Consider the following 57,671-nt stretch of genomic DNA (forward strand, 5'->3'; position numbering starts at 1 on the left):
ACGATATCGAGGTCGGTGCGCTCGCGCAGCGGCGGCAGCTTGACCACCAGTCCATTGAGCCGGTAATACAGGTCTTCGCGGAATTGACCCTTGGCGATGAGGTCGCGCAGGTTGCGGTTGGTGGCGCAGATCAGTTCGACGTTGACCGGAATCGACTTGGTGCTGCCCAGCGGCGTCACCATGCGTTCCTGCAGCACCCGCAGCAGGCGGGCCTGCAGGCTGAACGGCATGTCGCCGATTTCATCCAGGAACAAGGTGCCGCCATTGGCCTGCAGCAATTTGCCGACTGCGCCTTTCTTGCGGGCGCCGGTGAAGGCGCCGTCTTCATAACCGAACAGCTCGGATTCAATCAGGGTTTCCGGAATCGAGGCGCAGTTGACGGCGACAAACGGGCCTTCAGCGCGAGGAGAGTCGTTGTGGATGGCTTGCGCCAGCAATTCCTTGCCGGTGCCGGTTTCGCCCATGACCAGAATCGGGATGTCGCGTCCCAGCACTTTGTTGACCTTGTCGATCAGGGCGGCTACTTGCGGATCGCCGGTATTGAGGTAACGCAAACCGGACATGCGGCGCTGGCTCTGGCTGGCTGTCTGCGAGGACGCTGGCTGGGGCGCGTGAGCGCCGCTCTGTCGGCCCGGTTCGCCATCGTTGCCCTGATCGTTGCGCGCCAGGTCGGCGGAGTGTTGGAATACGCTGTTGGCAATTTGCAACTGAGCCCGTCCGTATACCCGCACGCCGCTTGGCATGCACAGATTCAGCAAGCCCGGTGTTGCGGTGCGGTAGTGATCGAACAGGGCCGAAATCGGCAAACCGAACAGGGAGCTGAAGGTGTGCGACTGCAATGCCGACAGCGGCAGGCCCAACTGAAACAGGCCGGTGCGGTTGGCCGACAGGAAGCGCCCGCTCGGTGTGAATGAGGCGATGCCTTCCATCAGCGTGCCGATGAATTCGGGACGCGTATTGAAGTGCAGGGTAATGGCGTTGTGGAAGGCGGCGGAGAATATATGGTTCTCGATCATTTGCGCCGACATCCGCACCAGCGCCATGGTGTGCTTGTGAAAGCTGGACTGGTCGCCGGTCACATCCAGCACGCCGATCACATTGCCCTGATGATCGGAAATCGGCGCGGCCGAACAGGTGAGGAAATGATTGGCCTGTAAATAATGTTCATTCGCATGTATCTGCACGGGCTGTTTTTCGACAATGGCGGTGCCGATGGCATTGGTGCCCTTGCTTTGTTCCGACCAGGTGACGCCCGGCTGCAATGCCACGCGGTTGGCCTTTTCCAGGAAGTCGTCGTCGCCGAGCGTATGGACGATCAGACCGTTGACGTCGGTCAGGATCACCATATTGTGGGTGTTGATGATTTGCTCGTACAGCGTTTCCATGACAGGCAGCGCATGCAGATGCAGCGTGCGGTTTTGCTCCAGCAGCATCGAAAAATCGGCGCGCGCGATCGGGCTGTAGTCCGGGGCCTCGGTCTCGGACAAGCCATGTGCGATGGAACGCTGGCGGGATTCTTCTACGATCATGATGTGGGGACCATATGCAGAAAGCATGCCCGTCGTATTGGCGGCAGCAATCGGTCCGCCGTTGCCGTCTGTCATTGTCTGCACTTTTGTCTCCTCTTTCTATTTATGCTGCGGCTTGTATCAGCCTGCTTTGGCTTGTTTCTTTTTTGGTGTTGTTTAATGTAGCACTTGTTCATTAACAGAACAAAAAATGTGCAGCAATTTCAGTGCCAGTGTGGCGCTTTCAAACTTCTGCCGCGTGGCATGGTAATTGCACAACGCTCCTCATTCTTTCAACAATTGCACTGAGGAGACTTGCATGAACCGTATCGGACACTTCATTTCAATCTGCACCCTGGCGGCGGCAGCCATGTTGCCAGTCAGCGCTCACGCCCATGGCGATGTCACTCCGCAGGCTGTGGATACCAAGACCTTGCCGACGCTGGGTGCGGCATGGAAAGACAGTAACCCTTATCGCGGCCAGAAGGAAGCGATCAAGATCGGCAGCTCGGCCTATGCTGAAAATTGCGCGCGCTGCCACGGCCTGCAAGCGCAATCGGGGGGTATCGCGCCGGATCTGCGGTTGCTCGACCGCGATTGCACAGACCTCAAGGCCGATGCCAAGAAGCAAGCCTGCTACAAAGACACCGACAAGTATTTCCTGCAATCGGTGCGGCACGGCAAAGTGCGTAACGGCGCGGTCTATATGCCGCCGTTCGAAGGCATCCTGAACCAGGAAGCGATGTGGTCGATCAAGGCCTATCTGGAAACCTTGCGCGCCGCGAAATAAGCAGCGCCGTTTGCGGCGCCGGCGAAACCGGCGCCGCGATCCCGTTTTCATGTGGTTCGGCATCGGCCTGATCCGATCAATACAACGGAGTTTGGCATCATGATCAAATTTTCCTGCAAAGCATTCATTGCGATGCTTTCGCTCGCATGCCTGCTGGCCGGCGCCAGCGCTTCCGCGCGCGCTGATGATGCGTTCGCCAAGATCAAGAAATCGGGCGTGCTCAAGGTGGCGGTGTACAACGATTTCGCGCCGTTCTCGGCCGGCGGCAATGGCATCGATGTCGATCTGGCCGAAGCGCTGGCGAACAAGCTCGGGCTGACGGTCAGCCTGTTGCCATTCCCGGCCGGCGATGATCTCGGCGACGATTTGCGCAATATGGTGTGGAAAGGACATTACCTCGGTTATGGTCCGGCCGATGTCTTGCTGCATGTGCCGGTCGATTCCAATCTGGCGCGCCAGAACAAGCAGGTGGTGATTTTCGCGCCGTATCATCGAGAGACGATTCGTCTTGTGAATGACGTGCGCAAGGTGCCGCGGTTCGATAATCTCGATTCGCTGGCCGGCAAGAACATCGGCGTGGAAAAGGTCTCGATCAGCGCGGTGGTGCTGCTCGGTGCGGAAGATGGAAAATTCCGCGATAACGTGAAAATTTATCCGACCTCGAACGAAGCCTTGGATGCGCTGAAGAGTGGCGCGCTGGACGGCGTGCTGGCAAGCCGGTCGGAAATCGAAGCGGCGGTGCGCGACGATCCCAACTACCGGATTTCCGAAGTCAGCTTTCCGCGTCTGCCGCATCAAGGCTGGGTGATCGGCATGGCGGTGAAAAAGGATGATGGCGAACTGGTGCGGCAATTGCAGGACGCGACTGCGCAAATGGTGGCATCGGGCGAGATGGCAAAAATCTTCGCCCGGCACGGCGTGGCAGTCGTCACGCCATAAGCGGCGGATCGCCGCGCATGTCCTGGCAGGCGATGCGCGCGGCATGACAACAATAAAAACGATGCAGCAGTCGAGGGGCCGCAACATGTCTGAAATCGAAAAACAGTTGCCGCGTGTGCCACTGGCGCATCAGTGGGCATGGCTGTGGCCGGCGGGCGTCGGCCTGGCCCTGGCGTGCGCGCTGGAGCGCTGGGCCGCGGCCGAGGTGAGTTCATTGGGCATCAGTGCGCTGGCGGTGATGGTGGCCGCGCTGGTGGCCTTGCCGCACCAGCGGCGCGTCAGGATGCGTAACGCGATGGCGATTGCCAGGGTTGCCGACGAGATCGATCACATCATGATCGGCGCGGCCGAAACATCGTACTTTGTCGATACCATCAAGAACAAGATTGCGCATGACGTGCAGGCCGCCAATGGCATCGTCACCGGCGCCGCGCATAATGCCGCCAGCACCGAGCAGATTGCCGCCAATGCTGAAAGGGCGTCGGGCGTGGCGGCCAAAGTGCGCGCCGAGAGCATGGCCGGACGCACCGAGGTCGATCTCGGACTGGCGCAGATCGGCCAGGCGCGCAACGATGCGCAAACGGCATCGGCGATGATGATGCAGTTGCAGGAGAAGGCGAGCCGGATTCACGGCATCACGGAAGTGATCAGCGAAATTGCGGCACGCACCAATTTGCTGGCGCTCAATGCCGCCATCGAAGCGGCCCGGGCCGGTGAACACGGCCGCGGATTTGCGGTGGTGGCAGGCGAGGTGCGGCAATTGGCGCAACGGACCAAGACCGCGACCGACGATATCGAAGCCATGGTGCGCGCCATCAATGAAGAAGCCGAACGCGCCGCCGGCGGCATGCATGCGCTGAGCAAGAAGGTATTGGAGGCCGCGGCCAACGTCGAGCGCGTGCATGGTTTTCTGGGCAATATCGAGCAGGCGGCCGGCGTGTCCGAAGAAGAGATCGAGCAAATCGCCAAAGCTTCGCGCCAGCATGTCGACACCACGCAGCGCATTGCCGATGCGATCCTGGCCATTCGCGATGGCATGCTGGCCACCGACAATGAGTTGCCGCGGGTGGCGACGGCTGCCATGGCCTTGTCGGAGCGTGCCGAGGTCATTTATGCCGCCATTGCCGCCAGTCAGGTGCCGACCCGGCATGACGATATCCGGCGCGTGGCCAGCGCCGCCGCGCGCGAGGTCGGGAAATTGTTTGAAGAGGCGCTGGCAGCAGGGCGCATCAGCGATGCCGCCTTGTTTGGCCGCGCCTATGAACCGATACCGAACACGGCGCCACCCAAGTATCGCACCGGTTTTGATGCTTTCACCGACCGCGTGCTGCCAGCGATACAGGAACCGATCCTGGCGGCCATGCCGCATCTGGCCTATGCCGGGGCCGTGGACGACCACGGCTATTTCCCGACCCATAACAAGAAATTTTCGCAGCCGCTGAGCGGCAACTATGAAGTCGACCTGCTTCACAACCGTACCAAACGGATTTTCAATGACCGCACCGGCAGTCGATGCGGCAGCAATACCCAGGCCTTCCTGTTGCAAACCTATCAGCGCGATACCGGCGAAGTGATGCACGACCTGTCCGTGCCGATCTATGTCAATGGCCGGCACTGGGGCGGTTTCCGGATTGGCTATCGTTCCGGCCAGCGCCCAACGCCGGCGGCGGCAACGCCGTTGCTGGCAGCGGCGGCGCATTGACCCGGCTTGCCGCCTGATCAAGCTCAGGCGATCGAGACGGATCCGGCGATGAATGGCTGAACACCGTCCAATTGCAACTGTATTTCCTTTTTGCAACAAATGTCCCGGCGACCAGGGATTGTTGTTTGGCATCACCCCATCCTGCGGGGCGCCCGGCTGCCGCGCCGGACAGGCTATAATGCCGCCTTACGGACGAGCCGCGCATGAGGTCGAAGCGCCTTGCGCAAGCGGCCACCAGGCTCCGAAACCCACGGCACCCCAAGCAGCCGGCGCTTTCTATCATTGTGACTTACAGCATCAAAGAAATTTTCTATACCTTGCAAGGCGAGGGCACGCATGCCGGACGTCCGGCAGTGTTTTGCCGTTTCAGCGGCTGCAATCTGTGGACCGGCCGCGAAGAAGACCGCAGCAAGGCGATTTGCCAGTTTTGCGATACCGATTTCGTCGGTACCGACGGTGAGGGCGGCGGCAAGTTCAAGACCGCCGACGAACTGGCGCGGACCATCAATCATCTCTGGCCGCAAACCTATGCTGCCAGCAAGTATGTCGTCTTCACCGGCGGCGAGCCTTTGCTGCAATTGGACTCGGCATTGATCGCGAGCATGCATGCGGTCGGTTTCGAGATCGCCATCGAAACCAATGGCACGATTCCGGTGCCGGAAGGCGTCGACTGGATTTGCGTCAGCCCCAAGATGGGCTCGGAGCTCAAGGTCTTCAAAGGCAACGAACTGAAGGTCGTGATCCCGCAGCAGGCACAAGTGCTGGCCGATTATGAAAAACTGGATTTCCAGCATTTTCTGCTGCAGCCGATGGACGGCCCCGACGCCGCGCGCAATACCCGGCTGGCGATCGAGCTGGTCAAGGCCAATCCCAGATGGAAACTGAGCATCCAGACCCACAAGCTGCTGCAGATTCCTTGAGTGCGTTTTTCTTTCACGCATACTTGCGGTAGCGCAGCAGGTGTGGTGATGCGGCGCCGGTCTGCAATCCTGTCATCCGTTTTCAATATCAAACATCAGAGCATTCATGCTGACCATCACCCGCAAACTCGAATTCGACGCCGGCCACCGCATTCCCGACCACAAGAGCCAGTGCCGCAACCTGCACGGCCATCGCTATACGCTGGAAATCACGCTGACCGGCGCGGTGATCGACATCGAAGGCAATTCGGACAACGGCATGATCATGGATTTTTCCGACATCAAGTCGCTGGCCAAGGAGCACCTGGTCGACGTCTGGGACCATGCCTTCCTGGTCTATGAAAAGGACGCGCCGGTGCGCGACTTCCTGGCCAGCCTGCCGGGCCACAAGACGGTGGTCATCGACAGCATCCCGACCGTGGAAAACCTGGCGCGCGCCGCCTTCAATATCCTCAAGGCGGCCTACAAGGACCGCTACGGCACCGGCTTGCACCTGCAAAAACTGGTGCTGCATGAAACGCCCAACTGCTGGGCCGAAGTCACTGCGGATTGATACCGATGGATGAGGCCATGCAAACCGAAGACGACTTGCGCCATATGCGCGCCGCGCTGGACCAGGCCAATAACGCCTGGGCGCTGGGCGAGGTGCCGGTGGGCGCGGTGGTGGTCAAGGACGGGGTGGTGATCGCCACCGGGTTCAACCAGCCCATCGGCAAGCATGACCCGACCGCGCATGCGGAAATCATGGCGCTGCGCACGGCCGCCGAGAAACTGGGCAATTACCGTTTGCCGGGCTGCGAACTGTATGTGACGCTGGAGCCTTGCGCGATGTGCTCGGGCGCGATGATGCATGCGCGCCTGGCACGGGTGGTGTACGGCGCGGCCGACCCCAAGACCGGCGCCTGCGGCTCGGTGCTCAACCTGTTCGAACAGGAACAGCTGAACCACCATACCGAATTGCAGGGCGGCGTGATGGCCGAAGAATGCGGCCAGCTGCTGAAGGATTTTTTCGCCATGCGGCGCGACCAGCTGAAGCAGCAGCGGCTGCTGGATGCGGCGGCGAATGGGCAAACCGACGACGAAAGCGAACAGCAATGACAGAGGCAGCAGCGGCCGCCGGCCGTGAACTACTCGATGGACTGGTGCCGGCCGGCACCGGCGTGGCGATCGTCGCTCCGTGCGGCCATGCGGTCGACCCGGCAAAGGTGGAACGCGGCGTGGCGCTGCTGGAGTCGCTCGGCTGCCGCGTGCGCAATTTCTACAGCCATGGGGCGCGCTTCCAGCGCTTCGGCGCCACCGACGAGCAGCGCGCCGCGCAACTGATGGAAGCCGCGGCCGATCCGGATATCGATGTGCTGCTGTGCCTGCGCGGCTCCTACGGCATAAGCCGCATCCTGCCGGCGCTGGATATTCCGGCGCTGGCGGCCAGCGGCAAGCTGCTGGTCGGCTACAGCGACGTCACCGCCTTGCAGTTCGCCTTGTTGAAGCAAGCCGGCATGGCCGGTTTCCAGGGGCCGATGCTGGCCGGGGATTTCGGCGCCGAGCAGCCGAACTGGCAGGCGCTGGCGACGTTCTGGAAGACGCTGACTTCGCCGCAGGTGGAAGTGCGCAATTACACCGGCCCGGCCGGCGCCGAGCGCGCGCCCAACGGCGACCGCCGGACCGACCCGCACAGCCCGGCCGTGCAATGCGAGGGCAAGCTGTGGGGCGGCAACCTGGCGATGGTGGCGCATCTGGTCGGCAGCCCGTGGTTCCCGCAGATCGATGGCGGTGTCCTGTTTCTGGAGGATGTCAACGAGCACCCGTTCCGGGTCGAGCGCATGATGCTGCAACTGGAGCACGCCGGCGTGCTGGCGCGGCAAAAGGCGATCGTGCTGGGGGATTTTTCCTGCTACCGGCTGGGCGAGGTCGACAACGGCTACGACTTCGGCGAGATGCTGGCCTTTCTGCGCCGTCGCATCGCCGCGCCGATCGTCACCGGCCTGCCGTTCGGCCATGTGCGCGACCTGGTCACGCTGCCGGTGGGCGCGCATGCGGCGCTGGATGCGAAGGGGGCCGAAGGCTTCGCGCTGACGCTGTCGGGCTATCCGACGCTGTGCAGGCGATAATTCCAATAATCCCTACTGCTCCTTGATCTCCACTTTCACCGCATCCTTTTCCACGGTGATCTTGCCCGGTTCGAAACGCTTGCCGTTCATCTGCAGTTGCTCGGGCGTGAAGGTATAGACCGCGTAGTCGCGCAGCAGCTTGTCGGCGGCGGCATTGCCCAGCGCGCTCAACTGCTGGCTGTATTGCGGCGGTAGGTCTTGCGAATCGACGTTTTCCACCCTGGGCGCATCCAGCCGCAGCGAGCGCGTGGCGGGATCGTACTTGAAGCCGCTGCTCATGGTCAGCGCGGCATTGACCGGCCGGGCCAGCAGCAACGGGTTGGCGATTTGCGCATCGACCACGGTGCTCAGGCGGTTCTTGTCCGGCTCCATCCCCAGGCGCGGGTTGCTCAGGGTAACCTCGAAAATTTCCATATAGCGCAGCTTGCGCGGAAACTGCGGCGCGATCGCCGCCTCCAATTCTTTTTTCGACACGCTGTATTCGCCGCTCCAGAGGTTGTAGGCGGCATGGCTGGCCGCGGCAAGTCCCATCCCGATGAGGGCAACAGCGGCGAGGGCGGCGAGAGTGGTGCGGCGGGGCATCTTTTTTGCTTGCGTCATATCGTCTTCATGGCAATGCTGCGAAGCAGCTTGGAGTGAGGACTGCTGGCTAAAATCCCGGCCATTGTAGCTTTCGGCGGGCAGGCGGGTTGCGCCTGAGGCTTGCTGCCGGGAAAGGGCAGCGGAATCGGGCGGCGCCGGTTGCCCCGCAGGCGGGCTGCAACGCAAGCCGGCACTGGCCCGCAGTGGTAAAATTGCCGTTTTCGCCCGTTTTGGCGCGCCTGGCGGCAATGCCCGCTTTTTTGCCGCGCGCACGTTTCATTTTAGAAAAGGTTTTTCGCAGTGCTATCCACCGCTAACATCACCATGCAGTTCGGCGCCAAGCCGTTGTTCGAGAACATCTCCGTCAAGTTCGGCGACGGCAACCGTTACGGCCTGATCGGCGCCAACGGTTGCGGCAAGTCGACCTTCATGAAGATCCTGGGCGGCGACCTCGAGCCGTCGGCCGGCAACGTCAGCCTGGACACCAACGAGCGCCTGGGCAAGCTGCGCCAGGACCAGTTCGCCTATGAGGAAATGCGCGTGCTGGACGTGGTGATGATGGGCCACGTCGAGATGTGGGCGGCGATGACCGAGCGCGACGCCATCTACGCCAATCCCGATGCCACCGACGACGACTACATGAAGGCCGCCGACCTGGAAGCCAAGTTCGCCGAGTACGACGGCTACACCGCCGAAGCGCGCGCCGGCGAACTGCTGCTGGGCGTGGGCGTGCCGATCGAGCAGCACCAGGGTCCGATGAGCAATGTCGCGCCCGGCTGGAAGCTGCGCGTGTTGCTGGCGCAGGCGCTGTTCTCCAACCCGGACATCCTGCTGCTGGATGAACCGACCAACAACCTGGACATCAACACCATCCGCTGGCTGGAAGACGTGCTCAATGAGCGCAACTCCACCATGATCATCATTTCCCACGATCGCCACTTCCTCAACCAGGTCTGCACCCACATGGCCGACATGGACTACGGCACGCTGAAGATCTATCCGGGCAACTACGACGACTACATGCTGGCCTCGTCGCAGGCGCGCGCGCAGCAACTGGCGGTCAATGCCAAGGCCAAGGAAAAGGTTGCCGAACTGCAGGACTTCGTGCGCCGCTTCTCGGCCAACAAGTCCAAGGCGCGCCAGGCCACATCGCGCGCCAAGCAGATCGAGAAGATCAAGGTCGAGGATGTCAAGCCGTCGTCGCGCGTGAACCCCTTCATCCGCTTCGAAGGCGAGAAGAAGCTGCACCGCCTGGCGGTGGAAACCCAGGGCATCGCCAAGACCTACGACCGCGACATCTTCAAGAACTTCAGCATCATGGTCGAAGCCGGCGAAAAGATCGCCATCATCGGCGCCAACGGCGCCGGCAAGACCACGCTGCTGCGCACCATCGGCGGCGACGCGGCCGGCGGCGTCCATCCGGACCAGGGCCTGGTGAAGTGGGCCGAGAACGCCAACGTCGGCTACATGCCGCAAGACCCGACCGAAGAGTTCGCCAAGGGCGAGACCCTGACCGACTGGATGGGCATGTGGACCCAGGAAGGCGACGACGACCAGGCCGTGCGCGGCATCCTGGGTCGCCTGCTGTTCTCGGGCGACGACGTCAAGAAATCGGTCAAGGTGCTGTCCGGCGGCGAGAAGGGCCGCATGATGTACGGCAAGCTGATGCTGGGCCGCCACAATGTGCTGCTGATGGACGAGCCGACCAACCACATGGACATGGAGTCGATCGAGTCGCTCAACATCGCGCTGGAAAAGTACGCCGGCACGCTGATCTTCGTCTCGCACGACCGTGAATTCGTGTCCTCGCTGGCCACCCGAATCCTGGAGGTGAAGGATGGCCAGGTGATCGACTTCCAGGGCAATTACGAAGACTACCTGGCCAGCCAGGGCATCCAATAACCCGCAGAGACAACCTACTGCCATGCAAGCAACAGCAACCAAGGTCGTCGAATTCGAGCGGCCGCAAATGGAGACCGGCGGGAGTTGTACCGCCAACGCCTGGGCCAAGGTGCCGCCGACGCCCAGCGCGGAGGAGCGCGCCAGCCTCAAAGCGCGCATCAGGCAACTGCTCAAGGAAAAGCAGGCGGTGCTGGTGGCGCACTATTACGTCGACGCCGACCTGCAGGACCTGGCCGAGGAAACCGGCGGCTGCGTGTCCGACTCGCTGGAGATGGCGCGCTTCGGGCGCGACCATCCGGCCCAGACCCTGGTCGTGGCCGGGGTGCGCTTCATGGGCGAGACCGCCAAGATCCTGAGCCCGGAAAAACGCATCCTGATGCCGGACCTGGATGCCACCTGTTCGCTCGACCTGGGTTGCGCCCCGGACGAATTCGCCGCCTTCTGCGACTTGCATCCGGACCGCACCGTGGTGGTTTATGCCAACACCAGCGCCGCCGTCAAGGCGCGCGCTGACTGGATGGTGACCTCCTCGATCGGGCTGGAGATCGTGCAGGAGCTGCACGCGCAGGGCAAGAAGATATTGTGGGCGCCCGACAAGCACCTGGGCAGCTACATCCAGCAGCAGACAGGGGCCGACATGCTGCTGTGGCAGGGTTCCTGCCTGGTGCACGACGAATTCAAGGGCGTCGAGCTGGAACTGATGCGCGCCGAGCATCCCGAGGCGCTGGTGCTGGTGCACCCGGAGTCGCCCGCGGCGGTGGTGGCGCAGGCCGATGTGATCGGCTCGACCTCGCAGCTGATCGCCGCCGTGCAGGCCTCCGATGCGCCCTCGTTCATCGTGGCCACCGATAACGGCATCCTGCACAAGATGCGCCAGGCCGCGCCCGGCAAGCTGTTCATCGACGCGCCCACGGCCGGCAACAGCGCCACCTGCAAGAGCTGCGCGCATTGCCCGTGGATGGCGATGAACGGCTTGCAGAATCTGTTGCACGTACTGGAAACCGGCGCCAACGAGATTCACGTCGATCCCGCTGTCGGCAAGCAAGCCGTGGTGTGCATCGACCGCATGCTGGATTTCGCCGCCAGAAAGAAAGCCAATGTCCGCCCCTCGGCGCGGCTTGAAGACGAACAGACCCTGTTTGCAGGAATCGGCCCAGCATGACACTCCACGCCATCAAAACCAGCCCCAGCAGCATCAGCGCCACCAGCAGCCTGCGCAATCCCTTCGCCCCGTTCGATGCCGCGCTGCACGCCGCGTTCGACGCCAACGTCAATCAGGCCATCGCCGAGGACGTGGGGGATGGCGATTACACCGGCCTGTTGGTGCCGGAGAACGAATTCGTCAAGGCGCGCGTGATCGTGCGCGAAGCCGCCGTGCTGTGCGGGGCGCCCTGGTGCGAAGCCGTCATGACCCGTCTCGACCCGCGCCTGCAGATCGGCTGGCGCTATGCCGAAGGCGACCTGATGCAACCCGACACCGAGGTCTGCACCATCGAAGGCCCGGCGCGCGCCTTGCTGACCGCCGAGCGCGGCGCCCTGAATTTCCTGCAATTGCTGTCCGGCGTGGCCACCGCCACCCGGCGCTACGTCGACGTGGTGGCCGGCACCGGAGCGAGCATCCTCGATACCCGCAAGACCTTGCCCGGCCTGCGCCTGGCGCAGAAGTACGCGGTCCGCGTGGGCGGCGGCGCCAACCAGCGCCTGGCGCTGTACGACGGCATCCTGATCAAGGAAAACCACATCGCCGCGGCCGGCGGCATCACCGCCGCGATGAACGCCGCGCAGAAACTGGGGGCGGGGGTGGGCATCCAGGTCGAGGTGGAAGACCTCGCGGAACTGAAGGAGGCGCTGGCCGCCGGCGCCGTCTCCATCCTGCTCGACAACTTCTCGCTAGAGATGATGCGCGAAGCGGTCGCCTGCAATGCCGGTCGCGCCGTGCTGGAGGCGTCCGGCGGCATCAACATGGAAACCGTGCGCGCGATTGCCGAAACCGGGGTGGACCGCATTTCCATCGGCAGCCTGACCAAGGACATTCGCGCGGCGGATTTTTCTTTGCGCGTGATTGCTTGATCATCTGCTATCCCATCCCTGAAAAAACGCAGCATCAATAGCAGAAATTCCGTTCCGTTCAATTAAGAAAATCGTCATCCCGGCGAAGGCCGGGATCCAGTGCCTTTCGTTGTGCTTCAATGGCCGGTCAACGACCCTGGGCCCTGACTTTCGTCAGGGCGACGGAGGATGGATTTCGGCTTAACTGAACGGCATTCGACGCAATAGCGGCTTTTTATTGCCGGTCTTTTGCAGCGCCTGCTTGCCAGTGCGACGCCATGCGCCGTCCTGATAGAATGGCCGGCATTATCGCGGCCAAGATCGCGCAGGCATCGCCACCTTCATTTCCGGGGACTCCATTGTGAAACCAGACAATCTTGTTGCGCCATTGGCGTGGGCTGTCGTGTATTTCCTGTTCGGCTTCGCGTCGCATGAGCTCAACGGGGCATTCATCGCCAGCGGCTATATCTGGCTGCCGGCCGGCATCACCGTCGGCGCGCTGCTGCTCACGCCGACCGCGCGTTGGTTCCCGTTGCTGGTGCTGCTAGTGGCGGCCCAGGTGTTGCTGGGCTGGATCGAGCAGCGCGAACTGTGGCGCATGATGCTGTTTTCGCTGGACGAGATCGGCGTGGCCGCCATCGTCGTATGGCTGGTACGGCGCGCGCCCTTCCCGATGGAAGGGTTGTTCTTCGTGCGCGGCCTGCTGATCATCGGCGTGGGCGTGAGCGTGGTCAGCGGTATTTTCGGCGCCGCCTGGTTCCAGTTCACACAAGGCTTGTCGTTCTGGCAGACGCTGCGCATCTGGGCGCTGTCCGACCTGGTCGGCATCCTGATCATGACGCCGGTGCTGGCCGGCTGGTCGCAGTTTCGCGCGACCCGCTCGGGGGGCATCGCCCGCACCGAGTTCCTGCTGGGCCTGGCCTCCTTCGTCGCCATGGTCGCATCGGCGTACCTGGCCTTCGACAGCCACATCGACCGCCTGGTATTCGACGTCGAATTCTCCACAACTTACGTTCCCCTGTTTTTCATCGCGCTGGTGACCCTGCTGTGGGGCGGGCGCGGCGGCGCACTGTCGGTGGTGGTGCTGTCGCTGATGGCCTTCGTCTACAACTCGCTGGGGCGCGGCCCCTTCGTCGAGCTGGTGCGGCTGCATTCCAGCAATGCCTTGCTGGAGCTGCAGGTCTACCTGGCGGTGGCCTCGCTGCTATCGCTGCTGATCAGCACGCTCAAGACTACCCGCGAGCAATTGCATGACGATGTCGCGCGCTGGAAAAACGAGGTCGAGCTGTCGCTGTCGGCCAGCCGCCAGTTGGCTTATACGCTCGATCCGCAGCAGCTTGTCTTCACCTGGAGCGGCGATGTCGAGGCGCTGCTGGGCTTGCCGGCGACGCAGTTGCACACGCTGGATCAGGTGCTGCGGCGGGTGTCGCCGCTGGACCAGGCGCGTCTGCGCCAGCGTTGGCTGGACGGGAGCGATGGCGAGGCGCGCGCCGACATGCAGTTCCGCCTGCAGGATGGCAGTGCGCTGGTGCTCGACAGCAGCCGTAGCCTGCTGGACGCCGAAGACCGCCTGGCGCTGGTGGCCGGCGTCTGGCGTTTCTCCGACCAGGCGCTGCAGGCACAGGATATGGCGCCAAGCCGGGGCGCGTAGTGGGTGGCCGTGTCGGCGCCTTGCTCATCCATGGGTTGGGCGGCACCCAGTACGATCTGGGCTCGATGCACAAGATCCTGCAGAAGGCCGGGGTGGAAACGCACGCCATCACCCTGGCCGGCCACGGCACCACGCCGGAGGATCTGGTGCGGGTGCGTGCCGAGCAATGGGTCGATGCCGTTGAGGCCCAATACCGCGAACTGCAGCCGCAGTACGACCAATTGCATATCATGGGCATGTGCATGGGGGCGCTGGTGGGGTTGGCGCTGGCCGAGCGCGTGCAGCACGGCGCGGCCCAGGGCAAGCTGGTGGCGCTGGCGCCGCCGATCCATATCGACGGCTGGTCCACGCCCTGGTACGCCATGCTGCGTCCGCTGTTCTACCTGATTCCCGGCGTGGCCGCGCGCATGAAGGTGGAGGAGGGCGAACCCTACGGCATCAAGAACACGCTGGTGCGCGCCGTGGTGAAAGCCAAGTTCGAGCGCGGCGACAATTTCCATTACCGCTGGGTGCCGTTGAGCTGCGTGCGGCAGGTCGACCGCCTGCGCGCCTGGGTCATGCGCGGCGCCAGGAACATCAAGGCGCCCACGCTGGTGGTGCATGCGCGCGAGGATGAGCTGACCAGCCTGCGGTCGGCAGATTTCCTCAAGGAGCAGATCGCGCAGGCGCGCGTGGTGGTGCTGGAAAACAGTTACCACATGATCTGCGTGGACAATGACCGCGACCAGGTCGCCAGCAGCATCCTGGCGTTTTTCGGCTTGCCGCCGCAGGAATTCCGCCCGCGCAGGCGGGAACGGGGCGGCGAAGCGCCGCCGCAGGGCTGAGTCCCGATCATTTCATGTCAGTGCCTGTGCCTGTGCCTGTGCCGTGTGCGGGTCAGAACACCCGGCCTAACTGCATATACACGTTCCACACGCCGCGTTGCCCCACTGCGACGCCGAAGTAGATCGGCCCGACCGCGCTATTGCCGCCCAAAAATACGCTGGCGCTGGTCTTGTAAGGGCCGTCGCCGAAATTCTCCTTGTTTTGCCAGACGTTGCCCACTTCCAGGCTGGTGCCCAGCACGGGGTTGCGCAGGCCGGCCAGGCTGTACTGGTTAAGGTCGCGCAGCCAGGTCAGGCGGGCGTACAGCAGGTAGTTGCCGGAGAATTGGTCCTGCGCGTAGGCCGACAGGTGCTGGAAGCCGCCGAGCATGAATCCTACGCCGTTGCTTCCCAGGCTGGTGCCGTTGGCCGACAGGCTGCGGGCGCCTTCCAGGGCGACGTTAATGGTGTCGATTCCGCTGCCGAAGGCCCATAAGCCCTTGGCCTGGATGTCGGAATAGCGCGCCTCGCTGTTGCCGAAACCATGATTGGTCTCGGCATAGGCGTAGTAGCCCTTGCGAGGGAACAGCACATCGTCCAACTGGTCGATGGTCACGCGCAGGCGGGCCGTGGGCTGGTTGTCGCTGCCGCTGGGAAAGCCCAGTCCGTCGCCGATCGGGTAGTCATAGTTGGGCGAGTAGCGCTGATGGCGATAGTTCAGGCCCAGCCGCATCTCGCCCAGGCGCGCCAGCGGCAAGCCCAGGTCGATCCCGGCGATGGCGGTGTCGAGGCGATATTCGTTGAGCGGCGATGCCTTGACATCGCTGCCGTCGGCATACAGGTCCAGATAGCGGCGGCTGATCTCCAGATACGGGGCGACATAGGCCCCGGTGCCGCCCCAGATCGGCTGGCGCAGTTCGCTTTGCAGGCTCAGGCGCGTATTGCCCAGCACCAGGTCGTTGCGCCATTCCAGCCCGCTGGCATTGATCCACGGATAGCGATGCCCGATCTGCAGGTTATAGCCGCCGCGGCCGTTGAAACTGTTGGACAGGCCCAGGCCGAACAGCAGGTATTGCGGCCCCCAGGATTTCTCTTCGGCGTCGATCACCAGCACATTGCCGCCATCGCGCGTGATCATTTCCTGCGTCACGCTATTGAAGTCGCCATTGGTCGAGAGCTCCGACAATTGGCGATTGAGGTCGGCGCCGTCGTAGACGTCGCCTTCCTTCACCGCCAGCCTGCTGCGTACGTAGTCGGTGGGAATGCGCGTGCCGTTGTGAATTTCGATGGCGTCGATGCGCGTGCCTTTGGCCAGGGTACTGCCGTTGTGCGCGCGCTCGGCCAGATAGGCTTGCCATTGCATGGGCGGCATCGACAGTTCGGTCAGGCGGACGTTTTGCTGTTGCGCCGCCTCCCAGCCGGCATTGATGCCATCCTTGCCGCGCGCGAAGTCGGTGAAGGACATGCCGGCCAGGTTCGGTTCGATCAGCACGTCCGATTTGCCGAGCAGGGCTTTTTGCGCCTTCACGTTCTGCTGGATCAGGATTCCCACCATCTGCTGCGCCACCGCGGTGGGCGATTGCAACTGCGCAGCGTCTTGCAGCGGGGTGGCGATGTTGACCGCGATCACCACGTCGGCGCCCATGTCGCGCGCGATTTGCACCGGCAGGTTGCTGACCAGCCCGCCATCGACCAGCGTGCGCTCGCCGATGCGAAAGGGGGCGAACAGCCCCGGCACCGCCATGCTGGCGCGCATGGCGCGCGGCAAGGAACCGTCTTCCAGCACTACTTCGCTGCCTTTGCCGAGGTCGGTTGCCACGGCGCGAAAGGGAATCGGCAGGCGGGAAAACTCGATATTGGCCGGCAACTGCGCGGTCCAGTTCTGCAGCAGCGAGAGCAGGTTGTTGCCCTGGACCAGGCCGGAGGCCAGCTTGATTTTTTCGCCGTCAAAACCGGCTGCCAGCGCAATCGGATACTGGAATTCATCCTCGCGCTGCGATTGCGGCAGGTGCGAGCGCTCGCTGCGGTCGAAGGCGATGTCGGAAAGGTTGGTGGCGGCTAGGCGCTTTTCCAGCTCGTCGGCCGGGATGCCGCTGGCGTACAGCCCGCCGATCAGCGCCCCCATGCTGGTGCCGGCAATGCAGTCGACCGGGACGTGCAGTTTTTCAAGGTATTGCAGCACCCCCAGGTGGGCATAGCCGCGCGCGCCGCCGCCGGACAGCACCAGGCAGATGCGCGGACGCTGCTTGCCGGCAGCCGGGCTGCTGGCCGGCGCATCGGCCCGGGCAGGTGCGCCCAGGACGGCCGCCAGGGCCAGGGTCGCCAGATGAATGAACAGGATGGACAGGCGCAGACGGCTGCGCCGAAAGAGGAAAAAGGGCCGTGGCACGGTGGGTGTTCCGCAATGAAATAGGGAAAACGGCCAGTTGCCTGAATACGCTTCCCAGGCGAACAATGGCCGATGATCGATGGCGGATATTACACCAGAGCGGCGCTTGCGCCGCATCCCGGCTCGGCAGGAATCCAGCTCAGGAGTAGTAGGCGCCGGTGGGCGGTTCGGCCAGGAACTCCTTGGCCTGGCGGATGCTTTCGGGCGGCACGTGGCGCAGCGATTCCTTGTGCGCTTCCACACTGTCCCAGACCTCGACGATGACGATGCGGCGCGGATCGGCGTGGTCTTGCAGCAGTTCGCAGGATTGGCAGCCGGCGGAGGCGCGCACGGCGGGCAGGATGCCCATCAGGAAGTTCTTGAGCTCGCCGGCCCGGTGTTCCTGTGCGCGGAAGCTGTTGATGCGGGTGATGCTCATGATGACCTCCTTGGCCGTTCTCTGTGTTGACGCAATGCGCCATGCCTGGAGCGTGGCGCACTGTGCATCCAAAGGTAAAGGTGCTGGCAACGCGCTGTCGATGCTAGTCGCGCGCAGGGCGGCATGGCAAGGGGATTTGATGCTGCGCGGCGTCATCGGCCGCGCAGCCCCCGCCAGGCGTTTATAGCCCCGGCAGGATGGTCGGCGTGGCGCGCGGCAGCGTGCGCGGGTAATCCTGGCTGAAATGCAGGCCGCGGCTTTCCTTGCGGGTGAGTGCGCTGGCCACGATCAGCTGGGCCACGTCGACCAGGTTGCGCAGTTCCAGCAAGTCGCGCGTGATGCGGAAGTTGGCGTAGTACTCGTCGATTTCTTCCTTGAGCAGGCGGATGCGGTGCTGGGCGCGCTCCAGGCGCTTGTCGGTGCGCACGATGCTGACGTAATTCCACATGAAGCGGCGCAGCTCGTCCCAGTTGTGGGCGATGACCACTTCCTCGTCGGCATCGGTGACGCGACTCTCGTCCCACTGCGGCACCTCGGCGGCGGGCTGTGCGTCGGCCGCCAGTTCCCGTTCGATGTCGCCTGCCGCCGCGCGACCCAGCACCAGGCATTCGAGCAGCGAGTTGCTGGCCAGCCGGTTGGCGCCATGCAGGCCGGTATAGGCGGTCTCGCCGACGGCATACAGGCCCGGCATGTCGGTGCGCCCGGCCATGTCGGTGACCACCCCGCCGCAGGTGTAGTGCGCAGCCGGCACCACCGGGATCGGTTGTCTGGTGATGTCGATGCCGAACTCCAGGCAGCGCGCCATGATGGTCGGGAAATGTTCGCGGATGAATTCGGGGCTCTGGTGGCTGATGTCGAGGTCGACATGGTCCAGGCCGCGTTTTTTCATCTCGAAGTCGATGGCGCGCGCCACGATGTCGCGCGGGGCCAGTTCGGCGCGCTCGTCGTGCTCCGGCATGAAACGCATGCCCGCCGCCGCGCCGGCCGACTGCGGCAGCTTGAGCAGCGCGCCTTCGCCGCGCAGCGCCTCGCTGATCAGGAAGGATTTGGCATAGGGATGGTACAGGCAGGTCGGATGGAACTGGATGAATTCCATGTTGGCCACCCGGCAGCCGGCGCGCCAGGCCATGGCGATGCCGTCGCCGGTGGCCGAATCCGGATTGGAGGTGTACAGGTAGACCTTGCCGGCGCCGCCGGTGGCCAGCACCGTATGGCGCGCGGCGATGGACAGCACGCGTTCCGAATCCGTATCCTGCACATACACGCCCAGGCAGCGCGCCTCGGCCCGGGGATCGAGCTTGCGGGCATGGATCAGGTCGATCGCGCAGTGGTGTTCCAGCAGGGTGATGTTGGGATGCGTGCGCACCCGTTGCTCCAGCGTCACCTGCACCGCATGGCCGGTGGCGTCGGCCGCGTGGATGATGCGGCGTTGGCTGTGGCCGCCTTCGCGCGTGAGGTGGTAACCCAGTTCGGCGCTGTCGTCGCGGGTGAAAGGCACGCCTTGTTCGATCAGCCATTCGATGGCTTCGCGGCCGTGCTCGACGATGAAGCGCGTGGCGCCCTCGTCGCACAACCCGGCGCCGGCCACCAGGGTATCGGCGATGTGCTGGCCGTGGCTGTCGCCGGAATCGAGCACGGCGGCGATGCCGCCCTGGGCCCAGTTGCTGGCGCCATCGAGCAGTTCGCCCTTGGAGACGACGACGACCCGGTGTTTTTCGGCGAGGTGGAGCGCAACGGAGAGACCGGCCAGACCGCTGCCGATGATGGCGACATCGAACTTCATGATGGTGGGCAACACTGCTGTTGTGTGAGGGGTGGGGCAGTGATTATAACCACCGTGCGCTGGAAACTGTTTAGCGCGTTTGGGAGCGGATGGGCGGAGAGCGTTTCGGATACGTCGTTTTGCTGTCGCTCCCCAAAACAAACCGGGCTCCGATTCGCATCGGAGCCCGGTTCAAGGCAGGACAGCTGGCAGCGTGTCCTTATTCGGGAATCACCGGCTTGACCTTGGCCGCGGCCTGCTTGGCGCGGATGCGGGCCGATTCGATGTTTTCGCCGCAGGCCAGCGCTACGCCCATGCGGCGGCGCTGGAAGGATTCCGGCTTGCCGAACAGGCGGATGTCCGCGCCGGGGATGCGCAGCGCATCGGCCACGCCTTCGAAGGCGATCGCGCGGGCGTCGTGCTGGCCGTAGATCACGGCGGAGGCGCCCGGGGTTTTCAGCGCGGTGTTGACCGGCAGGCCGAGGATGGCCTTGGCGTGCAGTTCGAACTCGCTCTGCACCTGGCTGACCATGGTGACCATGCCGGTATCGTGCGGACGCGGGCTGACTTCGGAGAACCACACCATGTCGCCCTTGACGAACAGCTCGACGCCGAACAGGCCCAGTCCGCCGAGGTTGTCGGTGACCTTGCGGGCGATGTCGCGGGCCTTGTCCAGCGCCGCGGCCGGCATTGGGTGCGGCTGCCAGGATTCGACGTAGTCGCCCTTGACCTGCACGTGGCCGATGGGGTCGCAGAAGCTGGTGACGGTATCGCCGTTTTCATTGAGCGAACGCACGGTCAGCAGGGTGATTTCATAATCGAAATCGATGAAGCCTTCCACGATCACGCGGCCGGCATCGACGCGCCCGCCGGCGGCTGCGTAGTTCCACGCAGCCTCGATTTCATCGGGGCCGTCGACCTTGGACTGGCCCTTGCCGGAGGACGACATCACCGGTTTGATCACGCACGGGAAACCGATCTGCTGCACGGCGGCCTTGAGCTCTTCCAGGCTGTCGGCAAAGCGGTAGGGGGAGGTGGCCAGGCCCAGGGTCTCGCCGGCCAGGCGGCGGATGCCTTCACGGTTCATGGTCAGCCAGGCGGCGCGCGCGGTCGGGATGACGCGGGCTTTGCCGGCTTCTTCCAGCTTGACCAGGGTCTCGGTGGCGATCGCCTCGATTTCCGGCACCACCAGGTCCGGTTGTTCCTTTTCGATCAGCGCGGCCAGCGCGGCGCCGTCGGTCATGTTGATCACGTGGGCGCGATGCGCGACCTGATGGCCGGGCGCATTCTCGTAGCGATCCACGGCGATCACTTCCACGCCCAGGCGTTGCAGCGCGATGATGACTTCCTTGCCGAGCTCGCCGGAGCCGAGCAGCATGACTTTGGTAGCCGATGGGGAAAGCGGAGTGCCGAGTCGGATTGGTTTTTTCATAACGGGAGGGAGCTAATCAGGAACAGCCTGATCCGGGTGCGAGGAATCGATAACGGCGGGACGATACCAAATCTTGCCGTGTTTGGACAGCCGCATTATCCGGAGTAATGCGCGCTGGATGCCCGTTATCGGCACAAGGCACAGCCAATGGTTTCTTATTGGAAACCTTGCAAGGCGAGCTTCGGAACACCTTTTCGTCAAACTTCACCGTATGTTCCGATAACAGAGCGCAATTGCCGGCAAAACGGATTGGCCGGAACAGATCGTGTTTGCGAATGCCCATGCCTTCCTCCGATGGGAATCTGTTCGCCGGCACGAATTATTTTTCGTTCAAATGCAAATTAAGCATCGCTCCCGACAGCGATTTTCCGTGTGCATCCAATGCCAGCGAACGGGTGACGCCGCCGCCCAGGGCTTTTTGCATGACGAAGTTGAGCGCGCCCAGGTGCGGCAGCGCATGGCGCACCACCTCGCCGTGCACCACGCCGGCGAAATGCGTGCGCACGCGTTCGGCGGTCAGTTCGCGCTCCAGCAGGGCATAGTCTTGCTGGCGATAGACGATCACCGAGATATTGGAAATGTCGCCTTTGTCGCCGGCGCGGGAATGGGCAATGTCACGCAGCAGCATGTCAGATCTCCTCGAAATGGACCGATGCGTTTGCCAGCTCGCGCGGCAGCAACATGGACAGCACCGCGATCACTTCGCGCGCCGATTTGGTGGCGCCGCCGCCGCCGGCCGGGCCGTTGGTATAGAGCGTCTCGACTTCATTGCCGATGCGCACCGCCTCCTTCATGCTGGCGGTGCGGCCGGCGACGCGGGCGCGCACCTCGAACGGTTCGGCGGCGGCAGATGACATGTCGTTGCCGCAGATGGCGTTGACGCCGATCAGGTCGAAACGCAATTCGTCGGCTTGTACGCCGGTCAGTTGCAGGCGTTCGCGCACGATGTCCAGCGCCAGTTGCGCGCGCGCCTGGGCGCCTGGGCCGGCATAGGAAATCTGGCCCTCGCCGATGAAGCTGTCGCGGTAACCCAGCGTGGTCTTGAGCGTGGCGGTGCGGGGGCGGCCGCGGCCGCCGGTGACGGCCACGCGGTCGGGGCCGATCTCGGTGATGTGCACGGCGGAGAAGTCGGCCACCACATCCGGCGTGAAGTAACTGCGCGGGTCATGGATTTCGTAGAGCAATTGCTCTTTGCAGGTTCGCGCCGTCACCTGGCCGCCGGAGCCGGCCACCTTGGTGATGACCGCGCTGCCGTCGGCGCTGACTTCGCCGATCGGGAAACCCAGCCGCGCCAGCCCGGCCACATCCTTCTTGCCCGGATCGGCGAAGTAGCCGCCGGTGATCTGGCCGGCGCATTCCAGCAGATGGCCCACCAGCGTGCCCTGGCCCAGCTTGTCCCAATCGTCCATGGCCCAGCCGAATTCATGCACCAGCGGCGCCAGCACCAGCGCCGGATCGGCTACGCGGCCGGTGACCACGACATCGGCGCCGCCTTGCAGCGCCTCGACGATGGGGGCGATGCCGAGATAGGCATTGGCCGAGATCAGCTTGTCGCCCAGCGAGGCGACCGGCTGGCTGTTGTCTTCGATGGTGAAGTTGCTGCCCTTGAGCACATCCAGCACGTCATCGCCGCTGACGGCGGCGACCTTGAGCCGCTTCAGGCCGATCTCTCGGGCGATTTCCCGGATGCGGCGCGCGGCGGCTTGCGGATTGGCCGCGCCCATGTTGGTGATGATGCGGATGCCCTTTTCTGCGCAGGTCTTGAGCACCGCCCGCATGCGTTCGGCCAGCAGCGGGTCGTAGCCCTTGGCCGGGTCGGCCAGGCGCGCCTGCTGGCCGATGGCGATGGTGCGTTCGGCCAGGCATTCGAAGATCAGGTAGTCGAGTTCGCCTTGTTCAGCGAGTTCGACAGCGGGTTCGATACGGTCGCCGGAATAACCGGCGCCGGTACCGATGCGGATGGATCGCATTGCATACTCCTTGAAACGGGCCTATGCCTAGAATGGGAATAAGCCGAACGCCACCGCAACGAAGGTCATGAAGACCGAGGTGGCGAACAGAAACGGAATGGTGAATTTCTGGTGATCGCCCAGTTCGATGCCGACCAGGCCGATCAGCAGGAAGGTCGCCGGCGTCAGCGGGCTGACCGGAAAACCGGTGGTCATCTGGCCCAGCAGTGCGGCTTGCGCCATCTGCACGCTGGGAACGCCGAGCGCATTGCTGGCTTCGGCCAATACCGGCAAGACGCCGAAATAGAACGAGTCAGGATCGAACAACAGGCTCAGCGGCATCGACACCAGGCCGAGCAAAAAGGGCAGGTGATGCGCCATATCGAGCGGAATGCTGGAGGCGACGAATTTGGCCATCGCGGTCAGCATGCCGCTGCCTTTCATGATGCCGGTGAAGACGCCGGCTGCCAGCAGGATGCTGGCCATCATCAGCGCCGCCTTGGCATGCGCGTCGATGCGGGCGCGTTGCTGCGCGACTTCAGGATAATTGATGAACAAGGCCAGTACGGTGCCGATCATGAAGCAGACCACGGGATCGACCTTGCCGGTGATCATGCAGCCGAGGACCAGCAAGACCAGCACGACATTGATCAGGAATTTGCCGGGGCGGCGCAGGCTGCGCTGTTCTTTGCTCAGTTCCTGCTGGTGGTAGCCGGCGCCGACATCCTGCGTTGCCAGGGCCGGGGCGGCGCCGGAAGCGGTCAGGCCGAGGCGGCGTTCTTCCCGTTTGCCGAGCAGCCAGGCGCAGGCAAAGACGAACAGCATGCCGCAAATCTGCACCGGCACCAGCGGCAGATACAGGTCGGCGACCGGAATATGCAATGCGGCGGCGGCGCGCAAGGTCGGCCCGCCCCAGGGCAAGGCATTGGCCACGCCGGCGGCCATGGCGACCACGCAGGCCAGGATGCGCTTGTCCATGTTCAGGCGCTCATAGAGCGGCAGCAGGGCCGGAATCGTCACCAGGAAGGTGACGGCGCCGGAGCCGTCCAGGTGCACGATGGCGGCCAGAATGGCCGAGCCGAGCACGATGCGCGAGGGCCGCAGGCCGACCACTTTCAGGACCTTGTTGATGATCGGATCGAGCATGCCGGCATCTTTGAGGATGCCGAAGAAAAGGATGGCGAAGACGAACATGCCGACGATCGGGGCAATGCTCTTGATGCCGTCGACCATGAATTTCCCGGTTCCCAGGCCGAAGCCGCCGATCAGGGCCGCCGCAAACGGAATGGCGATCAGCGCCGCCAGCGGCGACATTTTCTTGGTCAGGATGGCGGCCAGCAAAACGACAATCGTGATAAAGCCGAGCAGGGCGAGCATAGATGTCTCCGGTTTTTATTCGAGGATGTCCGCAGGCGGCGGAGCATCGCATTTATGGTTTGAAGTACGACGCAACGAGTGTAGGTGGTGGTCGATTTTGCTGTAAAGTGCGTATTTTCGATCAATTAATCGTTTTTTAAGATTAATAATGGCCGCCAATATTTCGACCCGCCTGCTGCAGGCCTTCCTGGCGCTGGCCGAGTGCCGCCATTTCGGCCATGCGGCCGAGCGTTGCCATGTTTCGCAGTCGGCTTTCAGCGTGATGATCCAGAAACTGGAGGCCGCCGCCGGCGCACGGCTGTTCGAGCGCGACACGCGCAACGTGACGCTCACGCCGGAAGGCGAACTGTTCGTGGAAGTGGCGCGTCAATTGGTGGCCGACATCGAATCGGCTTTCTCCGACATGAGCGACTATGTGGCGCGCCGCAAGGGGCGGGTCGCCATTGCCGCCTTGCCTTCGCTGGCGGCCGGCTGGCTGCCGCCGGTGCTGGCGCAATATCGGCAGCGCTACCCGGGGGTGACGGTGGAGTTGTTCGACGCCATTTCAGACCACTGCCTGGATCTGCTGCGCCACGGCAAGGCCGATATCGCATTGACCGCGCCGGGGCCCAGGCTGCTGGAATTCGATACCCGGCCGTTGTGTTCCGATCCGTTCTATCTGGTGTGCCGGCGCGACCACAAGCTGGCCGGCAAACGGCGCATCAAGGTGGCCCAGTTGGCCGGTTGCGCGCTGATCCACCTGGCGCGCTCGACCAGCGTGCGCCAGCACCTGGATGCGATGCTGCATCCAGGCGGGACGGTCAATACCGGGCTGGAAGTGGAACATCTGGCGACGGTGGCGGCGCTAATCGAGAGCGGCCTGGGCGTGAGCGTGGTGCCTGAGTTGACGCTGTTCCAGTTCCGCCTTCCCAACCTGGTGGCGATTCCGCTGGATGCGCCGGAGCTGGTGCGGCCGCTGTTGATCGTCACGCCCAAGGAGCGCAGCCTGTCGATCGCGGCGCAGGGCTTGCTGGCGCTGGTGGAGGAGAAAGCGGCGGCGGAAACGGGCAATGCGGAGAAAGGGCGGCCGCCGGCAGGCAAGCGCGGCGCCAAATAAAAAAGCCGATCGGATATCCGGTTCCGATCGGCCCAACGAATGCAGGAATAATTTTTTTCTGTCGATCCCGCCGTCCTGCGCAACTCAAGCAATCCAAGCTGCGGCAGGACGGCGTCCCCCACCATCTGTGCCCCGATTCAGTCGGCGGCGTAGATGTTGTTGTGAACGCTTTCCTTCACGAAGAACAGGCCGATCACGAAGGTCGCCAGGGCGATCACGATCGGATACCACAGGCCGTAGTAGATGTCGCCCTTGAAGGCCACCAGCGCGAACGAGGTGGTCGGCAGCAGGCCGCCGAACCAGCCGTTGCCGATGTGGTAAGGCATCGACATCGAGGTGTAGCGGATGCGGGTCGGGAACATTTCCACCAGCGCGGCGGCGATCGGGCCGTACACCATGGTCACGTACAGCACCAGGATGAACAGCAGCAACAGGACCATGGGCTTGTTCATCTGGTCCGGATCGGCCTTGCTCGGATAGCCAGCGGCCTTGATGTCGTCAGCCAGTTCCTTGGACAGGGCCTTGTCTTTCGCGGCGGCTTCTTCCTTGGACAAGGTGGAGGCGTCATACGAGGTGATGACCTTGTCGCCGATGGTGACGGTGGCCACCGAACCCGGTGCGCCGGCCACGTTCTCGTAGTTCACCGATGCGGCCGACAGCTTGGCCTTGACGATGTCGCACGAGGAGGTGAACTTCTTGGTGCCGGTCGGGTTGAACTGGAACTGGCAGTTTGCCGGATCCGCGGTCACGATCACCGGCGCCTTTTTCAGGGCTGCTTCCAGCGCCGGGTTGGCGAAGTGGGTCAGGCCGCTGAAGATCGGGAAGTAGGTCAGCGCGGCGATCAGGCAGCCGCCCAGGATGATGGGCTTGCGGCCGATCTTGTCGGACAGCGAACCGAAGAAGATGAAGAACGGCGTGGCCAGCAGCAGTGCCATCGCAATCAGGATATTGGCGGTGGCGCCATCGACCTTGAGCGATTGCGTCAGGAAGAACAGCGCGTAGAACTGGCCGGTGTACCACACCACGGCCTGGCCGGCGGTCAGGCCGATCAGCGCCAGGATCACCAGCTTCAGGTTCTTCCATTGGCCGAAGGCTTCGGTCAGCGGCGCCTTGGAAACCTTGCCCTCGGACTTCATCTTCAGGAACGCCGGCGATTCATTCATCGACAGGCGGATCCACACCGAGATGGCCAGCAGCAGGATAGAGACCAGGAACGGAATGCGCCAGCCCCATTCGGCAAAGGCGGCTTCGCCCACCGAGGTGCGCACGCCCAGGATCACCAGCAGCGACAGGAACAGGCCCAGGGTCGCGGTGGTCTGGATCCATGCGGTGAAGGCGCCGCGGCGGCCTTCCGGCGCGTGCTCGGCCACGTAGGTGGCAGCGCCGCCGTATTCGCCGCCCAGCGCCAGGCCTTGCAGGATGCGCAGGATGATCAGGATGATCGGCGCGGTGATGCCGATGGCGTTGTAGTTGGGCAGGATGCCGACGATGAAGGTCGACGCGCCCATGATCAGGATGGTTACCAGGAAGGTGTACTTGCGTCCCACCAGGTCGCCCAGGCGGCCGAACACCAGCGCGCCGAACGGACGCACGATGAAGCCCGCGGCAAACGCCAGCAGCGCGAAGATGAACGCGGTGTTGGGGTCGGTGCCGGCGAAGAACTGCTTGGCGATGATAGCCGCCAGCGAGCCGTACAGGTAAAAGTCATACCATTCGAAAACGGTGCCGAGGGAGGACGCGAAAATGACCTTGCGTTCCTCAGGTGTGATGCCGCGCGCAGTCGTGTTGACTGAAGCTGTCGTCATGCTGGTCTCCTAGTTTTAATTGATTGGCTGATGCATGGCCGAATGGGGCGTTATGCAAGAACGCAGCGGAGATGTTGTGATCGATGCGACAGCCATCCCCGGATACACAAAGTTGCGATATTGGTTCCGCATTGCTTGCGTAATGGCCCACTTGTCCACGCGGCGAGTGTGCGACTCAAAACTTACGCAGGACTTGCTTGAAACTTACACAGGCTTACAGGCAAAGGGCGGCGAAATCGGTTGCGCTGCAGCATGGAGGGGCCATGCCGGCGCGCATGCCAAGGGAAGGGCGGTTTTTGCGGCGCAGCGGCCGGGGTGGATGTGTCGAAGAATGATTTTCTGGCGGCCGATGCCGGCCAGGCCTGGCGCCGGGGGCGGGCGGCATTTCTGCGGCGGCTAACGGTACCGAAACCTGGCGCAAGCCAGGAGCCGGTGCCGCGCATCGCCTCTCGCGGAATGCCCGGACAAGTCTATCCGGTCCTTATGCCAGCACCGTGCTTGGCGCAGGCGCCGCGGCGGTACTCCCCGAAGGCAGCGCATCGCCGGCCAGCAGCGCCTTGACCACGCGCTCGCCCAACCCCAGTCCCACGCTCATGCCGATGCCGGTATGCATCAGCACGGCCGTGGTCTTGTCATCGATCGGCAGCGCCGAGAACGGGCCGGGGCCCTTGCTGCCGTACACGCCTTGCCAGCGTTCGAGCACCTGCACGCGGGTGGCCAGCGTGTCTTCGGCCAGGCCGATCATCAACTGGTCGATCTCTTCGCTGTTGAAGGGCGGCGAGTCGGCGCCGTAGTAGTGCGAATCGCCGATGATCAGTTCCTGATAGGGCGTCGGGCTGACCAGCAGGTGGATGCCATGCTTGTTGAGCAGCGGCGCGGTCTGGTCGATCTCGGCATGTACCGCGCGCGCGGTGGGCAGGTCGGAGAAGGCGCCGTAGTGGGTGCAGGAGAGGCCGGTCAGCACCGCGTGCGTCAGCGGCAGCGCGTCTTCGGTTTTCACGCGCAGCATCTGCAGGCGGCATTGCTTCAGGTTCATCGCCTGCAGGCGGTCGGCGAACAGGGTCTGGTAGTCGTGGCCGGAGCACACCACCACGCGTTCGGCGCGGAATTCGCCGGCGGTGGTGGAGAGGCGGCCGTCGCCAGCGCCATGCACCAGCGTGTTGAAACGGAAATGCACGCCCTGCGAATGCAGGTAGGCCACCAGGGCCGGCATGGCCTCGCGCGAATACAGTTGCAGGTCTTCGGTGCCATGCAGGGCCGCGAGGTGATGGCTGAAACGGCCGTTGTAGAGGGTATTGAGCTTGTCGCCTTGCAGCAGCGAGGCGCGGTATTCGTATTGGCGCGCGCGCACGATCATGAATTCCTGCAGCACGTCGCGTTCGGCCTCGGTGCGGGCGAACAGCAGGGTGCCGGCTTCGCGCGCGCTGAAATTGGCGCGCGTCGACAGGTGGAGCCACAGCTCGCGGCTTTCGCGGGCCAGCTCCAGCATGATGCCGGGCGGCTGGCCGGTGACCAGGCCCATGCCGAAGTTGCGGATCGAGGCGCCCAGCGGGGTGCCGGTGCGCTCGAAGACGGCCACGCGCAGGCCGCGCTTGACGGCGGCGTAGGCGTGCGCCAGGCCGAGGATGCCGGAGCCGACCACGGCCAGGTCGAAGTGTTGGGGATCGGTGCTGTTCATGAATGCTCCATCTGGTTCTGTTTGCAAAGATGTCGTTGAAGAACCTGATTGAAATGACATTTGCTCAACTCCCATCGAGATCGCAATCAGGTTCTAAGCGGGCGCTCTGACGTCGCCCGTCGGTTGCCGCTGTTCCTCTTGCAGCCTGCGCCACCGGGTGGCGGCGCAGGCCGTACTGCCTTGGCCGTACGGCTTATTGCTTCTTCTCGGCCTTGCTTTCGTAGCGTTTGCTCCACTCGGTCAGGATGCGGTCGCGATTGGTGCTGGCCCAGGTGAAGTCGTTCTTGATCAGGCGCTTTTCATAGTCGGCCGGCAGCAACTCGTCCGGTTTGGCGATGCCGGGCATGGCGACCACCGCGAAGTTCTTCTCATACAGGGCCATGGCATCCTTGCTGGCGGAGAAGTCGGCCAGTTTTTTCGCGGCTTCCAGGTTCTTGGTGCCCTTGACGATGGCGGTGGCTTCGATGTCCCAGCCCAGGCCTTCGGACGGCAGGATCACGTCGATCGGCGCGCCTTCCTTCTTGGTCTTCACGGCGCGGTATTCAAACGCGATGCCGATCGGGAACTCGCCGGTGGCGGCCTGCTTGCAGGGCTTGGAGCCGGAGTGGGTGTACTGGCCGATGTTCTTGTGCAGGGCGTCCATGTAGGCCCAGCCCTTTTCCTCGCCCATCATCTGCAGCCACGCCGAGACGTCCAGGTAGCCGGTGCCGGAGGAGGCCGGGTGCGGCATCACGATCTTGCCGGCGTAGACCGGCTTGGTCAGGTCGGCCCAGGAAGTCGGCTTGGGCAGGCCCAGCTTTTGCGCTTCCACGGTGTTGAAGCAGATTGCCGAAGCCCACACGTCCATGCCGACCCAGGCCGGCGGATTGGCGGCGCTGCGGTACTTGGCATCGATGTTGGACAGGGTCTTGGGCGCGTATGGGGTCAGCATGCCTTCCTTGTCCAGCATGGCCAGGCTGGTGGCGGCCAGGCCCCAGATCACGTCGGCTTGCGGATTGGCCTTTTCGGCCAGCAGCTTGGCGGTGACGATGCCGGTGGAGTCGCGCACCCACTTGATTTCGATATCCGGGTTGGCCTTCTGGAAGGCGGCCTGGTAAGCCTTGATCTGGTCCGCCTCGAGGGCGGTGTAGACCGTCAGCGTGGTGGCGGCATGCGCGGCCTGCGCCGAGAACAGCATGCCGGCGCCGATGACCGATGCGAGCAGTTTGAACAGCTTGGTTTTTTTCATGATGGCCTTTGGATGGGCTGGGTTGAAAAAGCGTCCGAGGAACGCCGGATGGGAAAATCGGGTCAGTGGCTGCGCCCGCGGCGCCAAGCCTGGGCGCGGACGATCCAGCGGCTGCCGGCGGCGTGCATCAGCAGCGAGGCGGCGGCCGAGGTCAGCAGGATCAGCGTCGACATCGCCGCAGCCGGGCCGACGTCGCCGGCGTCGTCCATGTTGAGCACGGCGACCGAGGCCAGCACGGTGTCGGGGCGGTACAGGAAGATCACCGCCGAGACCGTGGTCATCGACGATACGAACAGGTAGCGGAAGATATCCAGCAGCGCCGGCAGGCACAGCGGCACGGTGATGCGCACGAAGGTCTTGAGCAAGGGCACCTTCAGCGACAGCGAGGCGGCTTCGAATTCGGGATCGAGCTGCTTGAGCGCGGTGACGGCGCTCAGGTGGGCGGTGGTGTAGAAATGCACCACCGAACACAGCACCAGCAGCGTCATCGTGCCGTACAGGAAATTGAACGGATTGGCCGGGTGGTTGAAGAACAGCAGGCTGCCCAGGCCCAGCACCAGTCCGGGCACCGCCATCGGCAGGAAGCACAGGAACCGCAACAGCGGGCCGAGCATGGCCGGGCCGCGCGTCTTTTCCATCAGCCAGGCGCCGGTGAAGATCACCAGGGTGCCGGCGATGCTGGTGCCGCAGGCCAGCTTGAGGCTGTTCCAGTAGGCCAGCCAGCCGCCGCCGTCCATGTTGTCGAAATCGTAGTGCTGCAGCGTGAGTTGCAGGTTGTACGGCCACAGCTTGACCAGCGAGGCGCCGATGGCGACCGCGATGATGGTCAGGATGGCGGCGGCCAGCGCCGTCACCGCCAGCAGGTTGGCGCCATCGCGGCGCCAGTCCGGGCGCGGCACATAGGATTCCGAGCGGCTGCTCATCTGGGCGCGCTGGCGGCGCTGCAGCCAGGCGTCGACGGCGAAGGTGAGCACCGCCGGCACCAGCAGCAGCAGGCCGATCAGCGCGCCGCGGCCGAACTGCTGCTGGCCGACCACCGCTTTGTAGGCTTCCACCGCCAGCACGCTGTAGGCGCCGCCGACGATCTTGGGCACGCCGAAATCGGTGATGGTGAGCGTAAATACCAGGCAAAAGGCGCCGAAGATGCCGTAGCGCGTGGCCGGCAGGGTGACGCTTTTGAAGGTGCGCCAGCGCGACGAGCCCATGGCGGCGGCGGCGTCGTACAGGCGGCCATCGGCTTGCGACAAGGCCGACAGCAAGATCATCAGCGCATGCGGGAAGGTGTAGAACACTTCGCCCAGCAGGATGCCCCAGAAACCGTAGATGCTGCCGTCCATCCATTCCTTGAACAAGCCCTGGTTGCCGAACAGGTAGATGAGCGCGATGCCAGGCAGCAGCGACGGCGCCAGCAGCGGCAAGAGCCCGATGCCGCGCCACACCCCTTTGAGCGGAATGCAGGTGCGCTGCAGGGCGTAGGCGAACACATAGGCCAGCGGCACCGTGACCAGCGCGGTGACAAAGGACACCCACAGGCTGCGTCCCAGCATGGGCAGGAAATTGATGTTGGAAAACAGGGCGGTCAACGGCTGCAAGCCGGCCCAGCGGCCATCGGGAGTGAGCGCCGCCTGCATCAGGATGAACGCCAGCGGGCCGCCCAGCCCCAGCAGCAGCGCGGCCAGCAGCAGCCACTTGAGGCCGCCAGCGCTGTGCAGGCCCGGCGCTCCCAGTTCGGGCATGGCGCTGCTAGCAGTGGCGGCGGTGGCGGCGGTGGGAGGCATCGCGGCGGCGTTTCTCATCAGACGAAGACCTGCAGCGATTGCCGCGGCAAGGCGATCCAGATGCTTTCGCCGCCATGCATGGCGCCGAGGCGCTCATGCGTCCCGGCCATGATGTCGGCCATCAGCGTTTGCCCGGGCAGGGCATCGGCGGCAAGGGCGATGCGGTAACGGTTGCCGAGATAGATGCGGTCGATCACGCGGGCCTGGAAGCGGTTGGCGGCTTGCTCGGCGGGGAACAGGTCGACCGCTTCCGGCCGGCAGAACAGGCGGCCGCTGGAGAGTTCGTCTTCCTCCGGCCGGATCTCCAGTTGCAGCGAACCGACCGCGACCTGGGAACCCGAGATCCGGGTGAAGGGCAGCCAGTTGGACTGGCCGATGAAGTCGGCCACGAAGGGCGAAGCCGGGCGGCGGTAGATCTCGTCCGGCGTGCCGAATTGCTCGATGCGGCCGCGGTTCATCACGGCGATGCGGTCGGCCATCACCATGGCTTCTTCCTGGTCGTGCGTGACCATCAGGGTGGTGATGCGGAATTCCTTTTGCAGGCGGCGGATTTCCAGTTGCAGGTGTTCGCGCACCAGGGCATCCAGGGCCGACAGCGGTTCGTCGAGCAGCAGCAGCGAAGGCGACGGCGCCAGCGCGCGCGCCAGGGCCACGCGCTGCTGCTGGCCGCCGGAGAGCTGGCCGGGATATTTGCGCTCGCTGCCGGCCAGGCCCACCATGCCCAGCATCTCGGCCACGCGCTCGCGCCTTTGCTGGCGCGACAGCTTGCGCTGGCCGGCCGCGGCATTGAGGCCGTAGGCCACGTTGTCTTCCACGGTAAGGTTGGGGAACAGCGCGTACGACTGGAACAGGATGCCGTAATCGCGCGCCTGCGGCGGCAACTGCGAGATATCGCGCCCGCCGGCCTGCAGGCTGCCGGCATCCTGGCGTTCCAGGCCGGCGATGGTGCGCAGCAGGGTGGTCTTGCCGCAGCCGGACGGTCCCAGCAGGCAGACCATCTCGCCCTGCCTGACCTCCAGCGAAACACGGTCTAGCGCGGTGAAGGCGCCGAAACGCTTGTCGATGCCGCGCACCGACAGGAAAGCCTCGCCGCCATCGGTATGGGACAGGTCGCCGGCATGGGGATGGGAGGCGGTCGGAAGGTGGGAGGCAGTCTGCATCGTCTGGTTGGTCTGGCTGGTGGGGCGGCTGGGCCGCAACGCTGCCGCAATCGGTTGCCGTGCTTGCAGGAATTGAGCGCTGTCGCGCATTTGCGGGACGTTGTCGGTCTCAAGGCAAGCGGATGTTACGGGGCAAATATGACTGCTGGATGACAGCTCCCTCTGTGATAGCGGGGTAATATCCGACCTATAGATTGAAGTTATGGATGGCGCGTAAACAGGCTTGATGGAGAAGGCGGCGGCACTGATATAGTGTCGGGATTGCTGGCGCGGGATCGCACGGCGTCGCTGTGTTGCCAGCCGCCATCGGCGCACGTGCAGGGAGAACGAATATGAGTCAAACAAGGAAACTGGCATATCGCGGGCCGTCCCGCCTGACGCTGGCCAGGATCGGCGTGGCGGCATTGCTGGCCGCCTGTTCGGGGCCGGAGAGCACGCAGCAGCAGCGCGACGACTTGGCCAGGTCCATCATCGAACAGAAAAAGACCACGGCGGACGGCACCTCGACCGCCACCACCGCCGATGGCTACAAGCAGGATCTGGCCAAGCGCATCTCGCAGGTCAATTTCACCAGCGTCTATGTCGAGCGTCCGCAGGCGCTGCTGCGCTCGGTGATCGTGGTCAAGTATGTGGTCGACCGCGACGGCAACCTTGTCAACAGCGAGATACTGCGCAGCAACCGCGACAAGCAGGCCGAGGCCAGCGCGCTGGGCAGCCTGAAGAATACGGCGCCGTTCCCCAAGCCGCCGGAGGCGCTGCTGCGGCACGGCCGCATCGAATTGTCCGAAAGTTGGCTGTTCAACAATGACGGACGCTTCCAGTTGCGCAGCGTGGCGCTGGCGCAGATGGGCGAATGAATGCAGGCATCCGCGACCGGTGCGGGGATGTTGCCGGGGATGGGCATGTGTATAATGTCGCGCGTGCACGACTGAGTGCGTTGTGCGCCTGAGGGCTTGCCGCAGGAAGCGTTTCCTGGCGGTTTCCCGCTCCGCCGGACCAGGGCGAACGTGAGTTCGCCTTTTTTATTACCGAATCCGGCGCGAGACAGCGAGGGGCGCGCACCTTCATTGACCGGATCGTTTATTGATTGGCTATTCATGTTTGAATTCATTCGTACCCACCAGCGCCTGATGCAGTTCCTGCTGCTGCTGTTCATCTTCCCGTCGTTCGCTTTCTTCGGCCTGGAGGGCTACAGCAGCCTGACCGACAGCGGCAGCGCCGTGGCCAAGGTGGCCGGACAGACCATTACCAAGGAAGAGTGGGATGCCGCGCATCGCCAGCAGCTCGAACGCATGCGCCAGGCCTATGGCGATCGGTTCGACACCAGGCTGTTCGATACCCCCGAGGCGCGCCGCGCCATCCTCGACAACCTGATCGCGCAGCGCGCGCTGGGCGCCGAAGTGGCGGCCAGCAAGCTGGTGGTGCCTGACCAGGCGCTGCAGCAAAGCATCCTGCAAATCCCGGGCCTGACCAAACCGGACGGCACCTTCGATAACGACCAATACCGCGTGCTGCTGGCGGCCCAGGGCATGACTCCCAAGGGCTATGAGGCCAGCCTGCGCCGCGAAATGGCGCTGCAGCAGTTGAATGCGGCGATCCAGAACACCGCATTCGCGCCCAAGACCGTGGCCGACAACCTGTCGAACCTGAACGACCAGGAACGCACGGTGCAGATGCTCAACTTCAAGCCGGAGAGCTACGCCTCCCAGGTCAAGGTGACCGACGAGATGCTCAAGGCCTACTACGACAAGAACGGCAAGCGTTTTGAAACGCCGGAGCAGGCCAGCATCGAATACGTGGTGCTCGATGGCGCCGCCGTGGCCGCGCAGTCGCAGGTGACCGATGACGACATCAAGTCCTACTACGAGCAAAACCAGAAGCTGTATGCGACCGAAGAACAGCGTCGCGCCAGCCACATCCTGATCACCGTCAAGAAGGATGCGCCGGCCGCCGACAAGGAGGCCGCCAAGGCCAAGGCGGCAGGCCTGGTGGCCCAGCTGCGCAAGAATCCGGGCGATTTCGCCAAGCTGGCCAAGGCCAATTCGCAAGATCCGGGCTCGGCCGAGAACGGCGGCGACCTGGGCTTCTTCGGCCGCGGCGCGATGGTCAAGCCTTTCGAAGATGCTGCTTTCGGCCTCAAGCAGGGCGAGATCAGCGATCCGGTGGAGTCGGACTTCGGCTATCACGTGATCGAAGTCACCGGCATCAAGCCGGCGTCGGTCAAGCCGCTCGACTCGGTGAAGGATGAGATCGCCGGCGAGATCAAGAAGCAGATCGCGGCGAAGAAGTATTCCGAGCTGGCCGACCAGTTCAACAACCTGGTCTACGAAAACGGCGACAGCCTCAAGGCGGTTTCCGACAAGCTCAAACTGAAGATCCAGACCGCCACCGGCGTCACGCGTGCGCCCAACCCGGCGGCCGGCGCGGCGCCGTACAACAATGCCAAGTTCCTGGCGGCGCTGTTTACCGACGACGTGATCAAGTCCAGGCACAACTCCGAGGCCGTGCAGGTCGCCCCCAATACGCTGGTGGCCGGCCGCATCAGCCAGTACACGCCGGTGACCGTGCGTGCCTTCGAGGACGTCAAGGCTGACGTGCACAAGGCCGTGCTGCAGCAGGAAGAGCAGGCGCTGGCCACCAAGGCCGGCCAGGCCCGCCTGGCCGAACTGCAGGCCAAGGATGACGGCGCCGGCTTCAGCGAGGCCAAGGTGGTGTCGCGCGTGAAGGCCGAAGGCTGGAACGAAGAGGCGTTCAATGCCGTCATGAAGGTCGATGCCGCCAAGCTGCCGGCCTACACCGGCGTGGAAATGCCGGGCATGGGTTACCAGATCTACCGCGTGACCAAGGTGGAGCAGCCCAAGACCGTGGATGCGGCGCGCCGCAAGGCCGAGCAGGAACAGATCGCCAATGCGCTGTCGCAGCAGGAAGCGCTGGCCTATCTCGGCTACCTGCGCGAAAAGGCCAAGACCAAGCTGTTGAAGGGCGCCGCCGCGATCAGCGCCGACGATGCCGCCAAATAAGGCCGCTAAATAAGGCCGCTAAATAAGGCAGCCAAGCCGCAGGACGCACCGCAGATGTGAAGCGGCGCGCCTGCGGCGCCCCATGCCGATGATATCCGTGCATGGGCGCGACAATCAGCTAAAAAATTTATACAGGCCGCTTCTCCAGCGGCCTTTTTTGTTTCATTATTGAGGCAGCGCAGCATTTTTCAGCATGCTTCGCTTGCCATCCCGAGCGCAGTTCGCCTCATCCCGGCGTGATCCGGCTGCCGTAGCATGATCAGGAATCGCCCGATGGGAATGCTTCCGATGCAATGTTTTGCCATTGAATAGCCGACTACTGTTTTCCATGCCAGCCCCAGTCCTGATCATCCAAACCGGCGATCCCAACCAGACCCTCAAGAGCAGCTATGGCGGCTACGCGCAGCAGATCCAGTCTGCCGCCGGACTGGCCGACCATGAAACCGAAACCGTCACCGTGTACCAGGGGCAGGCCTTGCGCTCGCCCTGTTCCTACCGCGCCGTCTTCATCACCGGTTCGCCCGCCATGGTGACCGACAAGGAAGACTGGAGCGAGCGCACCGCCGAATGGCTGCGCGATGCGGCGGCGGAACAGACCCCGATGTTCGGCATCTGCTACGGCCACCAGTTGCTGACCTATGCCTTCGGCGGCGAAGTCGGCTACAACCCGGCCGGCCGCGCCGCCGGCACCATGCATGTGCAAACCTACGACTGCTGCCGCAAGGATGCCTTGCTGGGCGAGCTGCCGACCACTTTCCCGGCGCACATGCTGCACATGCAGTCGGTGCTGCGCCCGCCGGCGGAAGCAGTCGTGATGGCGCGCTCGCCGCTGGATCCGCACCACATGCTCAAGCATGCGGAAAACATCTATTCGACCCAGTTTCACCCGGAATTCTCGCCGGATTTCGTGCGGGCTCACCTCAATTACTACGCCGAGGTGTATCGCGGTTGCGGCATCGACGCCGCGGCGCTGTGCGAGAAAGTCAGCGAAACGCCGCAATCGACCGGCTTGCTGCGCCGGTTCCTGGCGCTGTATGCGCGGCACTGAGCGGTTCAACCAAGCCCGTTCGCCCTGAGTAGCCGCCTGGCGGCGTATCGAAGGGAGCGCGCCTGCCCAGCCCGAATCAGGGCCGCCCGAACGGGGGCGATGAGGGTGCTTATTTCAATCCGACCAGCGGCTTCAAATGCGGCCAGACGTTATCCAGCAGCATGGCTTGCGCCTGTTCGTTGGGATGGATGCGGTCGGCCTGGAACAGCTCCATGTTGGCGGCGATGCCATCCATGAAGAAGGGCACCAGCGGCGCCTTGTTCTGCCTGGCCAGGCGCTGGAACATGTCAGTGAAGCGGCGCGTGTAGTCGGCGCCGTAGTTGGGCGGGATCTGCATGCCCACCAGCAGCACCTTGGCCTTGCTCTGGCGCGCCAGGTCCATCATGGCCTGCAGGTTGTCTTGCGTGGTGTTGAGCTGCAGGCCGCGCAGGGCGTCGTTGCTGCCCAGTTCGATCACGACGATATCGGGCTTGTTCTTTTCCAGCAGAGAAGGCAGGCGATTCTTGCCGCCGATGGTGGTGTCGCCGCTGATGCTGGAGTTGATCACCACGGCATCGACCTTGTGTTGCTGCAGGCGCTGCTCCAGCAGCCGGGTCCATCCGGTGCCGCGCGCCAGTCCGTATTCCGCCGACAGGCTGTCGCCGAGCACGAGCAGGGTTTTTGGGGCAGAATAGGCGCTCATCGCCGCCAGCATCAGGGCGATGCCCGCCAGCAGCCGCAACCATGCCTTGAGGCCGGTTCGCGCTGCGAATGTCGCCATCCTTCTTGCCTGAATGCCCTGCATGCCCGATTCCGCTGCCGCCATTGCTGCCGATCCTGTCGCCATTTCTGCTGTTCCCGCCATTGAAGTCCTTCAGTTGTCCAAACGCGTTGCCGATGCATCGGCCGAATCCGGCCAGCTCACGATTCTTTCCGGCATCGATTTTACCGTGGCCTCCGGCACCACGCTGGCCATCGTCGGCGCGTCGGGTTCCGGAAAATCCACGCTGCTGGGCCTGTTGGCTGGACTGGATACCCCCAGCGAAGGTTCCGTGCGGCTGGATGGCACAGACATCTTCGCCCTCGATGAAGACGGCCGCGCGGCGCTGCGCAAGCGCAAGCTGGGGTTCGTGTTCCAGTCCTTCCAGTTGCTCGGCCACCTCAACGCGCTGGAAAACGTGATGCTGCCGCTGGAGTTGCGCGGCGACGGCGAGGCGCGCGCCAAGGCCGAACGGATGCTGGCGCGCGTGGGCCTGGGCAGCCGTCTCAAGCATTATCCGAAATACCTCTCCGGCGGCGAGCAGCAGCGCGTGGCGCTGGCGCGCGCTTTCGTCACCGAGCCGCCGCTATTGTTCGCCGACGAGCCCACCGGCAGCCTCGATGCCGCCACCGGCGAATCGGTGATCAAGCTGATGTTCGAACTGAACCAGGAACGCGGCTCCACGCTGGTGCTGGTGACGCACGACAATTCCATCGCCGCGCGCTGCGCGCGCACCATCACCATCGCTGCCGGCCGCCTTGCCGGCAATACCTGAACCTGAGGTTCAGACCGCTTCCATCGGATCGGCCGGCGGCAGCGGATGCGCGCGCTTGTGCTCGACATAGGCGATGCCCATGCCGCTGGCGCAGATGATGGCGATGCCGATGAGAGTGATGTGGTCGGGAAACTGGCCGAACACCAGCCAGCCCATGCCGGATGCCGAGATGATCTGGGCGTAGAAGAAGGGCGTGAGCACCGAGGCCTCGGCGTGGCGGTAGGCGTTGTTCTGCAGGAAGTGGCCGATGGTGCCGGTGAGGCCGGTGGAAATCAGGATCGCCCATTCGACCAGGTCCGGCGTATGCGAACTCCAGAAGAACGGCACCGCCAGCGTGGATAGCGCGCTGCCCATCAGCGCGCCGTAGAACAGCGTCACCATCGGGTCGTCGGCCTGGTTGGCCTTGCGGTTGAGGATGGACATGAGCGCCATCGTGCAGGCCGACAGCAAGCCCAGCGCCACGCCGTGCGGCGGGATGTCGCCGCCGGGGCGGATCACGATCAGCATCCCGGTAAAGCCGACCAGCACCGCGATCCAGCGCGAGACATACGCCCGTTCCCCCAGCAGCCACGGCGAGATCGCCAGCACCACCAGCGGCGCGCAGAAATTCATCGCCGTGCCTTCGGCCAGCGGCACAACCTTCAATACCGAGAAAAAGATCAGCGTCGACGCCAGCAGCAGGGTGCCGCGGCCGATCTGCAGGCCCAGCCGGTTGGAGCGGAAGATGCTGCGTCCGGTGCGTTTCTGGTAGAGCGGCACCATCGTGGCCGCCATGAACAGGACGTTGATGGTATAGCGCATCCACGCGATCATCACCACGTGGTAGCCGGAAATGGCCAGCAGCTTGCCGGCCGCGTCCAGCAGGGACAGCGTCCACAAACCAGTGACCAGAAAGATGATCCCCAGCCAGAGCTTAGGTGTATGTACGACTCGGAATTGCGGCAGGGCGCTGGTGGACATGGTCTCGGATGATGTTGTTGAACACGGCTCGGATGGCCGGGATGAATTCGCTCGCAGTCAGCCCGACCGGGCCCAGGCCTTGCGCCACCAGCCGGTCGGCCGCGGCGCCGTGGATCCAGGTGGCGGCCAGCGCGGCGGCGCGCAGGGGCCAGCCTTGCGCCAGCAGCGCGCCGCACAGGCCTGACAGCACGTCGCCGGTGCCGGCCGTGGAGAGCGCCGGATTGCCGGTCGGGTTGATCACCATCTCGCCATCGGGAAAGGCGACCACGGTGCCGGCGCCCTTGAGCACGGTGATGGCATTGAAGTGGCGCGCCAGCATGCGGGCGGCCTGGGGGCGGTCGTTCTGGATGTTCTGGGTCGTGGTGTCGAGCAGGCGCGCGGCTTCCAGCGGATGCGGGGTGATGATGCTGGCGATTTCCCCGCTGCCGCCGCGGCGGTCGTGCAGCTTGTGCTGCAAGGTCGGTTCGGCCGAGATCAGGTTGAGGGCATCGGCATCGACCACGATGTCGGCCTGGCTGTCGAGCGCACGGGCCAGGATGTCGTGCGCGTGGCGCGAGGTGCCCATGCCGGGACCGACCACCAGCGCCGCGCTGGCGCCGAATTCGACGCGGTCGGCGACGCGGAACATCAGTTCCGGATGCATGCTGTCGTAGGCCGGCCCGTCGTCGACAAACGCCAGGTAGACCCGGCCGGCGCCGCCAAACGCCGCGGTGCGCGCCGCCAGCACCGGTGCTCCGGCCATGCCGCGCGCGCCGCCGACGACGATCACGTCGCCGTAACTGCCCTTGTGCGAGTTGTTGGCGCGCGGCTTGAGGGAGGCCGCAAAATGCGCCGGCCCGTTCAGGAAGGCGCGGGTCGGCCGGTAGCAGCCTGGGGCGATGTCCAGCGCTTGCAGCGCGATGAGGCCGCTATGGTCCTTGCCCTCGCAGGTATGCAAGCCGGGCTTGTCGCCGATGAAAGTGATGGTGTGGGTGGCATTGACCGCCACGCCATCGGCGCCGCCGACGATGCTGCCGGTGTCGGCATTGAGCCCGCTGGGGACGTCGATGGACAATACCGGGCAGGGCAGGCCGTTGACATGATCGATGATGGCGCGCAGCTTGCTCGTGGGCGCGCGCGCCAGGCCGATGCCGAACAGGCCGTCGATCACCAGCGCCCAGGATTGTCCGCGCAGGCCGGCCGGCGTGAGGTCGTCGATGAACTGGATTTCCGCTTCGCGGGCGCGCGCCAGCGCGCGGCGCGCATCCTCGGGCTGCTTGCCCTGGTCGGCGTGCAGTTGCACGGCGACTTCGATGCCGGCTTCTTCCAGGATGCAGGCCGCTTCCAGCGCATCGCCGCCATTGTTGCCGGGGCCGGCCAGGACCAGCACCGAGGGCGAGGATTGCGTGGTGGACGACAGCAGTTGCTGCGCGTATTCCGCCACGGCCGCGCCGGCACGCTGCATCAGGGTATAGGAGGGGAGCCCGGACAGGGCGGTTTGCTCGATTTCGCGGATTTCGGCAACAGAATAGAGCGCGCTCATGGCTGTGATCGCTGATGCGTTGGTGTTGCGGTGATCGGGATGAACTGCAGAGGTGAGGCTGTGCCTCGAAATCATTCTAAGTCAATTGCGCAGAATGCGCTGCACGCCGGCAGATGAAAAAAATCGACGACGAAGTAAAACGCCGTCGCCCTGGCGAAAGTCAGGGCCCAGTATCGTTCAACGGCCGTCGAGACACAACGAAAGACACTGGATCCCGGCCTTCGCCGGGATGACGAGTTACGGCAGGGACTTGGCCGAACGATATTGCGGTGGGCGTCGGGTGTGGCGGAGAAGTCAGGCCGTCGCCAGATCCTGCGGCAGGAAGCCTGCCGGATCCACTTCCGGCTGCTCGCCGGCGACCATATCGGCCAGCGCGCGCGCCGAGCCGACTGCGGCGGCCCAGCCGGCGATGCCGTGGCCGACGTTGACGAAAACGTTGCCGTGGCGCGTGGGGCCGAACAGCGGCATGCCGCTGGGCAGGAGCGGGATCGTGCTGCTCCAGAAGTGCGCCTGGTTGTAATTGGCGGCGTTCGGGTAATAGTCGCCCGCGATCTTGAGCAGGTTGCGCAGGGCCTTGGGCGGGATCGCCTGCGACGGCGGCAAAAAGCCGAGCAGGCCGGTGATGCGGATGCGGTTGCCCAGGCGCGTCATGGCGACCTTGTAGCTGTCGTCGAACAGCGCCATGTCGGGCGCATCGTCGGGGTTCTTGACCGGCACCAGCGCCGAATAGCTTTGCAGGGCGCGCATCGGCAGCGGCGTGTCCAGCGGGCGCAGCAGCTCGGCCGTTTGCATGCCGGCAGCCAGCACCACGCCATCGATGGTCAGGCGGCTGGCCAGGTGCGGCGACTCCAGTTCCAGCGCCACGCGTGCGCCGAATTCAGGCTGGATCGACTTGACGGTCGAGCCGAAATGGAAAGACACGCCCAGTTCCTGGGCCGCGTTGCGCATCTGCTTGGCGAACAATACGCAATTGCCGGCGATGTCGTCCGGGTAATACAGCGCGCCGGCCAGGGCGGCTTCGGAAGAGAAGGCCGGTTCCAGCTGGCGGATCGCGGCGGTGTCGAGCGTCTTGTGCCGGATCTCGCATTGCTGCGCGCTTTCTTGCAACGGCGCCATGCGCGCGGCCTCGGCCGGGGTGCGGAACAGATGGAATACGCCGCTGCTGTTTTCATGCTCCATCGCATAATGTTCCTGCAACTGGCGTGTGAGTTCCAGGCCGTAAGCCGACAGGCGGGTGAGCCGGAGCTTGTTGTCGGCCAGGCGCTGCTGCTGGGCCAGGCGCGTCTGGCGCATCCAGCGGCTGCGCTTGAGGTCGGTTCCCGATGCCAGCAGCACGCGCGGTTCTTCCTGGAAACGGCAGGCGAAGGTGGCCAAGGCGCCGGGCAGGGTCAGCGGCATGGCCGCGCCGGGCGCGAGCAGGCCGGAATTGCCGAACGTGGCTTCTTCGGCAACATGGGCACGCCGTTCGATGACGGCGACCTCATACCCCTTGGCGGCCAGGAAGTAGGCGCTGCAAATCCCTGAAAGTCCCCCGCCGATGACGGCGATCTGTCGATGTGTGTTGTTCACTCTGTCTGTCTTAATGGCGGATCAGCCGCTGTTGTCAGCGCCATCGGGCGGCCGCCTTGGCGGCGGCGTTTCCGATGCGGCCGGAATGATACCTCGAAATGCTCTTGCCGCTCCGATATTGCCGGAATGTCATGCAAGTTTCCGACCAAAGGGGGGCTTGTTTGACTGATTCCGGGAACGGCGGGTGTTGTTGGGGACAACGCATGGGCAGGAAGTGTCGATGACAGCGCGGATGCCCGCAGGCGCCCGCTTTCAGTGGGCCGAATACCCTTGTCCACTGTATAATTCGGTCTTTGCTGACAAACGCGCGCACGATCCACGGGTCGGCCACAAGCCGCACCAGCACCAGTTTTCCCGATTCAAGCCAACTGCCTCGACCTCGCCATGCTGATTCTGCCGGGCTCCAATGCCCTTTCCGCTTTCCGCACCCAACGCCTCCTGTCCCAACTGCAAGCTGTCGATCCCGCCATTACCGGCGTTTCCGGCCGTTTCCTGCATTTTGTCGATGCCGCAGGCGCCCTGACCAAGGAAGACGAGGCGCGCCTGAACGGCCTGCTGACCTATGGCGACCCGTTCAACGGCAGCGACGAGGGCGAGTCCTTCGTCGTCATTCCCCGCTTCGGCACGATTTCGCCCTGGGCCAGCAAGGCCACCGATATCGTCCACAACTGCGGCATGGTCCATATCCACCGCGTCGAACGCGGTATCGTCTACCACGTCCAGGTCAAGAGCGGCCTGCTGGGCGGCGCCAAGAAGCTGGCCGATGCCAGCATCCCGGCCGTGGCGGCGCTGCTGCATGACCGCATGACCGAGACCGTATTGCGCCATCCGGACCAAGCCGCCGGCCTGTTTACCGAACTGCAGGCCAAGCCGCTGGAGTCGGTGGATGTGACCGGCGGCGGCCGTGCCGCCCTGGAGCGCGCCAACGTCGAACTGGGCCTGGCCTTGTCGGACGACGAAATCGATTACCTGGTGGACGCCTTCACCAAGGCCCGGCGCAACCCGACCGATGTTGAGCTGATGATGTTCGCCCAGGCCAACAGCGAACACTGCCGCCACAAGATCTTCAACGCCGACTGGACCATCGATGGCGCGGCCCAGGACAAGTCGCTGTTCGGCATGATCAAGAACACCCATCAACTGAACCCCAAGGGCACGGTGGTGGCCTACAGCGACAACTCCTCGGTCATCGAAGGCGCGACAGTGCCGCGTTTCTACCAGCGCGGCGCCGGCCGCGGCAACGTGTACGAGGCGTCGGAAGAGCTGACCCACATCCTGATGAAGGTGGAAACCCACAACCACCCGACCGCGATCTCGCCGTTCCCGGGCGCCTCCACCGGCGCCGGCGGCGAAATCCGCGACGAGGGCGCTACCGGGCGCGGCGCCAAGCCCAAGGCCGGCCTGACCGGTTTCACCGTCTCCAACCTGATGGTCACGCACGCCGTGCAGCCCTGGGAAAACGCGCGCGATGTGGCGCAACCCGTGGCCGAGCGCGATCCCCGCGCCGACGGCGGCATCTACGGCAAGCCCGAGCGCATCGCCTCGCCGCTGCAGATCATGATCGAAGGCCCGCTGGGCGGCGCCGCGTTCAACAACGAATTCGGCCGTCCCAACCTGGGCGGCTACTTCCGCACCTACGAGCAGAACGTGGGCGGCGAGGTGATGGGCTACCACAAGCCGATCATGATCGCCGGCGGCATGGGCAACATCTCGGCCAAGCACACCAAGAAGAACGACCTGCCGGCGGGCAGCCTGCTGATCCAGCTGGGCGGCCCCGGCATGCGCATCGGCATGGGCGGCAGCGCTGCCTCGTCGATGGCCACCGGCGTCAATACCGCCGACCTGGACTTCGACTCGGTGCAGCGCGGCAACCCGGAAATGGAACGGCGCGCGCAGGAAGTCATCAACGCCTGCTGGGCACTGGGCGACGAGAACCCGATCCTGTCGATCCACGACGTCGGCGCCGGCGGCCTGTCCAACGCCTTCCCCGAAATCACCAACGACGCCAAGCGCGGCGCGCTGTTCGACCTGCGCAAGGTGCCGCTGGAAGAGTCCGGCCTGGCGCCCAAGGAAATCTGGAGCAACGAATCCCAGGAGCGTTACGTGCTGGCCATCGCGCCCGAGCACCTGGAGCTGTTCAGGTACCTGTGCGAGCGCGAGCGTTCGCCGTTCGCCGTGGTCGGCACCGCCACCGAAGAGCGCCAGCTGAAAGTGATCGATCCCGAGCACAACAACAGCCCGGTCGACATGCCGATGGACGTGCTGCTGGGCAAGCCGCCCAAGATGCATCGCGACGTCACGCGCTTAACCAAGGAATTGCCGGCGGTGGACCTGACCGGCATGGACCTGGTGGATGTGTCGTACCGCGTGCTGCGCCTGCCGACCGTGGCTGACAAGTCGTTCCTGATCACCATTGGCGACCGCAGCGTGGGCGCCATGACGGTGCGCGACCAGATGGTCGGTCCCTGGCAGGTGCCGGTGGCCGACGTCGCCGTGACCGCGATGGGCCTGGAAGGCTATCTGGGCGAGGCGATGGCCATGGGCGAGCGCACCCCGCTGGCCGTGATCGATGCCCCCGCATCGGGCCGCATGGCGGTGGGCGAGGCGATCACCAACATCGCCGCCGCCCCGATCGCCGCGATCGGCGACATCAAGCTGTCGGCCAACTGGATGGCGGCCTGCGGCCAGCCCGGCCAGGATGCCGCGCTGTTCGACACCGTCAAGGCCGTGGGCATGGAACTGTGCCCGGCGCTGGGCGTGTCGATCCCGGTGGGCAAGGATTCGCTGTCCATGCGCAGCACCTGGAGCGACGACACCGGCGCCAAGTCGGTGACGTCGCCGGTGTCGCTGATCGTGTCCGGTTTTGCGCCGGCGACGGACGTGCGCCGCGTGCTGACGCCGCAACTGCGCAAGGACCAAGGCGACACCGTGCTGATCGTCATCGACCTCGGCCGCGGCAAGAACCGCATGGGCGCTTCGGCGCTCACGCAAGTCATGCAGCAGATCGGCAATGAAACCCCGGACGTGGACAGCGCCGAAGACCTGAAGGGCTTCTTCAGCGCCATCCAGCAACTCAATGCCGACGGCAAGCTGCTGGCCTACCACGACCGTTCCGACGGCGGCCTGTTCGCCACGCTGGCGGAAATGGCCTTTGCCGGCCATACCGGCATCTCGGTCAACCTCGACATCCTGACCATGGAAGGCGAGCATGCGGCCGACTGGGGCGACTCCAAGAACTGGACCACGCAAGTGGCCGAGCGCCGCAATGAACTGACGCTGCGCGCGCTGTTCAACGAGGAACTGGGCGCGGTGATCCAGGTGCGCGCCGAAGAGAAGTCGGACGTGATGAACGTGCTGCGCAGCTTCAACCTGGGCGCCTGCAGCCACATCATCGGCAAGCTTAACGAGCGCGACGTGGTGGAATTCCTGCGCGACGCCAAGAACATCTACAGCCAGCCCCGCATCGAGCTGCAACGCGCCTGGAGCGAAACCAGCTGGCGCATCGCCCGCCTGCGCGACAACCCGGCCTGCGCCGACGCCGAATACGACCGCATCCTGGACGCGGCCGACCCCGGCATCAGCCCGAAGCTGACGTTCGATCCGCAGGAAGACATCGCCGCGCCGTTCCTCAACATCGGCGCCGCCGCCCGTCCCAAGGTGGCGATCCTGCGCGAGCAGGGCGTGAACTCGCACATCGAGACCGCCTTCGCCATGCACAAGGCCGGCTTCACCGCGGTCGACGTGCACATGAGCGACCTGATCGCCAACCGCGCCAAGCTGGACGACTTCAAGGGCTTCATCGCCGTCGGCGGCTTCTCCTACGGCGACGTGCTGGGCGCGGGCGAGGGCTGGGCCAAGACCATCCTGTTCAACGCGCAACTGGCCGAGCAGTTCTCGCGCTTCTTCCAGCGCGGCGACACCTTCTCGCTGGGCATTTGCAACGGCTGCCAGATGATGAGCAACCTGAAGTCGATGATCCCTGGCGCGCAAGACTGGCCCAAGTTCACCCGCAACAAGTCCGAGCAGTTCGAGGCGCGTTTCGTGAACGTGGAAGTGGCGGATTCGCCGTCGATCTTCATGCAGGGCATGGCCGGCACCCAGGCGCCGATCGCCACCGCCCACGGCGAAGGCTTTGCCGACTTCTCGCAGACCGGCGACATCAGCAAGGCCATCGTCGCCATGCGCTACGTCGACAACAAGGGCGCCGTGACCGAGGCGTATCCGTACAACCCGAACGGTTCGCCGCAGGGCATCACCTCGGTGACCACGCCGGACGGTCGCTTCACGGTGCTGATGCCGCACGCCGAGCGCGTGTTCCGCACCGTCACCCAGTCCTGGCACCCGGAATCCTGGGGCGAGGATTCGCCGTGGATGCGCATGTTCCGCAATGCGCGCAAGTGGGTGGGATAATCCTAGCCGGCCCGCCTGGCGGGCCGTTGACGCGATAGGGCAATAAAAAAGCGCAGTTCCGAAAGGAACTGCGCTTTTTGCTTTCTGAATCGTCTGATTTGCGCCGCAGCCTTTGTGGGGCATGCGGCGCGGTTCAGGCAGGATCAGAAAATGTGGCGGATGCCCATGCCCACGGTGGTCAGGCTGTTCTTGCCCGAAGCCGAGTTGGTCAGCTCGTACACAGCAGCGTCCTTGGCCTTGTTGTAGTCGATGGTGGCATACAACTGGGTACGCTTGGACAACGCATAGTCCGCCCAGCCGACCACGGCGTAACGCTTGCCGTCACCGACATTGCCCAGGCCTTCGTACGACACGTTCTTGCTCTTGTCGTAGTAGAACGCGCCGGTCAAGGTCAGGGCGCTGGTGGCCTTGTAGCTGGAGCCGAGGAAGAAACCATTGTCCTTGCGCTGATTGCCGGCAGTTGCCTTGACGGTGCTGGCGGTGGTCCATCCAGTGGTATCGCTATCGGCTGCCATGTAGGCACCTGTCGTTCCGGTTTCATCCTTGATGTTGAACCAGCCGCCGAACACCTTGGTCGAACCGAAGTCATAGGAAGCAGACAGGTTCCAGACAGTGTCCTTGTAGCTGGAGTTGTCGGGGCTAACAGTTTGCTGGAAACCGCCACCAACCGCGAAGGCGCCAGCGGTATAGCGCAGGGAACTACTGAACTGGCTGCCCGTGCGCACCGAACCAGCCTTTTCGCCAAAGGACCAGCTGACCGCAGCCGACACCGGGCCGAAGTCGTTGTCATAGCGCACCATGTTAGGGGTACGAATCAAGGTGCCGGCGGCCGGCAGCCAGGAGTTGCTGGCATAGTTACCTACGGTCAGCGGGTCGAAGTGGTCGGCCAGCAGGTCGAACAGCGGGGTATTCTGCCGACCCATGCGGATCTTGCCGAAGCCGCCTTGCAGGCCAACCCACGATTGGCGGCCGAACAGGGAGCCGCCTTGCAGCATTGCGCCGTTATCGCTGCTGAAGCCGTTTTCCAATTGGAACATAGCCTTCAGACCACCGCCCAGATCCTCGGTACCCTTGAAGCCGATACGGCTGTTGGCGATCGCGCCATTATCCAGGCGGACGACGCCATTGCCATTGGCATTGGCGTTGCTGAGGTAGTGGATGCTGGTGTCGACGATGCCGTAGATGGTCACGTTCGTCTGTGCAAACGCCGCGCCGCCGCTGGTCAAACCCGCTGCGAGTAGCAGCAAGGAACTCTTTTTCATAGGTGTCTCTCCTGAAACCACGATGTTGTGTAATGTGCGGCATTACGGAGCGACCTTGTGCGCCTCCCCCGAAATGCCTGTTGTCGCCGCTCTTTTGCTGTTGGTGCTTGGTGAGCGGACGGCCTTGTCCCGCTTGGGACAGGATCGAAGAATAGCAGAATGCGTATTGGTGAAATGATTGAAGTGAGGCTGAATTATTTTATTTTTCTAATTATTTATAAAAAAATTATTAAAAGATAAAAAATAAATAACAATTATTTTTCTTGGGGGCTTATCCATCGATGGGTTGCCCGGTGTTTTTCCGGCGCATCGCCTGAAGGCGACTGTGCATGGAAAAGTGAGCGGAATGCCGCGCGCAAGAAGCCGGCATTCGGACATTGCAAGGCCCGACGGCGCGAATCGCGTAAAAAATCATGCCTGTAAAACAACAAACCCGGCAAGGAGACCTTGACCGGGTTTGTCGGATGTCGCTCCGGCGGCCAGCGCTGGCCGCCGTAAAGCCGGGGTGTTACTGCACCTTGGCCTTCTTGCGCAGTTCTTCCTGGTACGCCTGCAGCTTCTTCTGTTGCAGGGCTTCGGCGATTTGCGGCTTGACTTCGTCCAGGGTCGGCACCTTGGCCGGACGCACGTCTTGCAGCTGGATCACGTGCCAGCCGAACTGGGTCTGCACCGGAGTCTGGGTGATGTCACCCTTCTTCAGGGCGACCATGGCGTCGGAGAACGGCTTGACGAAGGAGGCCGGGGTTGCCCAGTCCAGATCGCCGCCGTTGGCAGCCGAGCCGGTGTCCTTGGATTGCTTGGCCAGGTCTTCGAACTTGGTGCCGGCCTTCAGCTTGGCGATGATGGCCTTGGCGTCTTCTTCCTTGTCCACCAGGATGTGGCGGGCATGGTATTCCTTGTCGCCGGCCTGGGCCTTGAACTTGTCGTATTCAGCCTTGATGTCGGCGTCCGACACCGGGTTCTTCTTCAGGTAGTCGGCGATCAGGGCGCGGATGACGATCGACTGGCGCGCCAGTTCCAGCTGGTTCTTGACGTCCTGGCTGCTGGACAGGCCTTGCTTGTCGGCTTCCTGCATCAGGATTTCGCGGTTGATCAGCTCTTCCTTGATGGCGCCGCGCAGTTGCGGGCTGTCGGGCTGGCCTTGGGCGGTCATCTGCTTGACCATCAGGTCGGCGCGGGAGGAGGGGATCGCCTTGCCGTTGACGACAGCCAGGTTTTGAGCGACAGCCGGGATCGAAGCGATTGCAAACAGCAGAACCAGCAGACGAGCAGGTTTAAATGTCATTATTGAATCCTAGAAAATGAAGGAGTAAATCAAAATGGAGATGAAAACAGGAAGGAGTGGCGTCTGTTCTTTGTTCTTGATTTCAGTCGGTTGCCTCTGATGGGGCGAGCGCCACAATGGCCAGCGCATGGATCTCTTGCTGCATCAGGTCGGACAGGCAATCATACACCAGCCGATGGCGGTTAACCCTATTTTTACCTTCAAACAAGTCGGAGACGAGGCGGACCCTGTAATGACCTCCGCCTGAGGCCGCGCCCGCATGACCGGCATGCAGGGCGGACTCGTCCTCGACCAGACACTGGCTGGGCGAGAAAGTTGCAATCAGCCGTTCGCGGATGCGTTCGGGCCGCGTATCGGCGGCGCTCATTCGGCGTCTTTCATGTACTTCGACAGGAACAGGCTCTGGCCGATGATGAAGGCGAACATCAAGCCCATGCTGCCGAACATCTTGAAGTTCACCCAGGTATCGAGCGTGTAGTTGAACGCGATGTACAGGTTGAGCGCGCCCATGGCGGCGAAAAACAAGATCCACGCCAGGTTCAGGCGGGGCCAGACGGGCTCCGGCAGGCTGACCTGCTTTTCCATCATCACACGGATCAGGTTCTTCTTCAGCAGCAATTGCGAGAACAGCAATGCCACGCCGAAGCACCAGTACAGGATGGTCGGTTTCCACTTGATGAACGTGTCGTCGCGGAAATAGATGGTGGCGCCGCCGAAGACGACGATGATCGCCAGCGACACCCACAGCATGCCGTCGATCTTGCGCCGGCGCATCAGCAGCCAGGCGATCTGCGCCAGCGAGGCGACGATCGCCACCGCCGTCGACAGCAGGATGGGCGCCTGCGCCGCGGTGACTGTGCCGCTGGACATGGCGCCGCCCAGGTATTGCATCACCAGTTCCTGCGCGGTCGAGGGGTGGCCTTCGGCCCATTTGAACACGCCGAAAAACAGGATGATGGGGAACAGGTCGAACAGAAACTTCATTGCGTGGGCTTTTCTGGAAGAGGGGTAATCGATAGGAACCGGCCGCGGCGCCCGCCGGGCCGTCAGGCCGGGTCGAACCGCAGCGACGCCGAATTGATGCAATAGCGCAGTCCGGTCGGCGGCGGGCCGTCGGGAAAGACGTGGCCCAGGTGGGCGTCGCAGACGTTGCAGATGATCTCGGTGCGAATCATGCCATAACTGCGGTCGATTTTTTCACGCACGTTGGCGGCATCGATGGGTTCGAAGTAGCTGGGCCAGCCGCAGCCGGAATCGAACTTGGCGTCCGAGGTGAACAGCGGCGTGTCGCAGCAGACGCAGGTATAGGTGCCAGCTTCGTGGTGGTCCCAGTAGCGGCCGGTGAAGGCGCGCTCGGTGGCGGCCTCGCGGGCTACCTGGTATTCGATCGGCTCAAGTTGCTCGCGCCACTCGGCTTCGGTCTTTTCTACGCGTTTGGTCATGTCTGGCTCCTGTAATGCTGATGCGATGGCGTTGCCGGAAGTGTAATGGTTTTCAGGAAGAGCAGCTCACTTCCAGGTGGCTGGCCCAGTCGGGCGGCAGGCCGGCGTACTTGTCGTGCTCGGGCTGCTCGTCGAACGGGCGGCGCAGGATGGCCTGCAGTTTTTCCACTTCCGAGAAATCCTTTTGCCGGGCACGGTCGATGGCGACCTGGGCCAGGTAATTGCGCAGCACGTATTTGGGGTTGACCGCGTGCATTGCAAGCCGGCGGCCGGCATCGTCGCTGTCTTCGGCGCGCAGGCGCTGGCGGTATTGCGCGGCCCAGGCGTCGAAGGCGGGACGGTCGATGATCAGGTCGCGCAGCGGCTCATCGGCGGCCGGGTTGTCGACCTGCAAGTCGCCCAGGCGGCGGAAGAACAGCGTGAAATCGACATGGCTGCCCTGCAGGATGGCGAACATGGCGTCGATCAGCTTGTCGTCATCGGGCTGGAAGGTCTGCAAGCCCAGCTTGGCGTGCAGCAGCGCATCCTGTTTGGCTTCGAATGTCGCTTCATAGCCGGCCAGCGCGGCTTCGGTGTCTTCCACGCTGCCCACCAGCGGCAGCATGGCCTGGCCCAGCGCGAAGCAGTTCCACTGGCCGATGCGCGGCTGCATCTGGTAGGAATAGCGGCCCTGCTGGTCGGTATGGTTGCAGATATGGCGCGCATCGAACGCTTCCATGAAGCCGAACGGGCCGTAATCCAGCGTCAGGCCCAGGATCGACATGTTGTCGGTATTCATCACGCCATGCATGAAGCCGACCGCCTGCCACTGCGCCATCAGCTCGGCGGTGCGGCGGGTGACTTCCGTCAGCAGCGCCTTGTAGGGGTTTTCCTGCCGCAGCAGTTCGGGATAGAACTGTTCCAGCACGGCATCGGCCAGCACCTTGAGTTCGTCGAAGCGCTGGTTGTAGTACCAATGCTCGAACGAGCCGAAGCGGATGAAACTAGGCGCCATGCGCGTAACCACGGCGGCGGTTTCGACGGTCTCGCGCATGACGCGCTGGTCGGAGCCGGTCACCACCAGCGCCCGCGTGGTCGGGATGCCCAGCGCGGCCATGGCTTCGGAACACAGAAATTCGCGGATCGACGAACGCAGCACGGCGCGGCCGTCGCCCATGCGCGAATAGGGCGTCTGGCCGGCGCCTTTCAATTGCAGTTCGATGCGGCCGCGGCCGTCGGCGGCGGGCACATCGCCCAGCGAGATCGCGCGGCCGTCGCCCAATTGCCCGGCCCATACGCCGAACTGGTGCCCGGAGTACACCGCTGCCAGCGGCTGCGAGCCGTCGGCGATGCGGTTGCCGGTGAATACGTCCAGCCAGGCGGGATCGTCCAGCATGGCGCGGCTCATGCCGATGGTGGCGGCCGCCTCATCGCTGAAGCCGACCAGATAGGGCGCGGGCAGCGGGGTCGGCTGCAGGCGCGTGTAAAAGGCCGGCGGCAAGTCGGCGAAGCGGTTGCCGAAGGCCGGCAAGGCGGCCGGGGCGTCTGAAGTGATGGTCATGGCAGGTAAATGGTGCCGTCGGCGCCGATCGCAAGCGCGTGGCGGGGCATCCGCACGTAATCCGTCATTTTGACAGAGAACCGCTAATCCCATAGGATCGCGCTACTTTTGAGCTCTGCCGCGATTGCGGGAGGGCAATTTCCGTACCGCGCTGCAAAGGCATCCTTGGAATTCGCACTGATCACCTTCCTGAACGGTTTGGGCTACGGCTTTTTGCTGTTCATGCTGTCCTCCGGGCTGACGCTGATCTACAGCATGATGGGCGTGCCCAACTTCGCCCACGCCAGCTTCTACATGCTGGGCGCCTATGTGGCCTATTCGATCTCCAGCGTGCTCGGCTTCTGGCCGGCGCTGTTCCTCGCGCCCGTACTGGTCGGCCTGGCCGGCGCGCTGGTCGAACATTACGGCTTGCGCATCGTGCACCGCTACGGCCACGTGCCGGAGCTGCTGTTTACCTTCGGCCTGTCCTACCTGGTGGTGGAGCTGGTGCAACTGGTGTGGGGCCGCTCGCCGGTGCCGTACCGTATCCCGGCCGGGCTGGACGGCACGCTGTTTACGCTGTATTCGACCGCGTTCCCGGTCTATCGCGGCTTCATGCTGCTGGTGGCCGGGCTCATGCTGCTGGCCATCTGGCTGCTGCTGCGCCATACCCGCATCGGCCTGACCATCCAGGCCGCGCTGACCCATCCGCAGATGGCCGAAGCGCTCGGCCACAACGTGCCGCGCGTATTCATGCTGGTGTTCGGCGGCGGCTGCGCGCTGGCGGCGCTGGCCGGGGTGATCGGCGGCAATGCCTTCGTCACCGAACCCGGCATGGCGGCGGCGGTGGGCAGCATCATTTTCGTGGTGGTGGTGGTGGGCGGGCTGGGCTCCCTGGCCGGCGCTTTCATCACCTCCATCCTGATCGGCATGATGCAGACCTTCGCCGTGGCGCTCGATTATTCGCTGGCCGGCATGCTGGGGGCGCTGGGCCTGGACATCCCGTCTTCCGGTCCGTTGGCGCCGGTGCTGCGGCTGACGCTGGCGCAGGTCGCGCCGATCCTGCCGTACCTGCTGCTGGTGGCGATGCTGATCGTGCGGCCCAAGGGCCTGATGGGCAAGCGGGAAGGGTGAAGCGATGAATCGTCCTTTGTTCCCCTGGCTGTGTTTCGCGCTGGCGCTGCTGGCCGCGCCGCTGGTGTTCCCCCAGAGCGCGGCGCTGTCTCTGCTGTCGCAGATGGGCACCATGGTGCTGCTCTGCCTCTCATACAACATGCTGCTGGGCGAGGGCGGGATGCTGTCGTTCGGTCACGCGGTGTATTCGGGGCTGGGCGCATTCGGCGCCATCCACCTGATGAACCGCATCGGCGACGGCAGCCTGCCTTTCCCGATCACGCTGGTGCCGCTGGCCGGCGGCCTGGTCGGCGCACTGTGCGGCGTGGTCTTCGGTTACCTGACCACGCGCCGCGCCGGCACCACCTTTTCGATGATCACGCTGGGGCTGGTCGAGCTGGTATCGGCATGCGCCCTGATGTTCCCCGACCTGTTCGGCGGCGAAGGCGGCATTTCCGGCAACCGGGTGGTGGGCGAACCGGTCATGGGCATCAGCTACGGCCCGCAGATCCAGGTGTATTACCTGATCGCCGGCTGGCTGCTGGTGTGCGCTGTCGCCATCCATGCCCTGAAGCACACGCCGCTGGGCCGCATCCTCAATGCCGTGCGCGACAACCCGGAACGCGCCGCCTTCATCGGCTACGATCCGCAGCGCGTGCGCTACCTGGCGCTGATCCTGTCGGCCTTCTTCGCCGGCGTTTCGGGCGGCCTGTCGGCCATCAATTTCGAGATCGTCAGCGCCGAATACGTGGGCGCGCTGCGTTCCGGCTCCATCCTGCTGTTCACCTTCATCGGCGGCGCCGGTTTCTTCTACGGCCCCATCATCGGCGGCGTGGTCGGGGTGCTGTTCGCCTCGCTGCTGTCGGCCTATACCCAGGCCTGGCAGTTCTACCTTGGCGCGTTCTTCATCCTGATCGTGATGGCCTTGCCCGGCGGGCTGGCCAAGCTGGTGGACAACTTCGTTCGCGTCATGCGGGCAAGGGCGCTGGATGCTGCCTTGGCGCGCTTGCTGGCGGCGCTGGCATTGTCCGGTTTGCTGGTGCTGGCGGGCATCGTCCTCGCTACCGAAATGCTTTACCAACTGAGCCTGGGCAGCCTGGCCAACATCGGCAGCGACAGTGGCAGCGGCGTAGCGCCGGTGGTGTTGTTCGGATTGCGTATCGATGTGCATGCGGTCTCGGCCTGGCTGCTGGCCGTCGTGCTGGTTGGCGTCGGCATCGGTGCGATTGCCGGCCTGCGCCGGCCGTGGTCGGCAAGCTGGAGCGCCGCGTGGAAGAAGGTGGAATTGTCCGAACAGGCGCAACGGCGGGAGGCGGCATGAGCAGCGTCCATGCGCTTGAGCTGCGCGGCGTGCGCAAGGCCTTTGACGGCACCGAAGTCATCGGCGGCGTCGACCTGCAACTGCGCGCCGGCGAACGCTGCGCGCTGATCGGCCCCAACGGCGCCGGCAAGTCCAGCCTGTTCAACCTGGTTTCCGGGCGTTACCGCGCCGATGGCGGCAGCGTCCTGCTGCATGGCGCCGACATCACGCGCCTGGCGCCGCAACAGATCAACCGCATGGGGCTGGCGCGCAGTTTCCAGATATCGAGCCTGTTCCCGCGCCTGTCGGCCTTTGAGAACGTGCGCTGCGCCGTCTTGTGGAAACTCGGCTACCGCTACGCCTTCTGGCGCCGCATCGGCCGCCTGCGCGATGCCGCCGAGCGCGCTGGCGCGGTGCTGGAGCAGGTCGGCCTGCAGGCGCGCGCGCATGTGCCCGCCGGCGAACTCAGCTATGCCGACCAGCGCGCGCTCGAAGTGGCGGTCACCATCGCCGCCGATGCCTCGGTGATCCTGCTGGATGAGCCGACCGCCGGCATGAACCGCGCCGAGGCCGAAGCGATGGTGGCGTTGATCCGCGCAGTCACCGTTGGCAAGACCTTGCTGATGGTGGAGCACGACATGGAAGTGGTGTTCAACCTGGCCGACCGCATCGCGGTCATGGACAACGGCCGCGTGATCGCCTGCGACGACGCCAGCAGCATCCGCGCCAATACCGAGGTGCAGCGCCTTTACCTGAACCGGAGCCGCCATGTCTAGCCCGTTGCTGGAAGTGCAGGATTTGCACGCCTGGTACGGCCAGAGCCATGTGCTGCAAGGCGTCAGCCTGGAGGTCGGCGCGGGCGAGATCGTCAGCGTGCTGGGGCGCAACGGCGCGGGCCGCTCGACCTTGCTCAAGGCTCTGGTCGGTCTGGTGCGCAGCGAAGGCATGGTGCGCTTTGGCGGCGCGGATATCGCCGGTTTGCCGACGTATGGCATCGCCCACCGGGGCATCGCCTATGTGCCGGAAAGCCGCGACGTCTTTCCCACCTTGACGGTGGAGCAGAACCTGCGGCTGGGCCAAAAGAGCGGCAAGCAGCCCGCCGATGGCTGGCGCTTCGATGACATGTACGCCATGTTCCCGTCGCTGCACAAGCGGCGCAAGGTGGCAGCCGGAGCCTTATCGGGCGGCGAGCAGCAGATGCTGTCGCTGGCGCGCGCGCTGATGGGCAATCCCCGGCTGATCCTGATCGACGAGCCGACCGAAGGCCTGGCGCCGCAGATGGTGGAGCAGGTGGCCGGCTACCTGCGGCAGTTGCGCGAGCGCGGCGTGGCGGTGCTGCTGATCGAGCAGCGGCAAACCATCGCGCTGGATATTTCCCAGCGGCTCTACGTGATGGGGCGCGGCGCAGTGGTGTTCCACGGCACGCCGTCGCAATTGCTGGACGACGCCCGGGTGCAGCGCGACTGGCTGTCGCTCTGACATTGCGCAAATAATCGGTTTTCTCATCGGTTTTCTCGGATGCCGCCGATGGCGGACCGGCCGGGACGTACCCACAATCGGCATTTTTTGCCGGAGCGCCATCCATGCTCAACTGGTTGCTGTTTCTTGCCGTCGGGGTTCTCGCCGTCTATGCCGCCGACCGTGCCTGGCTGCGGCATGTGGAGCGCAGCGGACAGCGGTTGCACGACCCTGAAGGCTATCTCGAACTGACCGCGCGCATGACCGAGCTATGCCACGGCGACCGCGCCCATGTCGATCGGTTGATCGGTGAACAGAAGCGCCTGCATCCGCAAGCCACCCATGCCGACGCCGTGCGGCTGGCCATGCGCCAATTGCTGGCGCCGCAGGAAATCCATGAAAAAAAGTCCTTGAAAGGCCGTTGAACGGATTCCTACCTGTTCGCGGCAAATGCGGAAGGCGGTTGCCCGAATTGCTTGCTGAATGCCGTGGTGTAGGCGCTGTGGCTATCGTAGCCACTTGCCAGCGCCACTTGGATGATCGGCATTCCTTGCATGAGTAGGGTAAGCGACGACATCAGCCGCAGCTGCTGGCGCCATTTGCCGAAGCTTATGCCGGTCGACTGCAGAAAGCGCCGGTGGAAGGTTTTTTCGCCCAACGCCAGCCTGGCCGCCCATTCGGCGGCGGTGGCGGTATCTCCAGGATTGTCCAGCAGCGCCTGGCATACGCGGCGTATCGGACCATCGGCGTCGCCAGCACTGCCGGCCGGCCACGGCAGATGAAACGGAAGAACGGGCTGGGCGTGCAGTTCCTCGGTCAACAGGGCGCCCAGCAAATGCATGCGTTCGAGGGAGGCGGCCGGGGCATCGGCCCGGGTCAGCGCCATGATCAGCTCGCGCAGCAGTCCGGATACATGAACGACGCAATCGGTCGCCGGCAGGCGGGCACAGACATCCTCGCGCGCGAACAGGCCATGCGCCTGCAGCGCCACCGGCACCACCAGCCGGTGCGCCACGCCCGGTCGCAGCCAGACCGCTGCCGTGGGCGGCACCAGCCACTGGCCGCTTGCTGCCTCCACCCGCAACAGGCCGCGATCCGCATAGATCAGATGGCCGTGCGGATGCTCGTGCATGGGCACGACATGGCCGGCCGGGTAGCGCACGGCGACACCGAATATCGGCAAGCCGCGGGCTTCCCGGGCGCTCAGGTCGAGCGCATGGCTG

General features: G+C 64.1%; 48 protein-coding genes (2 of these 48 only partly in view). 23 read left to right on the top strand and 25 right to left on the bottom strand.

The genetic code is table 11. The features are described 5' to 3' along the window. Positions 1–1,529: the 5' portion of a sigma-54-dependent Fis family transcriptional regulator gene (locus FB598_RS15020; protein ID WP_255464035.1), read on the bottom strand. Its footprint begins 391 nt before the window's first position; 1,529 of the gene's 1,920 nt are visible here — the first part of the coding sequence; the start codon lies at positions 1,527–1,529; the stop codon falls past the left edge of the window. 298 nt (positions 1,530–1,827) lie between these two features. On the opposite strand from FB598_RS15020, the gene pedF reads away from it, so the two are divergent. From pedF to ldcA, 7 genes are all read left to right on the top strand, one after another. Continuing rightward, positions 1,828–2,298: a cytochrome c-550 PedF gene (gene pedF / locus FB598_RS15025; protein WP_141915234.1), complete on the top strand. Its 471-nt coding sequence runs from the start codon at positions 1,828–1,830 to the stop codon at positions 2,296–2,298. Positions 2,299–2,430: 132 nt separating this feature from the next. After that, on the top strand, positions 2,431–3,237 hold the full coding sequence (locus FB598_RS15030; RefSeq protein ID WP_141915232.1) for an ABC transporter substrate-binding protein: 807 nt from the start codon (positions 2,431–2,433) through the stop codon (positions 3,235–3,237). A gap of 85 nt (positions 3,238–3,322) precedes the next feature. Beyond that, complete coding sequence (locus FB598_RS15035; RefSeq protein WP_183405865.1) at positions 3,323–4,939, top strand: methyl-accepting chemotaxis protein; 1,617 nt, start codon at positions 3,323–3,325, stop codon at positions 4,937–4,939. Between the two features lie 284 nt (positions 4,940–5,223). Then, positions 5,224–5,859 carry a 7-carboxy-7-deazaguanine synthase gene (queE, locus tag FB598_RS15040; protein WP_141915227.1) on the top strand — a complete coding sequence of 212 codons (636 nt, stop codon included), beginning with the start codon at positions 5,224–5,226 and terminating at the stop codon, positions 5,857–5,859. Positions 5,860–5,965: 106 nt separating this feature from the next. After that, positions 5,966–6,412: a 6-carboxytetrahydropterin synthase QueD gene (queD, locus tag FB598_RS15045; RefSeq protein ID WP_141915225.1), complete on the top strand. Its 447-nt coding sequence runs from the start codon at positions 5,966–5,968 to the stop codon at positions 6,410–6,412. A 17-nt stretch (positions 6,413–6,429) separates the two neighbouring features. Continuing rightward, the gene (gene tadA, locus FB598_RS15050) at positions 6,430–6,957 is read left to right on the top strand and encodes a tRNA adenosine(34) deaminase TadA (RefSeq protein ID WP_370455019.1); all 528 of its coding nucleotides are present in this window, start codon (positions 6,430–6,432) and stop codon (positions 6,955–6,957) included. Next, positions 6,954–7,967 carry a muramoyltetrapeptide carboxypeptidase gene (ldcA, locus tag FB598_RS15055; RefSeq protein WP_141915221.1) on the top strand — a complete coding sequence of 338 codons (1,014 nt, stop codon included), beginning with the start codon at positions 6,954–6,956 and terminating at the stop codon, positions 7,965–7,967. The genes tadA and ldcA overlap by 4 nt, the downstream gene beginning before the upstream one ends. 12 nt (positions 7,968–7,979) lie before the next feature. Here the strand turns inward: ldcA and FB598_RS15060 are convergent, their stop codons facing one another. Beyond that, positions 7,980–8,567 (bottom strand): DUF1439 domain-containing protein, encoded by a 588-nt coding sequence (locus FB598_RS15060; RefSeq protein WP_370455018.1) that lies wholly within the window; start codon positions 8,565–8,567, stop codon positions 7,980–7,982. 282 nt (positions 8,568–8,849) lie between these two features. Between FB598_RS15060 and FB598_RS15065 the strand changes: the two genes are divergently transcribed. The 5 genes from FB598_RS15065 (at position 8,850) to FB598_RS15085 (ending at position 14,975) form a co-directional block, all read left to right on the top strand. Continuing rightward, a complete protein-coding gene (locus FB598_RS15065) occupies positions 8,850–10,451 on the top strand; it encodes an ABC-F family ATPase (protein WP_141915219.1) in 1,602 nt (533 codons plus the stop codon). A 22-nt stretch (positions 10,452–10,473) separates the two neighbouring features. Continuing rightward, positions 10,474–11,613, top strand: a complete 1,140-nt coding sequence (gene nadA / locus FB598_RS15070) for a quinolinate synthase NadA (RefSeq protein ID WP_141915217.1) — start codon at positions 10,474–10,476, stop codon at positions 11,611–11,613. Beyond that, a complete protein-coding gene (gene nadC / locus FB598_RS15075) occupies positions 11,610–12,521 on the top strand; it encodes a carboxylating nicotinate-nucleotide diphosphorylase (protein WP_141915214.1) in 912 nt (303 codons plus the stop codon). Before nadA ends, nadC begins: the two co-directional genes overlap by 4 nt. 340 nt (positions 12,522–12,861) lie before the next feature. Continuing rightward, complete coding sequence (locus tag FB598_RS15080; protein ID WP_141915211.1) at positions 12,862–14,151, top strand: MASE1 domain-containing protein; 1,290 nt, start codon at positions 12,862–12,864, stop codon at positions 14,149–14,151. Further along, the gene (locus FB598_RS15085) at positions 14,151–14,975 is read left to right on the top strand and encodes a carboxylesterase (protein ID WP_141915208.1); all 825 of its coding nucleotides are present in this window, start codon (positions 14,151–14,153) and stop codon (positions 14,973–14,975) included. Before FB598_RS15080 ends, FB598_RS15085 begins: the two co-directional genes overlap by 1 nt. Before the next feature lie 52 nt (positions 14,976–15,027). Here FB598_RS15085 and FB598_RS15090 read toward each other — a convergent pair whose 3' ends face one another. From FB598_RS15090 to FB598_RS15120, 7 genes are all read right to left on the bottom strand, one after another. Then, a complete protein-coding gene (locus FB598_RS15090; protein ID WP_370455027.1) occupies positions 15,028–17,280 on the bottom strand; it encodes a patatin-like phospholipase family protein in 2,253 nt (750 codons plus the stop codon). Positions 17,281–17,482: 202 nt separating this feature from the next. After that, positions 17,483–17,761: a putative quinol monooxygenase gene (locus tag FB598_RS15095; protein WP_141915202.1), complete on the bottom strand. Its 279-nt coding sequence runs from the start codon at positions 17,759–17,761 to the stop codon at positions 17,483–17,485. Positions 17,762–17,942: 181 nt separating this feature from the next. Beyond that, a complete protein-coding gene (gene nadB, locus FB598_RS15100; protein WP_141915199.1) occupies positions 17,943–19,544 on the bottom strand; it encodes an L-aspartate oxidase in 1,602 nt (533 codons plus the stop codon). Between the two features lie 199 nt (positions 19,545–19,743). Then, positions 19,744–20,955, bottom strand: a complete 1,212-nt coding sequence (purT, locus tag FB598_RS15105; protein ID WP_141915196.1) for a formate-dependent phosphoribosylglycinamide formyltransferase — start codon at positions 20,953–20,955, stop codon at positions 19,744–19,746. Between the two features lie 319 nt (positions 20,956–21,274). Next, a complete protein-coding gene (locus tag FB598_RS15110; protein WP_141915193.1) occupies positions 21,275–21,583 on the bottom strand; it encodes a hypothetical protein in 309 nt (102 codons plus the stop codon). A 1-nt stretch (position 21,584) separates the two neighbouring features. After that, positions 21,585–22,925: an acyclic terpene utilization AtuA family protein gene (locus FB598_RS15115; protein WP_141915190.1), complete on the bottom strand. Its 1,341-nt coding sequence runs from the start codon at positions 22,923–22,925 to the stop codon at positions 21,585–21,587. Positions 22,926–22,952: 27 nt separating this feature from the next. Further along, a complete protein-coding gene (locus tag FB598_RS15120) occupies positions 22,953–24,281 on the bottom strand; it encodes a CitMHS family transporter (RefSeq protein ID WP_141915187.1) in 1,329 nt (442 codons plus the stop codon). A 148-nt stretch (positions 24,282–24,429) separates the two neighbouring features. Here FB598_RS15120 and FB598_RS15125 point away from each other — a divergent pair, with 148 nt between their 5' ends. Then, the gene (locus FB598_RS15125; protein ID WP_141915185.1) at positions 24,430–25,377 is read left to right on the top strand and encodes a LysR family transcriptional regulator; all 948 of its coding nucleotides are present in this window, start codon (positions 24,430–24,432) and stop codon (positions 25,375–25,377) included. 137 nt (positions 25,378–25,514) lie between these two features. Here FB598_RS15125 and FB598_RS15130 read toward each other — a convergent pair whose 3' ends face one another. The 5 genes from FB598_RS15130 to FB598_RS15150 all read right to left on the bottom strand — a co-directional run bounded on the left by FB598_RS15130 (position 25,515) and on the right by FB598_RS15150 (position 33,116). Further along, positions 25,515–27,182: an MFS transporter gene (locus FB598_RS15130; protein WP_141915183.1), complete on the bottom strand. Its 1,668-nt coding sequence runs from the start codon at positions 27,180–27,182 to the stop codon at positions 25,515–25,517. 481 nt (positions 27,183–27,663) lie between these two features. Next, entirely contained in the window at positions 27,664–28,860 is a 1,197-nt protein-coding gene (locus tag FB598_RS15135) for a TIGR03364 family FAD-dependent oxidoreductase (protein WP_141915181.1), read from the bottom strand. Positions 28,861–29,053: 193 nt separating this feature from the next. After that, positions 29,054–30,037, bottom strand: a complete 984-nt coding sequence (locus tag FB598_RS15140) for a putative 2-aminoethylphosphonate ABC transporter substrate-binding protein (protein WP_255464047.1) — start codon at positions 30,035–30,037, stop codon at positions 29,054–29,056. A gap of 113 nt (positions 30,038–30,150) precedes the next feature. Continuing rightward, complete coding sequence (locus tag FB598_RS15145) at positions 30,151–31,824, bottom strand: putative 2-aminoethylphosphonate ABC transporter permease subunit (RefSeq protein ID WP_255464048.1); 1,674 nt, start codon at positions 31,822–31,824, stop codon at positions 30,151–30,153. 59 nt (positions 31,825–31,883) lie between these two features. Then, entirely contained in the window at positions 31,884–33,116 is a 1,233-nt protein-coding gene (locus FB598_RS15150) for a putative 2-aminoethylphosphonate ABC transporter ATP-binding protein (protein WP_255464036.1), read from the bottom strand. Between the two features lie 242 nt (positions 33,117–33,358). Between FB598_RS15150 and FB598_RS15155 the strand changes: the two genes are divergently transcribed. The 3 genes from FB598_RS15155 to FB598_RS15165 all read left to right on the top strand — a co-directional run bounded on the left by FB598_RS15155 (position 33,359) and on the right by FB598_RS15165 (position 37,094). Then, positions 33,359–33,883 (top strand): TonB family protein, encoded by a 525-nt coding sequence (locus tag FB598_RS15155; protein WP_141915174.1) that lies wholly within the window; start codon positions 33,359–33,361, stop codon positions 33,881–33,883. Between the two features lie 240 nt (positions 33,884–34,123). Next, on the top strand, positions 34,124–36,046 hold the full coding sequence (locus tag FB598_RS15160) for a SurA N-terminal domain-containing protein (protein ID WP_141915172.1): 1,923 nt from the start codon (positions 34,124–34,126) through the stop codon (positions 36,044–36,046). A gap of 328 nt (positions 36,047–36,374) precedes the next feature. Further along, positions 36,375–37,094 (top strand): glutamine amidotransferase, encoded by a 720-nt coding sequence (locus tag FB598_RS15165; RefSeq protein WP_141915170.1) that lies wholly within the window; start codon positions 36,375–36,377, stop codon positions 37,092–37,094. Between the two features lie 109 nt (positions 37,095–37,203). Here the strand turns inward: FB598_RS15165 and FB598_RS15170 are convergent, their stop codons facing one another. Further along, positions 37,204–37,854, bottom strand: coding sequence for an arylesterase (locus FB598_RS15170; RefSeq protein ID WP_304599181.1), 651 nt, complete (start codon positions 37,852–37,854; stop codon positions 37,204–37,206). A gap of 22 nt (positions 37,855–37,876) precedes the next feature. Here FB598_RS15170 and FB598_RS15175 point away from each other — a divergent pair, with 22 nt between their 5' ends. Continuing rightward, positions 37,877–38,608, top strand: a complete 732-nt coding sequence (locus FB598_RS15175; RefSeq protein ID WP_183405867.1) for an ABC transporter ATP-binding protein — start codon at positions 37,877–37,879, stop codon at positions 38,606–38,608. Positions 38,609–38,617: 9 nt separating this feature from the next. Here FB598_RS15175 and FB598_RS15180 read toward each other — a convergent pair whose 3' ends face one another. From FB598_RS15180 to FB598_RS15190, 3 genes are all read right to left on the bottom strand, one after another. Next, positions 38,618–39,568, bottom strand: a complete 951-nt coding sequence (locus FB598_RS15180; RefSeq protein ID WP_141915165.1) for a DMT family transporter — start codon at positions 39,566–39,568, stop codon at positions 38,618–38,620. Then, on the bottom strand, positions 39,522–41,090 hold the full coding sequence (locus FB598_RS15185) for an NAD(P)H-hydrate dehydratase (RefSeq protein WP_141915162.1): 1,569 nt from the start codon (positions 41,088–41,090) through the stop codon (positions 39,522–39,524). Before FB598_RS15185 ends, FB598_RS15180 begins: the two co-directional genes overlap by 47 nt. Before the next feature lie 294 nt (positions 41,091–41,384). Beyond that, positions 41,385–42,659: an FAD-dependent oxidoreductase gene (locus FB598_RS15190; RefSeq protein ID WP_141915160.1), complete on the bottom strand. Its 1,275-nt coding sequence runs from the start codon at positions 42,657–42,659 to the stop codon at positions 41,385–41,387. Between the two features lie 384 nt (positions 42,660–43,043). Between FB598_RS15190 and purL the strand changes: the two genes are divergently transcribed. Further along, complete coding sequence (purL, locus tag FB598_RS15195) at positions 43,044–47,069, top strand: phosphoribosylformylglycinamidine synthase (RefSeq protein ID WP_141915157.1); 4,026 nt, start codon at positions 43,044–43,046, stop codon at positions 47,067–47,069. Between the two features lie 143 nt (positions 47,070–47,212). Here the strand turns inward: purL and FB598_RS15200 are convergent, their stop codons facing one another. From FB598_RS15200 to FB598_RS15225, 6 genes are all read right to left on the bottom strand, one after another. Beyond that, positions 47,213–48,331 (bottom strand): porin, encoded by a 1,119-nt coding sequence (locus tag FB598_RS15200; RefSeq protein WP_141915155.1) that lies wholly within the window; start codon positions 48,329–48,331, stop codon positions 47,213–47,215. Positions 48,332–48,839: 508 nt separating this feature from the next. Further along, complete coding sequence (locus FB598_RS15205; protein WP_141915153.1) at positions 48,840–49,616, bottom strand: peptidylprolyl isomerase; 777 nt, start codon at positions 49,614–49,616, stop codon at positions 48,840–48,842. Between the two features lie 82 nt (positions 49,617–49,698). Further along, a complete protein-coding gene (locus FB598_RS15210) occupies positions 49,699–49,983 on the bottom strand; it encodes a BolA family transcriptional regulator (protein ID WP_141915151.1) in 285 nt (94 codons plus the stop codon). After that, positions 49,980–50,600, bottom strand: a complete 621-nt coding sequence (locus tag FB598_RS15215) for a septation protein A (protein WP_141915149.1) — start codon at positions 50,598–50,600, stop codon at positions 49,980–49,982. The genes FB598_RS15210 and FB598_RS15215 overlap by 4 nt, the downstream gene beginning before the upstream one ends. Positions 50,601–50,662: 62 nt before the next feature. Continuing rightward, complete coding sequence (gene msrB, locus FB598_RS15220; RefSeq protein WP_141915147.1) at positions 50,663–51,058, bottom strand: peptide-methionine (R)-S-oxide reductase MsrB; 396 nt, start codon at positions 51,056–51,058, stop codon at positions 50,663–50,665. Positions 51,059–51,110: 52 nt separating this feature from the next. Beyond that, positions 51,111–52,598, bottom strand: a complete 1,488-nt coding sequence (locus FB598_RS15225) for a YdiU family protein (protein WP_141915144.1) — start codon at positions 52,596–52,598, stop codon at positions 51,111–51,113. Between the two features lie 165 nt (positions 52,599–52,763). Between FB598_RS15225 and FB598_RS15230 the strand changes: the two genes are divergently transcribed. From FB598_RS15230 to FB598_RS15250, 5 genes are all read left to right on the top strand, one after another. After that, entirely contained in the window at positions 52,764–53,711 is a 948-nt protein-coding gene (locus FB598_RS15230; RefSeq protein WP_141915141.1) for a branched-chain amino acid ABC transporter permease, read from the top strand. Positions 53,712–53,715: 4 nt separating this feature from the next. Next, positions 53,716–55,011 carry a branched-chain amino acid ABC transporter permease gene (locus FB598_RS15235; protein ID WP_141915138.1) on the top strand — a complete coding sequence of 432 codons (1,296 nt, stop codon included), beginning with the start codon at positions 53,716–53,718 and terminating at the stop codon, positions 55,009–55,011. Further along, complete coding sequence (locus FB598_RS15240; RefSeq protein ID WP_141915136.1) at positions 55,008–55,766, top strand: ABC transporter ATP-binding protein; 759 nt, start codon at positions 55,008–55,010, stop codon at positions 55,764–55,766. The genes FB598_RS15235 and FB598_RS15240 overlap by 4 nt, the downstream gene beginning before the upstream one ends. Then, positions 55,759–56,469: an ABC transporter ATP-binding protein gene (locus FB598_RS15245; RefSeq protein WP_141915133.1), complete on the top strand. Its 711-nt coding sequence runs from the start codon at positions 55,759–55,761 to the stop codon at positions 56,467–56,469. The genes FB598_RS15240 and FB598_RS15245 overlap by 8 nt, the downstream gene beginning before the upstream one ends. A 104-nt stretch (positions 56,470–56,573) precedes the next feature. Further along, a complete protein-coding gene (locus FB598_RS15250; protein WP_141915130.1) occupies positions 56,574–56,873 on the top strand; it encodes a hypothetical protein in 300 nt (99 codons plus the stop codon). An 8-nt stretch (positions 56,874–56,881) separates the two neighbouring features. Here FB598_RS15250 and FB598_RS15255 read toward each other — a convergent pair whose 3' ends face one another. Continuing rightward, positions 56,882–57,671 carry the 3' portion of a helix-turn-helix transcriptional regulator gene (locus FB598_RS15255; RefSeq protein ID WP_141915128.1) on the bottom strand. The gene runs 26 nt beyond the window's last position, so only the last 790 of its 816 coding nucleotides appear in the window; its start codon lies beyond the right edge, outside the window; it ends in the stop codon at positions 56,882–56,884.

Origin of the sequence: Herbaspirillum sp. SJZ106, assembly GCF_006715495.1 — a bacterium.
Lineage (GTDB): Bacteria > Pseudomonadota > Gammaproteobacteria > Burkholderiales > Burkholderiaceae_D > Herbaspirillum.

Excerpts from the sequence above, each read along its gene's own strand:
- pedF (WP_141915234.1), top strand. The coding sequence starts at position 1,828 with ATGAACCGTATCGGACACTTCATTTCAATCTGCACCCTGGCGGCGGCA.
- FB598_RS15115 (WP_141915190.1), bottom strand. The coding sequence starts at position 22,925 with ATGCGATCCATCCGCATCGGTACCGGCGCCGGTTATTCCGGCGACCGT.
- FB598_RS15125 (WP_141915185.1), top strand. The coding sequence starts at position 24,430 with ATGGCCGCCAATATTTCGACCCGCCTGCTGCAGGCCTTCCTGGCGCTG.
- FB598_RS15145 (WP_255464048.1), bottom strand. The coding sequence starts at position 31,824 with ATGCCCGAACTGGGAGCGCCGGGCCTGCACAGCGCTGGCGGCCTCAAG.
- purT (WP_141915196.1), bottom strand. The coding sequence starts at position 20,955 with ATGAAAAAACCAATCCGACTCGGCACTCCGCTTTCCCCATCGGCTACC.
- FB598_RS15135 (WP_141915181.1), bottom strand. The coding sequence starts at position 28,860 with ATGAACAGCACCGATCCCCAACACTTCGACCTGGCCGTGGTCGGCTCC.
- tadA (WP_370455019.1), top strand. The coding sequence starts at position 6,430 with ATGCAAACCGAAGACGACTTGCGCCATATGCGCGCCGCGCTGGACCAG.
- FB598_RS15175 (WP_183405867.1), top strand. The coding sequence starts at position 37,877 with ATGCCCGATTCCGCTGCCGCCATTGCTGCCGATCCTGTCGCCATTTCT.
- FB598_RS15185 (WP_141915162.1), bottom strand. The coding sequence starts at position 41,090 with ATGAGCGCGCTCTATTCTGTTGCCGAAATCCGCGAAATCGAGCAAACC.
- FB598_RS15130 (WP_141915183.1), bottom strand. The coding sequence starts at position 27,182 with ATGACGACAGCTTCAGTCAACACGACTGCGCGCGGCATCACACCTGAG.
- FB598_RS15120 (WP_141915187.1), bottom strand. The coding sequence starts at position 24,281 with ATGCTCGCCCTGCTCGGCTTTATCACGATTGTCGTTTTGCTGGCCGCC.
- nadB (WP_141915199.1), bottom strand. The coding sequence starts at position 19,544 with ATGAAGTTCGATGTCGCCATCATCGGCAGCGGTCTGGCCGGTCTCTCC.
- FB598_RS15095 (WP_141915202.1), bottom strand. The coding sequence starts at position 17,761 with ATGAGCATCACCCGCATCAACAGCTTCCGCGCACAGGAACACCGGGCC.
- FB598_RS15165 (WP_141915170.1), top strand. The coding sequence starts at position 36,375 with ATGCCAGCCCCAGTCCTGATCATCCAAACCGGCGATCCCAACCAGACC.
- FB598_RS15240 (WP_141915136.1), top strand. The coding sequence starts at position 55,008 with ATGAGCAGCGTCCATGCGCTTGAGCTGCGCGGCGTGCGCAAGGCCTTT.
- FB598_RS15030 (WP_141915232.1), top strand. The coding sequence starts at position 2,431 with ATGCTTTCGCTCGCATGCCTGCTGGCCGGCGCCAGCGCTTCCGCGCGC.
- FB598_RS15200 (WP_141915155.1), bottom strand. The coding sequence starts at position 48,331 with ATGAAAAAGAGTTCCTTGCTGCTACTCGCAGCGGGTTTGACCAGCGGC.
- FB598_RS15140 (WP_255464047.1), bottom strand. The coding sequence starts at position 30,037 with ATGCTGTTCTCGGCGCAGGCCGCGCATGCCGCCACCACGCTGACGGTC.
- FB598_RS15160 (WP_141915172.1), top strand. The coding sequence starts at position 34,124 with ATGTTTGAATTCATTCGTACCCACCAGCGCCTGATGCAGTTCCTGCTG.
- nadA (WP_141915217.1), top strand. The coding sequence starts at position 10,474 with ATGCAAGCAACAGCAACCAAGGTCGTCGAATTCGAGCGGCCGCAAATG.
- FB598_RS15180 (WP_141915165.1), bottom strand. The coding sequence starts at position 39,568 with ATGTCCACCAGCGCCCTGCCGCAATTCCGAGTCGTACATACACCTAAG.
- msrB (WP_141915147.1), bottom strand. The coding sequence starts at position 51,058 with ATGACCAAACGCGTAGAAAAGACCGAAGCCGAGTGGCGCGAGCAACTT.
- FB598_RS15150 (WP_255464036.1), bottom strand. The coding sequence starts at position 33,116 with ATGCGCGACAGCGCTCAATTCCTGCAAGCACGGCAACCGATTGCGGCA.
- FB598_RS15110 (WP_141915193.1), bottom strand. The coding sequence starts at position 21,583 with ATGCTGCTGCGTGACATTGCCCATTCCCGCGCCGGCGACAAAGGCGAC.
- FB598_RS15210 (WP_141915151.1), bottom strand. The coding sequence starts at position 49,983 with ATGAGCGCCGCCGATACGCGGCCCGAACGCATCCGCGAACGGCTGATT.
- FB598_RS15205 (WP_141915153.1), bottom strand. The coding sequence starts at position 49,616 with ATGACATTTAAACCTGCTCGTCTGCTGGTTCTGCTGTTTGCAATCGCT.
- ldcA (WP_141915221.1), top strand. The coding sequence starts at position 6,954 with ATGACAGAGGCAGCAGCGGCCGCCGGCCGTGAACTACTCGATGGACTG.
- nadC (WP_141915214.1), top strand. The coding sequence starts at position 11,610 with ATGACACTCCACGCCATCAAAACCAGCCCCAGCAGCATCAGCGCCACC.
- FB598_RS15225 (WP_141915144.1), bottom strand. The coding sequence starts at position 52,598 with ATGACCATCACTTCAGACGCCCCGGCCGCCTTGCCGGCCTTCGGCAAC.
- FB598_RS15215 (WP_141915149.1), bottom strand. The coding sequence starts at position 50,600 with ATGAAGTTTCTGTTCGACCTGTTCCCCATCATCCTGTTTTTCGGCGTG.
- FB598_RS15170 (WP_304599181.1), bottom strand. The coding sequence starts at position 37,854 with ATGGCGACATTCGCAGCGCGAACCGGCCTCAAGGCATGGTTGCGGCTG.
- purL (WP_141915157.1), top strand. The coding sequence starts at position 43,044 with ATGCTGATTCTGCCGGGCTCCAATGCCCTTTCCGCTTTCCGCACCCAA.
- FB598_RS15235 (WP_141915138.1), top strand. The coding sequence starts at position 53,716 with ATGAATCGTCCTTTGTTCCCCTGGCTGTGTTTCGCGCTGGCGCTGCTG.
- FB598_RS15245 (WP_141915133.1), top strand. The coding sequence starts at position 55,759 with ATGTCTAGCCCGTTGCTGGAAGTGCAGGATTTGCACGCCTGGTACGGC.
- queD (WP_141915225.1), top strand. The coding sequence starts at position 5,966 with ATGCTGACCATCACCCGCAAACTCGAATTCGACGCCGGCCACCGCATT.
- FB598_RS15035 (WP_183405865.1), top strand. The coding sequence starts at position 3,323 with ATGTCTGAAATCGAAAAACAGTTGCCGCGTGTGCCACTGGCGCATCAG.
- FB598_RS15250 (WP_141915130.1), top strand. The coding sequence starts at position 56,574 with ATGCTCAACTGGTTGCTGTTTCTTGCCGTCGGGGTTCTCGCCGTCTAT.
- FB598_RS15155 (WP_141915174.1), top strand. The coding sequence starts at position 33,359 with ATGAGTCAAACAAGGAAACTGGCATATCGCGGGCCGTCCCGCCTGACG.
- FB598_RS15060 (WP_370455018.1), bottom strand. The coding sequence starts at position 8,567 with ATGACGCAAGCAAAAAAGATGCCCCGCCGCACCACTCTCGCCGCCCTC.